Here is a 57,671-nt window from a genome sequence, read left to right on the forward strand (position 1 = left end):
GGTGGCAAGGAAATGGATAGTTTTTCGACATTCATATTCCTACCAATTAGTAGTAAAAATTATTCATACTAATATGGTAGTTTAATCTCAAACCCCAGAAGCGCGATACGCACAAGCTAAAGCCTCTGGCTTATCGCCTGAGTATGATTCCTGCGTGCGTTAAGCGTAGCTGCGCCTCCGGCAATCGCCCTTTAGGCAGCTCAACTTGAGAGCATCGCGTCACCCCCCTCTGGGGCATCACTAATCAAAAAGCCTCCCCTGTCCCCCCTTGCCAAGGGGGGATAAAAGGGGGGTGGGAGGTTTGGAGGGGTAAGTAATCTCTGGGAAGTCGAAAACACCTCAACTCAATTAAACTCGTAAAAACCATAATTAAACCCCTCTGTGCCTATGCCTATGGCTAACGCCACGGCTATCGCCGAACGGCACGCACTCGCGTTCGGCATCTCTCCCCTTATTAAGGGGAGAGAGAATAAGGGGACAGAGTAAGAGGAACTTGATAGAAAAACTTTTTTAAGTATGACTCAACTTTATAATAGAGCTTCGGAAAAAGAGAAGCGACAAAACCTTCGCAATAACATGACAAAAGCAGAAAAAATGCTTTGGGATAAAATTAAGGGCAAGCAAATCGAATCTTGTAAGTTTCGCAGACAATACAGTGTAGCTCAATTTATCATTGACTTTTACTGCCCTGAATTGAAGCTAGCGATTGAAATTGATGGCGAAAGCCACTTTCAAGAAGATGCTGTTAAATATGATAAAGAAAGACAAATTTTTATTGAGTCAGCAGGGATTATATTTTTGAGATTTACTAATAACGAAGTGTTTGAAAATTTAAATAGTATTTTGGAAATAATTACGGAGAAAATAAGAGAATTAAGAGCTACCTCAATTTAAAAGCCCATCATATATTATCGCAGTCCTGGGGTGACCCCACCCCGGTTTTGTCTAACGCCAAAACCTCCCCTCCCCTTACTAAGGGGAGGGGACGTGAAGCGTAGCTTTACGGGGGTGGGGTCAAATCAACACCGAATAAAGCTTTGAAGGGAATTGTTGACACCTATAGCCAGTCCTGGGGTAACCCCACCCCGGTTTTGTCTTGCGCCAAAACCGCCCCTCCCCTTAGTAAGGGGAGGGGACGTGAAGCGTAGCTTAACGGGGGTGGGGTGAAATCAACACCGAATAAACTTTTGAACGTGATTGTTGACACCTATGGGTGGAGTCACCCCACTAGCGCCTCGCCCGACACACCCACAACTTCTCCCGCGCCTCAGGATGGGTGACAAAGTAATCCTGCAGCCAGTCGCAACCCCGCGCTAGCAACTCATCCAACCCGCTAACCCGCCACACCTTGATCCGCCATACCTTGATCAGCCAGCGTTGGATAATGTTATCAGCAGATACAGTGACAATGCGCTGACTATCCGGACTAAATGTTGCACTGATGATCCATTCGTGATGCCCTTTAAGGTCAGCCAGTAAGTTGCCTTTTGTGTCCCATACGTTGGCAGTGCGGTCACTTGATGTAGTAACGATACGCTGCCCATCCGGGCTAAATGCTGCGCTGATGACCTCGTCCTGATGCCCTTTGAGGTCAGCAAGCAGCTTTCCAGAGCTATCCCACACCTTGGCTGTATCGTCACTTGATGTAGTGACAATGCGCTGCCCATCCGGGCTAAATGCTGCACTGTTGACCCATTCCTGATGTCCTTTGAGCTCAGTCAGTAAGTTACCTTTTGTGTCCCATACCTTGGCTGTGTTGTTATTGGATGCAGTGACAATGTGTTGATCATTCGCACTCAAGACCTTGTCCTGATGCCCTTTGAAGTCAGCAAGCAAGTTACCTTTGATGTCCCACACCTTCGCATCGTTTTCAGATGTAGTGACAATGCGTTGCCCATCCGGGCTAAATGCTGCACTGTTGACCGATTTCTGATGCCCTTTGAGGTCAGCAAGCAGCTTTCCAGAGGTATCCCACACTTTGGCTGTGTTGTCATCGGATGTAGTGACAATGCGCTGCCCATCCGGGCTAAATGCTGCACCTTTGACCCATTTCTGATGCCCTTTGAGGTCAGCAAGCAGTTTACCAGAGGTATCCCACACTTTGGCTGTATCATCAATGGATGTAGTGACAATGCGTTGCCCATCCGGGCTAAATGCTGCACTGTTGACCGATTTCTGATGCCCTTTGAGGTCAGCAAGTAGCTTTCCAGAACTATCCCACACCTTGGCTGTACCGTCCCTAGATGTAGTGACAATGCGCTGACCATCCGGGCTAAATACTGCACTTTTGACCTCGCCCTGATGCTCTTTGAGGTCAATAAACAGCTTTCCAGAGATATCCCATACCTTGGCAGTACGGTCCCAAGATGCAGTCACAATGCGTTGACCATCTGGGCTAAATGCTGCGCTTAAGACCACACCCTGATGCCCTTTGAGGTCAGCAAGCAACTTTCCAGAACTATTCCACACTTTGGCTGTGCCGCCACCTAATGTAGTGACAATGTGCTGACCATCTGGGCTGAATGCAGCACTTCTGAGCGATTCAGAACGCCCTTGGAGGTTAACAAGCAGCTTTCCAGAGGTATCCCACACCTTGGCTGTCCCGTCATCGGATGCAGTGACAATGCGCTGACCATCCGGGCTAAATGCTGCACTTGTGACTGTCTTTTGATGCTCTTTGAGGTCAGCTAGTAAGTTACCTTTTGTGTCCCACACCTTGGCTGTGCTGTCATGAGATGCAGTGACAATACGCTGTCCATCTGGGCTAAATGCTGCGCTTGTGAGCTGGCTCTGATGCCCTTTGAGGTCAGCCAGCAAATTGCCTTTGGTATCCCATACCTTGGCTGTGCGGTCATATGATGCGGTGACGATGCGCTGACCATCCGGGCTAAATACTGCACTCTTGACCGATTTCTGATGCCCTATGAGGTCAGCAAGCAGCTTTCCAGTAGTATCCCACACCTTGGCTGTGTGGTCATTGGATGCAGTGACAATGCGCTGACCATCTCGGCTAAATGCTGCACTCCAAACCCATTCCCGATGCCCTTTGAGGTCAGCCAGCAAGTTACCTTTTATGTCCCATACCTTGGCTGTGCTGTCACCGGATGCAGTGACAATGCGCTGACCATCCGGGCTAAATGTTGCACTTGTGACCCGGCTCTGATGCCCTTTGAGGTCAGCAAGCAGCTTTCCAGAAGTATCCCACACCTTAGCTGTCTTGTCATGAGATGCAGTGACAATGCGCCGACCATCCGGGCTAAATACTGCACTTGTGACCTGGTTTTGATGCCCTGTCAGTTGATTGCGTTCGTAGATATTATCAACAATTGTTTGTAAAGCGAGGATGGGGCTGGTGGCAGGATATTTTTCTAAGGGGCGTCCATCCTTTACCAGTTCTTTCAACCTTTGTCCGCTATTCATCGCCACCAGTAATGCTTCTATTTTTTGACGTTGTCTCTCAAACTCTCCTAAAACTGCAACTCCTTCTCGTTCTAACTCTGTTCCTTGCTGTGCTTCTTTCTGCGCTTGCTGTGCTTGCTTTAGAGTTATTTGCGCCTGTTTAACTTCATCTTGAGCTTTTTTCGCTCGTGCTTGCGCCTCACCTGCTTGTTTACTCGCCGAACTCACTTTTTGTTGTGCTTCTTGAGTCTTTTGCGCTGCATCTTGCTGAACTAGCTGTAAGTTTTGCTGGGCGTTAGCTAATTCTTGTGCTGTCTGTTGGACTTTTTGTTCTGTCTGTTGTTGTCTTGCTTCTGCTTTTTGCTGATTATTCTGCGCTAGCTGCTGTTGTTGCTTGGCGGTTACTGCTTGTTGTTGTGCTAATGCTGCTTGTTTTTTGGCAGTGCTTGTTTCCTGATTTGCTTTTGTAATTCCTTGTTTTGCTTTATTTAATTCTGATAAAGCTACATCTTTTTGTTTATTCGCATCCTCCCGTTGTTGAACTGCGCTATTGCGTTCTGATACAGCAGAATTTCGTTGTGATTGGGCTGTCATCCTTTGTTGATTAGCCATACTAGCTGCTATGACCGCGATAATTGCCCCAACTATCGACACAGCTAAAATAGTCCCACCAATGCGAAGCTGCTTCTGTGTTTTTCTTTGCGCCTGGGCAAGTTCAAACTGTTGACTAGCAGAAATAAATTGATAATCCTGATTGCTTAAACTTCTACCTTCGGCCCATGTCAAAGCATCGCGTAAGTTTTGCCCGTGTAATAAATATGCAGAATCCTGATTGGATTTCAACCAAGCATCAAAAACTGTAGCATAGAATTCTGGACGGAGATTTCTTAGCTCTTGATTAACCCAATTGGAATTAAAAATTGACTTATAAATGCGGTTATAAACATTTAAATGTCCCTGCTGTTCCACCACTAATCCTGATAACCGCAAATCCATTTGTTCTGGAGTATCAGCCGCGCTGACCTCTTGATGTTGTAGAATTTGCTGATAGATTGCTAACAACCGACCACTACGCTGTCCGCCTCCTCGTAAAATCCGGTCACGAATTGTTTTTAAATGCTCTGGTTCATCCTGAGATTCCCAATTAGAAATGACTCTAGTTTGCACCAACTCCTCAACCCACTCAGCAACCCTATTCTCTGGAATAGCAGCATCAGCATCAAGAATCATTTGGCAAAGTTTTTGAGTCAGAAAAGGTTGCCCTCCTGTCCAATCCAAAATTGCTGTTATAGCTGCCTTTGGATTATTCGTTTTCACCGCCAAACCGCCCGCTAACGGTTTAGCTTCTTGTAACTGAAAACCAGTTAATTTAATCGCTCTACCAATATTAAAAGGAGTGCGTCGTTTATCTTGAATTAAATCCCCAGGAGTTGCAACTCCAAGCAGCGCAAAAGTGAGCCGTTGATAATCTGGTTTTGTCGCTCGATTGTTATAGCATTCACGAATCAAAGCAAAAAAATCATCAATTTCAAATTTGAGACTCAAAACACTGTCGATTTCATCAACAAAAATCACAATATTTTGAGAAACCAACTGCAAGAAAACAGTTTCAAGAAACTTGCTCAATCGGTTAACTGGAGACAGCAAACCTTCCCTTAACCACCAAGTATTTAAATCAAAATTTTCATAAAGTTCCAGACTATTGACAATACTATTAATTATCCCCGCATACCATTGTTCGGAAGTGAGATCCGCAGTACCAATGCTGGTAATATCAATATCAACACAGGCAAAACCCTCTGCCTGCAACCGTTGCATCGTTCGTACCTTCAAGCTAGATTTGCCCATTTGCCGGGAGTTGAGGACATAGCAGAATTCTCCTGCCTTCAGGGCTGTGTAGAGGTCAAAGTCTGCCTGTCGCTGGACATAAGTGGGAGCATCATTTGGCAGACTGCCCCCAACTTTATACTGAAAGGATGGGTAGGGTGCTATACTCATCAGTTGACTCCTAGACGTTCGCGGAAATACAAGCGATATAAGTCACACAAAGGCGTGACATCATTACCTTGAAACTTCACTAACCCCATACTGCGTAACTTAAAGGCCAAACCTGTTTCTACCCGTACTGGCTGAGTCGCAGTAACAACTTGTTTGATGCCGCTAGAGGAGGCAGAGCCTCCCGATAGTGCATTCCCAGCCAGAGACTGTGAACGAGAAAAAAACATTTCCTTGTTCCCAGGTTCTACCTGGGAATACAGACAAAGCGGCTCTGCCGCTAGAGGAGGCAGCAGCCCTCCTGATAGTGCATTCCCAGCCAGAGACTGGGAACGAGAAAAACGAGAAAAGCTTAAAGAGCTAACCAACAATATCTTCTTTTTTATAGGGGTCAGACTCATCAAATTATGCACTTAGGGGATTCCTTGTTTCGGTGGTCTAAGCAGGAAATACAGACAAAGCGGCTAGAGGAGGCAGAGCCTCCTGATAGTGCATTCCCAGCCAGAGACTGGGAACGAGAAAAAATCTTTCCCTCTCCTTAATAAGGAGAGGGATGCCCGACAGGGCAGGGTGAGGTTTAAGTCATGAATGCAACGCACGTATTAATTTTCTTTTCCTTGCTGCTAGAGGAGGCAGAGCCTCCTAATAGTGCATTCCCAGGTAGAACCTGGGAACGAGAAATAACGAGAAATAGAACTCATGAATTCACCCCCAAATGCTCCCGAAAATATAACCGATATAAATCACACAAAGGCATAACATCATTACCTTGAAACTTGACTAACCCCATACTGCGTAACTTAAATGCCAAACCTGTTTCTACCCGTACTGGATGAGTCACAGAAACAACTTGTTTGATAGCAGCAACTAACTTGCCATCCTCTTGTAAATTCCTTAAATGCCTACGTAAATGATCACTGTAAAAACCTTCTTCTGTTGGTGCAATTTGTAATAATCGCGATAAGCTAATTCTGCCACGAGTAATTTCATAAAGTGCTTTCCTAACTAGATAGGGATGTCCTCCTACCATTGTCATGAATCGCTTCAATTCTTCCTCAGTCCAATTCAAATTGTGTCGTTGCACTAAATCCTGCACTTGTGAGGAATTGAACTCAGGTAATTCAATTGGCAATCCCACATTAAACGGTGATTGATTAATGTTTAAAGGAATATAAACTTCCTTGGAATGAACAATCACCAAGCGTAGTTTTTTCCAAATTTCTTTATTCTTTGACGTTTCATGCCAAGCTCGTAGTAAGGCAAAAAATTCTGAGGCGACTTGCGGATATTGAAAAACTTGATCCACCTCATCTAAACCCAAAACGATTGGGCTATGAATTTCTGACAGCAAGTATCTTTGAAAGTAGTTTGTACACTTATCCTTACTACCCAAAACACCTTGCCAATATTCACTTAGCTTATTTTTAAGATTCAACTCTTGAGCAATGCTGCCACAAAACCACTGCAAGAATTTATCCAGATTGGTGAAAAACTCTGCATCTGCTGCTTGAAAGTTCAAGTATGCAGTTTGACAACCATGTTGCTTCCCATGATGAAGAACACGTGTCAAAAGTGAAGTCTTACCCATTTGCCGGGGTGCTTTAATCCGAATCAGCGCTCCTGGTTGTAAAATTGTTTTGTAACAATCAGCTTCTATGGGTGGACGTTCTACATAAAAGGCAGATTGCAAGCTCACTTGTCCTTCTGGTTGTTCAAAACTCCCAGAAGTAGAAGCTGTTTGGGGAGCAATGATTGTTGATGCTTGAGGATTCTGAGGGGTACTTTCACCAAAAAACTGCCTAAAGAATTGCAAAATCTTTTGAACAATAGAAGTTTCAGCAACTAACTGGGAAGAATTTTGGGAAACGAAAGCAGCTGGTTGTGAAGGATGAACAACTTTTGGCGCTAAGTTGAGAGTTTGAGCTTGAGAGATACTTATATATTGCTGCAAAGCTTTCAAGGCAACAGTAGCATCTTGGTAACGCTGACGATAGTCATAGCGCACCATCATATCTAAAATTTCCGTAAAACCTGGGTTGATATTGGCGCACTTACTGAATAAAGCACAACACAATTCCTCATTGTGGGGATCTTGCGGTAGCTTTAGCGGTTCTAATCCAGTCAACGCACCAAAAGCAATGATTCCAACTGCATAGATATCGCTACTGAACTTGGGACGAAAAGCTTGTTGTTCGCTAGGCATATAGCCTGGAGTACCAATTGCTACTGTCAGACTATTTTCACCTTGAGCATTGACTTTCAAAGCACTGACTTCCTTTACTGCGCCAAAGTCAATCAGCACTATTTTCCCATCTTTTCGTCGCCGCATTAAATTTTGTGGTTTAATATCTCGGTGAATGACGTTTTGTTGATGAACAAATGCCAAAACTTCTAAGATGTCCTTCAAAAGTTTAAACACGACTTGCTCACTTTTAGGAGAACCTGGAATAATTTCTTTTCTTAAATCATGCCCTTCAACGAATTCCTGAACTAAGTAAAATTCCCCGTTTTCTTCAAAGTGGGCGAACAATTTGGGAATTTGGTTGTGTGCATTACCTAACCGATATAGAGTTTGTGCTTCTGTCTCAAATAACCTTGTGGCGATCGCCAAAACAGCAGGACTTGGATCTTTTGGTTTAAGATGTTTGACAACACACACAGGTTGTCCCGGTAAATCTAAATCACGAGCCAAGTAAGTATCGCCAAAACCCCCACCTCCTAGATACTGAAAAATTTTGTATCGTTCACGGAGTGTTACGCCAATTAGATGACTCATTTTACGTCTCCTATCTTTTTGACTGATAACTGATCAAAGAGATACAAAGCAATACAAAAATAAAATTAGTATAAAAATTTTACTTTTTTTCATCTTTTTGCTATACAGTTCGCAATTTTACCCGCACTAATGAAAAATATCTCAATATGTACTTGGGAAGAAAAACTTTTCTTGTAACTCTTGTCACAAGTCATAACGTTGAGCTTGTAGCCAAAACAAACAGTAGCTGATTTTCCAACCATTCTGACAACAATTACCATGTTGTTGCGAAATCTGTCATCGTGTATTTACTGGTGAAAAGAGATATATAATTGTCAATACATGTTTATCTACGACTTCTTAATGTAATTTTTTTAACATTCCATGTCTTGATTTTTGTTTGTGTGTTATTTCTTCAATCAGGGGAAAATCCCAGGAACCTTGCCATGAAAAAGATTTCTTCCCTTCTGAATCAGGAGTTGCTGAGTTATATTCTCAAGACAGGTTTTTGCAAAAACTCTATTTTATGAACCAACTATGTTTGACAACTTTCAACCAAGTTATATTGTTGCCATAACTGCTGTCATTTCTAGTATTGCACTCCTGGGTTATTTCTCTTGGAAAACTTTAATAACCTCAAATGTTTTCCAAAAAGGAATTAATTTTTATAAACAAGAAGATTTTAAAGGTGCAGAAGTTGCTTTTCGTCGAGTTATTGCTTTAAACTCTACTAATGATGTTGTTCACTTACTCCTAGGAGATACTTTAATACAGCTAGGGAAATTAGAAGAAGCAATCCAACAATTTCAAGAAGTCATTGACCGCGCTCCCAAAAAAATTGATGCTTATTTGCGTCTATCGAATGCTTTCATGCGACAAGAAAAAAAAGAGGAGGCAATAACGACTCTGCAAAAAGCTAGAGATTTATGTCAAGCACAACGTCAACCAGAAAAAGCAGAACAAATTAATCGGATTCTTCAGAAAATTAGTAAAAATGATTCGTAACTCATGGCTGAACAAAGGGGCAAAGTCTACATTGTAGGTGCTGGGCCTGGAGATGTAGCATACCTAACTGTAAAGGCTTATAAACTTTTATCAGAGGCTGAGGTTTTGGTTTACGATGCTCTAGTAAATGATGAGTTGTTGGAATATGTACCGTCTGATTGCTTAAAGCTAAATGTGGGAAAACGCGGAGGTCAACCAAGTACGCCGCAAGCTGAAATTAACGAATTACTGATAAAATATTGTCAGCACAGAAAGCAAGTTATTCGCTTGAAGTCTGGTGATCCATTTATTTTTGGTCGCTGTAGTTCTGAAATTGAGGCGCTGAAAACGGCTGGTTGTGAGTTTGAAGTTGTCCCAGGAATTTCCTCGGCTTTAGCAGCACCGTTGCTAGCAGGAATTCCTCTAACGCATCCAGTCATGAGTCGGTGTTTTGCTGTGTTTACTGCTCATGAACCAGATGCTTTGGATTGGGAGGCGCTATCACGGTTAGAGACATTAGTGATTTTAATGGGAGGACAGCATTTAGCTGAAATAATACATCGGTTAGTGGGACAAGGACAATGCTCCAAAAAAGCTGCCCCAAGGAGGCTAACGCCCTTGACTCCCATCGCGATTATCAAATGGGCAGGAACACCTCAACAAAAAATTTGGACAGGCACTTTAGAAAATATACTAGAGCAAATATCCGGTGTGTCGTTGTCACCAGTGGTTATTGTGATTGGTGAGGTTGTAGAACTAAGCAGTTATTTACAACCTGAGAAAATATCATTAGACAAGTTCCCTATAGCTGATACTTTGCAATCTCAAACCATGCACACTCATCTTCCCGTCTCCCCTTCCTCTTTGTACCCTTTGACTGGTAAAACAATAGTAGTGACACGAGCCGCTGGACAATCAAGCCAGTTTACTCAAGTCCTTGCTTCATTTGGGGCAAATGTGATTGAAATGCCAACATTGGAAATTGGTCCGCCTTCGAGTTGGGAAAGTTTGGATAGTGCGATCGCCCACATATCTGACTTCGACTGGTTAATTCTCACTTCCACCAATGGTGTAGATTACTTCTTTGAAAGACTCTTTCCACAGGATAAAGATGCTCGTGCTTTGGCTGGAATCAAAATTGCTGTTGTTGGTGAAAAAACGGCTCAACGTCTCAATCACCATTGTCTACAAGCAGATTTTATTCCTCCCAACTTTGTTGCAGATTCTTTAGTGGAAAACTTTCCTGAAGAACTCACAGGTAAAAAGATTTTGTTTCCCAGAGTAGAAAGCGGCGGACGAGAAATTTTGGTCCAACAATTCACTGCAAAAGAAGCAGAAGTGACAGAAGTTGCGGCTTATCAATCGTGCTGTCCAAAGAGTGTTGCCCCTTCAGCAGAATTAGCCCTTCAAAGTGGAACTGTAGATGTTATCACTTTTGCTAGTTCTAAAACGGCACAATTTTTCTATGAATTAGCACAAAAGATATTTTCTGAAGACTCTCAGAACAATCCATCTTTTGTGACTGATGCATTGGAGGGAGTTTGTATTGCATCCATTGGTCCCCAAACATCAAAAACTTGTCGTTCTTTATTCGGTCATGTGGATGTAGAAGCTGAAGAATATACTTTAGATGGGTTGACTCAAGCACTCATAAAATGGGCTATGAATTCTTAATTCGAGCCGTAAATAGACGCAGATAAATTATCAGTGTGCATCTATAGCGTGTGCATCTGTCTTCATCTGTGGTTTGAGATTCAAAAAATTGAAAATGACTTATGAATAAACGTATCATCGGATTAACAGGAGGTATTGCTACAGGCAAAACAACTGTTGCTAATTATTTGGCGAGTGCTTACAAGTTAACCATTTTAGATGCAGATATCTATGCCAGAGAAGCAGTATCTGTCGATTCACCTATTTTACAAGAAATAGCTCAACGCTATGGAGAAGAAATTTTACTCATAGACGGTAACCTCAACCGTCAAAAGCTGGGTGAGATTATTTTTAACAAGCAAGAGGAACGCATTTGGGTAGAACAGTTGATTCATCCTTATGTAGGCGATCGCTTTCTCAAAGAAATTACTCTATCGCCTGGACAAACTTTGGTGTTAGTTGTTCCTTTGCTGTTTGAAGCAAGAATGACAGATTTAGTGACAGAAATTTGGGTAGTCAGTTGTTCTGAACAACAGCAATTAGAAAGATTGATGCAACGAAATCATCTTACTTTAGAGCAAGCACAAGTCCGTATCAAAAGTCAAGTGTCAATCGCAGAAAAAGTAGCTCGTGCAGATGTTGTGTTGGATAATTCTTCTACTCTTGAGGTTCTGCTGAAACAGGTAGACACAGCTATTATTTTCAGTTGATTTCTTTTTGTGGATTTTGACCAGTAATGCCCCATACTAAGTTATCTATTGCATCCACTTCATCAATATTCTCATAGAAGCGAACCCAATTCAATTCTTTGAGAAAAAGCAAATGTGCTGAAATGTTATCAACGCCTGGAAGCAGCACGGGAATAACAGGAATATCTGCTTCTACACAGCGAGTTATGAAGGAACGTAATTCGGCTGCTTGCCATTTTCCTAATCCCTTTAAACCGATAAAGATAGCAGCGGATTTAACATTGGGAATTGCCTGTTGGATGACATCTTGAAACCAGCGTCCTGGTGGAATTTGTTCTTTGTCCAGCCAAGGCTTGAGACCGCGCTGCTTCAATTGGTCACTTATGATTTCAACTTGCGGCTTATCTAAACTATTGTGAGCGAGGAAAACATCAAAGTTATTGGTTGTCATTTTCTTTAATAATTGATTATTCTATTCCACTTATCTCAATGGGGGTTTACCTGTAATACCCCACTCTAGTGCATCTAACGCTTGAGTATCTTCTTCAAGATTTTTAGTAAAATATACGGAATTAAGTTCGCGCAGAAACAATAACTTCTCTGGTAGTGTGGTTACACCAGGTAGCAAGACAGGGATAACAGGAACATCTATTTCTTCCACACATTTGCGGATAAATGCTCGCAATTCAAGACTTTGCCATTTCCCTAATCCTTGAGAACTAATAATAATAGCAGCAGATTTGACATTGGGAATTGTTTGTTGAATAACATCTTGGAACCATCGTCCAGGAGGAATTTGCTCTTGGGCTAGCCAAGGATTTAAACCACGCTGTTTTAATAACTTTGCAAGAGTTTCTACTTGTTTGATTTCTACATTGGTATTATGAGCTAAGAATACATCAAAATCTTTAGTTTCTTCCTTGCCTTTGACGATGGAAGCCGCTGTTTCAATCTCACGCTGAGTATTGGCTGCTTTATCCATTTGAGGAATAATCGAAGTACGATTTGCTTTCACACGTTCCTCACCGTCAAGTAGAGAAACACGATGCTCACAAACACTACAATTAATCCAATCAAAACCACGTTCTTGTCTGCGATAAGCCTGTAGCTCAGTGACTGGTGTATCACAGTCAGGACAAAGAAAAATGCGACGGCGACGAATACTTTCTGGTAAGGCTTGACGCTTGAGGTGGGTATGAACGTACTCTTCAAATTGAAAGCGAGTTTCCTCACTAGCTTCTGGTTTGAAGAAAAGGGTTAGTTCTGCTCGTCCTTCTTGGCTGTGAAGCAGCCATATCCCACACTCACCACCTACTCGCGCCTCGAAAATAGCAGCATTCTTCCAGAGTTCTTTGCGTTTAAAAATTTCGCTACGGGACAAACGTACTGTTAAGGTAGTATATATATTTAATACTGGTCCTTCAAACTTAAAAATAACTGCTTTACCTTCAGGATCGGGAGCCTCAGGCCATTCACGAGTGCATTGCGAAGGAAAGACTAGGAAAGATCCTTTTTCGGTTTGTACCCGCAGGGCAATTTCACGGCTAAACAGCTCCTGTACCGTAGCAATTAAGAGTAACTTCTCTTGCTCTCTATCCGTGATACGCTCATCTTCTGACATCCGAAACCGTCCTGCTTCAACATCATCTTCAACAATGCAGCCTAAACCCTCAGGCTCATCCTTTGCTGCGTTGACAATTGCTGAGGCGTAAGCATCTAGTAGTTCTGGTTGGAGAAGAATTAAGTTACCAAAGCTAAACTTGCGAATCAAACCTCGTGACTCTACAAGTCCAATACAAGTCTGGAACTGATCACTCAGTTCTTCAGATGCAACAGCATCTTTGCTGGATTCTAAAAAATTTCGGTACAAATCATCTACTGGAGAGAGCAATCTTTTTGCCTGCTTTTGTTGAATGAGGAAAATCTTAATCTTATAAAACAGTTCTGTAGAAATTTCTTTTGGTAACGTGTTCCAGTCAATTGCTGCGCGAATTGCTGCGGCTAGTTCCTGGATTTGCCATCCTTCTTTGGCACTAGTCTCGAAATAGCCATCAAAACATAAGTCTCTGACTAAGGAATTAATGCGATCACGACTAACGCTAATTCTACCGCGATCTGCTCGACCTGCTACTAAAAGCTTTTTCAAGGGTATTGCTGAATTGCTCTGCAAGTTTTGAGCTTGACGTAGGGCACGGTTCCAGTAATATACTCCAGCAAAGGGGTCGGTCTCACTCCGGGCATCAAAGACAATCAGTGCTAAAGCCAGGTCGTTCAAATATAATTGGTGAATTAAGCGATAACCGGGCTGTCCTGCCAAGTCCCACAGGAGTATTTCACGCATTTCTTTGCGATTATCTCCTAAATCTACTTTCTCGGTATAAAATTCCGAAACGCAACGACCGTGTGTGGATTCCGTTGGTTTAAACGGTTGACTGGTAAGAACAAGACTAAGTCCTGACTTACCAACACCAGTGTCACCCACTAGAACAACTCTGGCGTTGGTGTATTGAGATGAGGGATTGGCTGGAGTTGCGTTCATCAGAAAATCGCAATCCAGTTTCCAAATCCGAATTGCAATGTCTGCTTCACCAAGGGTTGCCAAAATAGATGCTTGTGGATGGAAGGTTAAGCCAAAAGGTAAAGATTTGTAAGTTGGCTCTTCCAGTACTGTTACTGTTTCCCAAGTATCGCAACGCCACAGACGAACAGTTCCATCCGAAGATTTAGAAGCAAGAAATTTTCCATCCCAAGAAAATTCAACACAATTTACAGATGCAGTATGACCCTCCAGCACAAATAATGTTTGTCCTGTCTGGGGATTCCACAGCCTAATAGTATAATCATTGGAGGCTGACGCCAGCATCCGTCCATCTGGAGACCACACCACACTGACAACATCAGAAGAATGGCCTTTGAGTATTCTTAGTAAAGCAGTTTCTTTATCCCAAAGACGAATACTACTGTCGTGAGAGCCAGATGCTAACATCTGTCCATCTGGAGACCATGCTAAGCTGTTGACTTGTCCAGAATGTCCTTCTATGGTTTGGCGTCTCCTAGTTCTCAGATTCCAGAACATAATCGACCAATCATCCCGCATACCTCCAGACACAAGTATCTGACCATCCAACGACCATGCCATGCTTAGGCAGATACCAGTATCCATTGAAATTTTATACTCAACCTCGCCAGTATCTACTCGCCAGAGTCGGATAGTATTATCAGCAGACCCAGAAGCAATCAATTTTTCATCCGGTGACCACGCAACTGACCAAACTCGCCCGGAATGACCCTTGAGAGTGTTACAACATTCACCAGTTTCTATATTCCAAAGTTTAATGGTACGGTCGAAAGAAGAAGAAGCAAGCATTTTTCCATCCGGCGACCATTCTACTCGACTGATTAAACCATTGTGTCCTCGGAGTATGTGTTTGAGTGTCCAACCAGAAGGAGATTCATGATGATTGAGCATGTTTAATATGAATGGTTTTTTTAATGGCTCAAAATTTTATGCTTTAGATTCTGTTGACAAAGTTGTTCCTTTGCCTCCAGAAGCTATACTTAAAATTATGCATATGCCGTCTAGGCTTTGAGTAATTTTGCCGATAATTGCTTTTAACTGCCACTCAATGCCATTTTTATGGCATGTACAACATAACGAAGAAAGAGTTACTTTTTGTATCAGATAAAATTGATTTTTTTATAATTAGTAGTATGAGTTGATTTAGAAATTAACTCACAAAAGTTTGACTGTTTCAAGAATTTAAGAAATCCTAAGACACAAAACTACTGATAAATTGAAGAAACTTATTATTGACAATAGAAAATATGCATGAAAGTAATAACTTGATTAATTGCTTTCAACGTTTAAGCATAAAATTTTGATTTATATATCAATCAAGAGAATGAAATTGTGCGGAGATTATAGGCAATGATCGGCAATATATAACAACTAGTATTGAGTAGATTATTATAAAAATAGTTCGAGTATGTAATTGATGAAATTCATATTTTTTGTGAAAACATGTGATTTCGCATGAAAATCACAGATTTTTTGCATGAAGATCTTATACTTTAGATCTTCCTAAAATGGTTGTGTAGTACACCTTTAGGTAAAATGATCTCCGAACTGTAACCAATTGTTACAATAAGTCTAATTTTAACTTTTCTTAAAACTTCAGGAGAAAGAAATGGCAGCAATTCAAGTAGAGTCAGAAATTTTTCAGCTATTAAAACAAGCTTATTCTGAAAAATTTGGTTCTTCTCCCAGTTCGTTGATTAGCCGACTCAATGATGTATATAAAGATGAATTAGAAGACGAAAACGAAAATCTCATTGCTGATAGAACTATCCGTGCTTTTTTTAATTCTGCTACGCTACCAAAAATGCAAGAGAAGAATCTCAACTATTTATGTGGTGTGTTATTAGAGCAAAAAAGCTACCAAGAAGCGTTAAGGCAATTCATTAAGAGTGAACCTAGTCTAGAAGGGGATTGGCTTGATCCTTATTGGAAACACTTAGAAAGAAAGTGCAGTACGATGAGGGTACTCGATATGACCGAGCCGATTCTTATAGACAATATTTTTGCCAATTTTAGGGTGTTAAAGGATATTCGGGGACGTAGACAAAAAACTATTCAAAATTTGCTTACCAATATCGAAACGGATACATATCAAAATTTTCAACGTTTACTTTTTACTTTCCAAGAAAGTCAAATTCCTGCAATTGAAGCAGTTAAGTCCCATTCCAAGCTCATGGTTTTAGGTAAGCCAGGAGCAGGAAAGACTACATTTTTGAAGTATCTGGCTATGCATTTTCCTACAGGAGATTCAATGAAAACAGAAGAGTCACTCGATAAAATTGTTCCAATTTTTGTTCAGCTAAAAGAGTTATCAAATCATGAAGGAAACAATAGGCTGACTGATGTAGTCATACATGAATTTTCTTCTGTTCCTAACTCAAAGACAACCGTTCGGATGTTACTGGAACGAGGTCAGTGTCTGATTTTGCTAGATGGTCTGGATGAAGTAAAAGTAGATAAGGAATATATTTATAAAGAAATTGATGCTCTGACAAGTTTCTTTCCGGAAAATCGTTTTGTCATTACATGTCGCACAGGAGCATGTGATTACGTTTTTCATGATTTTACTGAAGTAGAAGTAGCAGATTTTAATAGGGAAGAAATTGAAACATTTGTACACAAGTGGTTTCAGGCGCGCGAAGAAGAAGAAATTAGTCATAAGTTTTTAGAGAAGTTAGAAGACAATGAGCCTGTCAAAGAGCTAGCAACGAATCCATTATTACTAACTATTTTGTGTTTGACATTTCAAGATAACTATGACTTTTCTAGAAACCGCTATGGATTATATGCAGATGCAGTAGATTCTCTTTTGAGAAGATGGGATGCTAGTCGTCGAATTGCTCGCCAGCCTAATTTTAATTTATCAAGGCAGCGTAAAATCAATATGTTTAGCGATATAGCTTATCATGGCTTAAGCCAAAAACCCAAAAAAATCTTATGGTATCAATGGGAATTAGAGAAAGAGATTTCTCAATTTATGCAAAACATTAATTCTGAAATTGATTCTCAGGAAATTTTAAGAGTTATCGAAGCTAACAATGGCTTACTACTTCAACAAGCTAAGGGAATTTACTCTTTCTCTCACTTGACTTTTCAAGAGTACTTTGCGACTGAATATATAGTAGAGAATCGTAAACCTGACTTTTTAAAAACATTTGTTGAAGAAAATTTAATAGAACATCAATGGCGAGAAGTCTTTATTTTGACTACGGAGCGACTTGGCAACGCTGATGAATTTCTCAAACTTATGTTTAGGTGTACTAATGACATAGTAAAACACCGTCAGGTCTTACAAGATATGCTCAGTTGGCTTGACGAAATAACGACTGCTGCTAACGTTAGATCTAGCGCTTGGAGAGCTTTATATCTAGCTCTTGATTTAGATGTCGAACTCTATATCAGTCATGACACTAAAATCAACCGGATACCTTTCCAGAAATTGGCAATTAAAATGAGACAGTTTAATATTGAACACCACAGAATAACTCCTACACAACCAAGAGCTACACTGATATTGACTCTATCAGCTATTCATGCTTTAGCTGTCGATCATGCTTCTCAACACTCTTCTACTGAACATATAAACTTGTCTCATACAAGTGAATTTACTCGACAACGGCTCAAAGTTGATGAACAATCTGATATTAATGACAAGTTAAATGTTGCTATCAACATAGCTACAGAAATTAATATGACTGATTTAGCTAATGAATTGACTTCTTTGCAAAATTCTCAGCCTTGTCATGATACCTCTGGTAAACAGTGTGAGGAATGGGCAGAAGAATTAAGACAAGTGATGCTTAAGTATCTCCAGATTGGTGATAGAGTAAAGCTATCCAATGCAGATGTTAACAGGTTAGAAAATTACCTTTATGCTAATTTACTGTTATTAGCTTGTCTACGTGGAGAAAGCTATGCTTCTAAAAAACTGCGTGAGGATATTCTAGACAATTCACTATTACCAATTCACAAAATTCCAACTTATTTATTGAATATTTAATTTCTTAATCATTATCAATTTTTATCTAAATAACGATGTTTACCAGGAGCATTTAATGCTCTTTTTGACATATTTATTGATATTTATTTATTAAATATTCCTAGTAGGGTGTTGGTCAAGTATTCATAATTGACGGAATGCGATGTTTGTAAATATTCAATTTTTTTAGAATTAGGTGGATAACAGGCAAGTCAGTTAGATAATTTATATCACAAAAGCTCTTAATCCAGATTGTGTTTGTATTGCCAACTATTATTACTTGACCAGCGCTCTAGTTTTGAACTGATTAATCTACTCACATCTTGCACCAAGAAAAGTTGATTGAATTTTAAAACTCAGTACTAAGTCTAAAGTCCTTATTTTCCCGAGAAAAAACAAGAAAAATCATGTAACTTTATTGCGCTGCTTTTGACTAAGTCCGGGCTTATACGGTTAGGTGCAAGATCTGAGTCTATCTTTTGAGCGGTACTAACGGATACTAATTAAAGCCATGCCGCTCATTGCCGCTGAGTGCCGGAGGAGTTTATACTTAGGTAAATAACTTTATGGGCGTCCATCGATTTACAAATATCACTCAACCATGTCTAATCAGCAAACTCAAACAACAGCAAAAGTCTGCAATCACAAGCCTGGTGACAAATGGGACGACGGTTGTTGTGGCGATGAGCAACTGACCAATCAGAATTCTGGAATGGTAAATCATGAGGTTAATCAAGAGCAGATGTCTGCTGAACATGAATTACCCAGTCAAAAAATTCAGACAACAGTGAAAGTCTGCAATTAGAAACGAGAGTGACACTTGGGAAGACGAGTGTTGTGATGAAGAACAACTCACCAAAATAAAATGTTTACCGACGTTTGTCACCACGTTGCCAACTTTGACTGTTAGCTTGTTTCGTAAATTCGCCTTTAGGAAACAGTCGCGCTTCTAGTTCTTCATAACTTCCTTCAAAGTCACATTTACCATATAAAGGACATTTTCGGCAATAAACGCCTTCCGTGTAGCGTTCTAAGTTTTCGCGGTTGAAAAAATAAGGTTTGTGGCTAAAAGTGCTGGCTACCCATTGCCATGACATATTATTGCTTGCTGGATCACCATCTAAAAGATGTTCCAAAAACCACTTTGCCCCGGCTTGCCAACGAATGCGTCGCCAATGGATGATGTAAGCTGCTATCCACATTCTTGCATGGTTGTGCAAGTATCCAGTTTCTCGTAAATCTTGGCTGAAACTATCGATGCACACTCGTTCTGTGGTGCCTTGTTTGATATCATCAGGTAATTCAGGAGCATATTCAGCAACGGTGTACCCAGTTTTGTATTCTTCTTGGTCTTTCCAGATGCTATCGCCTAACTTAACATAAAGCCTTTGCCAATAGTCACGCCACCCCAACTCATTAATAAGTTTAGTTGCATCGTCTTGGTGTTTGACGCGTCCAAGGACATTATCCCGAATTTCTCGCAAGCTGAGAACCCCATAGCGAATATAAGGAGATAACCGCGTCACTGCACCTGTGAAAAAGTTACGTGTTTTCGCGTAGCGTACAGGATCTACTTTTTGCAGTGCTTCAATCGCGGCTTTGCGTCCACCTATAGTTTCGCTGATGTGATCATCCCGTTCTGCAGCTTTGGGAAACTGTTCGCGGAGGTAGTCTACCAACTCATCGCGGTTGGCAAAGTCGCGTTGCATATCTTTAGTCATTTTGCATTAAGATTCAGGTTAAGATTGCCGGGCGACTAAAGTCGTGGTTAGACGAACAAAGCCTGCTGACCCAGACTAACTCTTTATTATTGCGTATTATCAACAACAGTATCAAAACAGTAACCTCAATTGAGTTCTTTGAGACATGTTGTATAGTACTATTCAAACACCGGCGGCCATAGTTCAGAAATAGAAATTTCCCAACCAGGAAACAATTCTGGAATAGTTAGCTTATCCTCACCCGCCAACAGTTCCACTTCACCGACTGGGCGATATACACTAACAGTTAGCTTATCTGGATTAATCAGTATCCCAACTTGCGCTCCCAATTGCAAGAATAACTTGATTTTCTCTTCAATTGGACAAACACGATCTGTTTTCGATTTAATTTCCACAACCAAATCTGGAACCAAGTTGGCAAAGTCGCGCACGGTGCGTTTCAGTCTTTGTGCTGATACAAAAGAAACATCTGGTGCTCGTAAATCGGTATTTGGCATGATGAAACCACCACTGGAATCAAATATTCTTCCAAGTCGTCGAGGCTTAACCCAGTTACCCAGCAGTCTGATAAACTCAGCCCCAATTTCACTCGATTCAATATCTGATGGTCCCATGACGATGATCTTACCTTCTTGTAGTTCCAGTTGGTAGTCGCGCTGGTCTTCTTGTAGCTTTTCTTGCAGTCTTTCTAAGTCCTGGATGGTGAGAGTCATGGAAACCTCAAGAGTTAGTCTACTCCTATAGCTATCTTACTTGTCAATGACTAAACGTACAATTTTGTCAAAATGAGATATGACATCAGAATTTAACATAAGATAATAAAAACTATGGTTCAAATCATACAAGCTCAAAATGTCACCTTAGCTTATTTAAAAGAAAAATTTGGACTTCAAAAGTCAGTTAATGAAGATTTTTTTACTGACTGGTTTGAAAATCTACCTGAAGTTACTGAAATAGAGAAACAATATTTAGACCGAGTGAAAACTAACTATCTCAGCTTGGTTGAAAATGCTTCCCTTTTAGAAGATGCCGTGAAATTGGTAGTGTTGTCTCCCTTGCTAGATTTGGCGGGTTTTTATCGTCCTCCGTTTTACATCGCTACAGAAGAAACTATAGAAATTAGCGAATAAATTATCACGGAGGACAAAGATAATGCAGAAGATAAAAAAGAAATGGTGAGAGTCATAGAAACCTCAAGAGTGAGTTTGTTCCTATCGCCATCTTACTTGTTAATGACTCAACCTACTATTTTGTTAAAATGGGATATGACATCAGAGTTTAACATTAAGATAATAGCGAGTTTAAAAAACTATGGTTCAAGTTATCCAAGCACACAATGTCACCCTTGGCTATTTAGAAGAAAATTTTGGGCTGCAACAGACTGAGAATGAAGATTTTTTTACAGAATGGTTTGACTCATTACCAGAGATTACAAATTTAGAAAAGCAATATTTAGACAAAGTAAAATCTCATTTTCTCCGTTTAGTCAAACATCCTCCTTTACTGGAAGAAGCGGTGAAGTTAGTGGTGTTATCTCCCTTGCTGAGTTTGGCTGGATTTTATGATGAACCTTTTTTTCTTAAAAGTGAACAATCTATAGAGATTTGTGCAGAGGATGAAGGAGAAATTGTACGTGGACGTATTGATGTGTTAGTTATCCAACAACAATTCTGGTTATTGATAATAGAATCTAAAAGAGCTAGTTTTTCTCTTCTTGAAGCTATCCCCCAAGCACTCGCTTATATGCTAGCTAATCCTCACTTAGAAAAACCTTTATTTGGATTAGTCATGAATGGTAGTGATTTTCTTTTCCTGAAACTTACTAAAAAAAATCAACCAGAGTATGCTTTGTCTGACCAATTTACACTTTTGAGACGCGAAAATGAATTATACAAAGTTTTGAGCATATTAAAAAAACTGGGTACAACTATCATTCAGGAATACAGCTAGTTAAAAAAACTATGGTTCGAGTCATCCAACCGCAAAACGTTAACCTCATCTACTTAAAAGAAAAATTTGGCTTACAACGAACTGATGATGAACCATTCTTCACAGAGTGGTTTGAGAATTTACCCAATATCAACGATTGGGAAAAGCAATATTTAGACAGAGTAAAAACCAACTATCTCAGTTTAATCGAACGCCGTGCTATTTCAGAAGAAATGGTGAAAATGGTAGTTTTAGCTCCTTTGTTAGATTTAGCAGGATTTTATCATCCTCCGTTTGATATTGAAACTGAAGAATCGGTGGAAATAGCCTTAGAAGATGAAGGTGAGATTGTAAAGGGAAGAATTGACGTATTGGTTTTCCAACGTCAGTTATGGTTACTTGTCATTGAGTCGAAAAACGCAGGATTTTCTCTGATAACAGCCATACCACAAGCACTTACTTATATGCTGGGTAATCCTCATCCTGAACGTTCCTCTTTTGGATTAGTATTGAATGGGAGTGATTTCATTTTCCTAAAATTGACTAAACAAGATACGCCCCAATATGCGTTGTCTGAACAGTTGACTTTATTAAAGCGCGAAAATGAATTATATAAGGTTCTCAGTATATTAAAAAAGCTAAGTCAAGTTTTGATTGAATAATTATGTCTCATCGTCCTATCTACCTCGACTCTCACGCTACTACACCTGTCGATGAACGAGTAGTCACCGCAATGCTACCCTACTTCACCGAACACTTTGGCAATCCTTCCAGCATCAATCATCTTTATGGCTGGGAAGCAGAAGCTGCTGTCAAGCAAACGCGAGAAATTTTAGCAGCAGCAATCAACGCGACTCCAGAAGAAATTGTCTTCACCAGTGGCGCGACAGAAGCAAATAATTTAGCGATCAAAGGTGTTGCAGAAGCCTATTTTCAAAAAGGACAACATATTATTACTGTTGCAACAGAACACAGTGCAGTTCTTGACCCTTGCAAGTATCTTAAAACTCTTGGTTTTGAAATTACAATCCTCCCAGTTCAAAAAGATGGATTGCTTGATTTAACTGAGTTAGAAAAAGCTTTCCGTTCTGACACAATTCTCGTTTCAGTCATGGCTGCAAATAACGAAATTGGGGTTTTGCAGCCATTGGCAGAAATTGGCGCGATGTGTCGCGATCGCAATGTTCTTTTTCACACCGACGCAGCGCAAGCTATTGCTAAAATTTCTCTTGACGTGCAGGCGATGAAAATTGATATGATGTCGCTAACAGCACATAAAGTCTACGGTCCCAAAGGTATTGGTGCATTATATGTCCGTCGCCGCAATCCCAGAGTCCAACTTGCTCCTCAACAGCATGGTGGTGGACATGAACGGGGTATGCGTTCTGGCACTTTGTATACACCACAAATCGTAGGATTTGGTAAGGCGGTTGAGATTGCTTTAGAACAACAAGCGACAGAAAATCAACGTCTGACACAGTTAAGACAAAGATTATGGGAAAAACTTTCTCAATTAGAAGGAATTCATCTGAATGGACATCCTACTCAGCGACTCCCAGGAAATTTAAATATCAGTGTCGAGGGAGTAGACGGATCTGCACTATTGCTGGGATTACAACCAGTCATGGCAGTGTCTTCTGGATCTGCTTGCTCTTCAGTAACGACTGCACCTTCTCATGTTCTCATAGCATTGGGACACTCAGAACAACTGGCTTATGCATCGATACGATTTGGTATCGGACGCTTCAATACTCTTGAGGAGATTGACCAAGTTGCAGAACACACTATTTCTACTGTTCAAAGTTTACGCAAGCAGTCAGAAACGCCTTTTACTGAGTAACAAAAGTAACTAATTTATAGTGATTCTATTTATGGTGTTTTAGACGAAACTGCTAAATGAGCCGATAAAGTAAAGTAAGCAAATTTTTGGACTTTGGACAAAACATAACCTTTGTGACGCGGCTCAAGTCCTCAGTAGGAAGTAATCTTGCCACCGAGAACTTGAAGCATTTATTCATATCTACTTTTTTTCACCATCTTGTACCCACTATCTGTAATCAGTAGATTCAGCCAGAGTTCGCCATTGTGCCGTCTCTTGCTCAACGTAAGCGTTTTTCTCAGCAATTGCCTGAAGGGTATCTGTCCCTAGAGGCAACCGCAAAGGTGGAGTATCTGCGTTGACGATCTCAAGGAGGGCTTGGGCTAGTTTGGTAGGATCTCCCGGTTGTTGATAGTTCCGTTCAGATGCGAGTTTACGCATTTTGCCGACGGTCTCAACGTAATCAGGAATTTGCATTGCGGTTTGCTGGAGCGAACTGCCATCGAGGAAATCGGTACGGAAGTATCCCGGCTCGACAACGGTAGCATGGATTCCCAAAGGAGCTAGCTCATCGTGCAGAGCTTCGGTAATGCCTTCGACCGCAAACTTGGTTGAGCAATAGACACCCCACCCAAAAGAGGAGCGATAGCCACCGATCGACGATAGGTTAATAATGTGTCCGGAGCGGCGCTGACGCATACTGGGCAACACGGCACGAGTCACATTCAAAAGCCCAAAGACGTTCGTGCGATATACCCGCTCAACCTCTTGAGCACTCGTTTCTTCGATGCCTCCCAGTAAACCGAATCCTGCGTTGTTGACTAACACATCGATCTGCCCAAATTTTTCCAGTCCTGCTGCAACTGCTGCTTGCACCTGAGCCTCGTCAGTAATATCCAGGCTGAGCGCTAACACATTTGGGTTCGACTCGAACTGATGCAAACTGGTCTGATTGCGGGCGGTTGCAATTAATTGGTCACCTGCTGCCAATACTGCTTTCGCGATCTCAGCCCCAATTCCACGGGAAGCACCTGTAATGAACCATGTTTTCTGAGTCATTTGTAGATCTCCTGACATTGAGTTAGTAAAACAGCTAAATTCTTGAACCGATATCAATTCCTTTCTAGGCAGTTGCAAAAGCCGCATTTTTGCTCTGTCCTCACCTCGATTTTGTAATCAAAGCGATTTAGATATGCTTGTTGTGCCCTGTTTGTTTGTCTTATCCTTTCATTACCTTTTTGGTATGGGTTCATCATAGGCTTAAGCAGAGGGGTTATAAATACATAAACCTCGCAGATTATTGCCTGATCCTCTCAAGCAGAACGATGGTGCCCAAAAGAATCCTCTATAATGAGGTGCAACAAAATGATGAGAGCGATCGAGAAACTGCTATGGTAATTGAACCCTTGAAACGCGAGACGGCGATTCATGCTTGTCAAGAACTGGTGGAACTGGTAACTCACCATACGGATGACAAGGGGAACGGTATCCATTCAACCGCGATCGCTCAGTTGGAATTTATGCGGGAATCTGCTTTGTCCAAAGTCCAACGAATTGTACGCCCTGGGCTTGGTGGAAGACAACCTCTCAAGATTTGAAAAATGTCGAAAAATTGCTACCTACCTCCGGTTGGGTTGGTTAAATTCCACCATTTTGCTCTTACCAGGATTCATCAACCCATAAGGATCAACTATTTCCTTAAACTTGAGCTGTTCAGGGTCAATCACTTTTCTACCACCATCTTCAATAATATATGTGTGGGGATTCGCAATAAACACACCTCGCTCTTCGTGGTAGCGGATAATCTCGTTGAGACGTTCCTCTGTTGTGTAGCGCACCAGTTGTAAAGCCCCAGGAACAACCGCACCGTTAACCCGAATAAATTCCAAATGCATCATCACCTCATCCCCAAAGTGGTGATACATATGCTCTACCATTTGTAAATTTCTATCAGCAGGAAACATACTTTGCAAGTATGTGATAGAAGTATCTTCAGTCCGAGCGTGTAAAGTGGTATGATTCCAGGTAAACTCCCATAAATGTGTCCCTCTTCCTGCTTCTTGTGCTGGTTTTTGGTATGTAATCTTGCCACCATATTGCTGTACTAACCCAGGCAATAATTCTAAACTTGGTTCAGCAAGCATCAATAAAGCGAGGTGAGTTCCATCTGGAATATGCTCTCGCAAAGCTGCAAAATATTGAGGAATCGGGGATGCAAAAATACTAATTTCCTTTTTCATCATCCCATCAGCATCTGCTAAAGCTTGCCCAAACTTAGCCGCTGCCATAAATTCTGGGAAGGTAACAATCACTTCTGCCCAAGGATAAGCTGGTCCCAATGGAATTTCTACTTCTGTGATTATACCATTGATACCCCAGGCATGGTTTACCTTTTGCACATCGTCGCCGCGCAGTTCAATGACGCGTGGTTCATCTTCCATCGTCACGATTTGTAAAGCCAGAAGATTACCTCTATCACCCAATAAGCCATACTGTATTGACCCAATTCCACCGCTACCACCTGCAATAAATCCGCCAATTGTCGCCGTACGGTAGGTTGAGGGTGCCATCCGTATTTCCCAGCCGATTTCTCGTGCTTTTTTATCTAACGCTGCTAACTTGACTCCGGCTTCAACCCGTGCAACTCCTGGTTTCACCCAGCGTATTTCCTGCATCCGCGTCATATCTATAATGACGCCTCCATGTAAGGGTACGCATTGCCCGTAATTCCCTGTTCCTGCACCGCGTACTGTGACGGGTACTCTGTGTTTCACGCAAACTTCTGCGACTTTTAATACTTCTGTTTGGTTGCCGGGACGTACAACTATATCCCCAACTTTTCCTTCTAGTTTGGGTACGAGTACTGGACTGAAGGTGTGGTAATCTTGGGATAATTTTGCGACTTGACCTGGGTCAGTGATCGTTTCAACACCTTCTAAGGAAGTGGTGATCGCATTTAAGTCAAATGATTTTATGGGTGTTGTTGTCATAAGTATAAATTTTAATCAAAGAATCTACGGATGCACACAGACGCACTGTACCAGCAACAAATGTAGCCACGACTGCACCAATTCATGGTAAGTCACCACTGATTTTTAATCTACCTAGAAAATGGGTAAAAATCCCGGTTTTTTTGATCTACTCTCACAAAAACTCGGGATTTCCAACAAAAACCGGGATTTTGAAATGACTGTACCGATGCTTTAGGACAGCGAAAGTATTATTCTTGAGCTACGGGATGATGAGGGTAACTCGCGCTTAACGGATCCAGAAGTTTTAGTTTTCCTATCCCTCACACTCCTATACCCTTACAAGAAAGCCCGCAGGGCATTGACATTTTGCTCTCATTTCGAGAGAATCTATCTAATTAATTTTTATTGATTAATAAAGATGACGTAAAAACTAAAAACGAATGCATCTAATTTCGATTCGCAATCTCCGTATTGATGCTGGTCAGTTCCCCGATGTCAAAAAGCAAATTGACGACTGGTATGTAACCGTCAAGAAGGCGGATTGGCGTAATCTAGAGGATGTTCGTAAAATCTACCGGGATGCTGAAGCGGTTGGGAGTTTTACTATCTTTAATATTAAAGGCAATGACTATCGCTTGATTGTCGGTATTGACTATGAAAACCAGGTTGTTTACTACAAATATTTTCTAACACACGCGGAATACGACAAACAAAAGTGGAAAAATGACCCTTACTTTTGATCAAAGCATTTATCGCAATCTATTAGCTGAAGTTGCTCCTGTCGCAATTGAGACTGAGGAAGAATACGAACGTGTCTTAAAAGTAGTAGAACAGCTAACCTTTAAAAAGAATCGCACAACCGAAGAGCAAGCTTTACACAAGTTGCTAGTAATATTGGTTGAAGCCTATGAGACACAGAACTATCCGATGGATCAATCTCTGCCTCATGAAATTCTCCAACACATTATGGAAGCCAGTGATACCCGTCAAGCTGACTTAGTAGGGATTATCGGTTCGAGTGGTGTAGTGTCTGAGGTGGTGAATGGTAAGCGTTCGATTAGCAAGGCACAAGCTAAAGCGCTTGCTGATTATTTCAAGGTGTCACCTAGTCTGTTTATTTGAGCCTTCTACTGATAGAGGTGTTGCAACTGCTGTTCAATCATTGGTGACAAGTTAAAAGCAAGAAAATTTTGAATTGTTAACCGCCGTGGCTTTCAGCACCAGGAATAAACCCTGTCTCTTCAAGCAGCAGCTGTAGTTTTGCGTGATCAAGTTTCGTATCCTTTTTGTTATTTCCCCACATATCAGAAAAGAAGTCTTGCATCAGCGTAATAATGCTGCGGTATTTGACGATGCTGGCAACATAAAACTCATCTAACTTCATAATCCCGTCAGCATGGATCTGTTCGATGTTGTCGAGTAATATGGATCCCACTTCATAAGGTTGTAAACCTTCTTTTATCCCATATTTTTCCATTATCCTGCGTTTATCGTTCTCTGAACATGAATAATAAGACGGTCGAATTACGTGTCCAAGATTCCGCAGGACTTCGCCATAGTCATAAAATGTGTTCTGCTTAAAGAAAGACTCTTCATCTTTCGTCAACGCAAAACTCTTATCAAGTACCAAACCAAAATCAGTCAAATATATCTGCTCGCCGTCGGTGAGGACGTTGCGAAAATGCGCGTCGAAATGGATGATTCCTTTCTTCCTCAAAAAGTCAATCGTCGTGCGTAACTCATCCAGAGGTTTCTGAAGTTTGTTGGGGTTTTCCTGTAGCCATGTTTCTAGAATATGCGGTATGTATTCAAGGAACAGAATCAACTCATAGTTGGCGTGAGCTCTATCTACCACATAATTCCCAGCATTCTCACTATTTCCCCTGTACTCCACATAATCTTTTAGACGTTCCATATCCACATCCGTCTGCCACCCAGAGAACGGAATAATCCGATAATGGTACATTAGTGGGAAGGTGACAATTGCTTCTTCCAACACCCAGTTGGTGGTTTTGATGTGCGTCACAAGTTCACGGAAGATCCCAAAACTAGTGGAACCTACGTTGTAATTACAGTAAGTCGGCAGATTATAGAGGTTTCTGGTGGAGAACAGGTTGTCGTATTCGATGTTCGTTACTGGAACACGTTTCACAAAGACTTTGGATTGCCCAAGGACGATAACATGATTTGTCCCCCAACCCGTACTCGACTCATTCGACTCACTATTGTCAAACAGAGAACGTAATTGTACATTATCCAACTGAGCGATTTGTGAACTGAGCTTGAAGTACCTCTTTCTTCTAAGTTCTATATGGTTCGTAGCCATTTTCCCCCGTCCAGCCACAGCATGAGCAACCGCATGAATAGGATACAAGCATTAGAGTGCGCACATCAAGACGTGAAATTGCCTCGTTGCACAAGGAGTTTCACGTCTGTACAACCTCACACCATCTCTGAAGGTGCTTCTGTCATTGGCTGGGGCTGAGGTTGAAACATGAACAAGGAGTATACCACATCTCGGCGAATATTGGTCATCATATCCAAGAATAATTCGTACCCTTCGCTCTTGTACTCAATCAGCGGGTCTTTTTGACCATAACCCCGCAGTCCGACTGATTCCCGCAGGGCATCCATCTGTTGGAGGTGTTCTCGCCAGAGGGTGTCAATCCGCTGCAAAATAAAGAATCGTTCAGCTTGCCTCATTAATCCTGGGCGAATTCGGTCAACTTCTGCTTCCTTGAGATCGTAGGCAATACGCACTTGTTCTTGCAGGAACAATTTGATTTCACCCATTCCCATATCTTCTAGTTGACTGGGTTGCAAGTCCGCTAGCAAATAGACAAATTCTTTGACTTTATCAACCAACTTGTCTAATTCCCATTCTTCTGAGGGTAAGTCTGGGTTAATGTAGAAGTCAACGATGTCATCCATCGTTTTTTCGGCGTACTTGATAACCTGTTCTTTGAGGTCTTGCCCTTCTAACACCCGGCGGCGTTCGGCATAGATAGCACGGCGCTGGTTGTTCATCACCTCGTCGTACTCAAACACCTGCTTACGGATGTCGTAGTAGTAGGTTTCAACTTTTTTCTGAGCACCTTCCAAACTGCGGGTGAGCATTCCGGATTCGATGGGCATATCCTCTTCGACGTGGAAGGCATCCATCAGACGTGCGACGCGATCGCCTCCAAAAATCCGCAGTAGGTTATCCTCTAAACTCAGGAAGAATCTTGTGGAACCAGGGTCACCTTGTCGTCCTGCGCGTCCCCGCAGCTGGTTGTCGATCCGTCGTGACTCGTGACGCTCTGTCCCAATCACGTGCAATCCACCTAATTCTACAACCTCATCGTGTTCTGTGCTGGTGAACTGTTCGTATTCGTGCTTAATTCGCTTGTATGCTTCCCGCATTTTCTGGATCACAGGGTCATCTGTGGGAGCTTTTTCTGCCGCTACGGCGACTTTATCTTCTGCTTCTAGTTCTGATAAGCTGCGATCGCCATATTCTCTCACAGCTGCGTCCACTGCTTCTTTCAAAAGTTTCTCTGTTTCTTTAGAAAGCTGAGTCGGGAAAACCTGTGGCGAAGCCTTCCAAGTTTTGACTTTCTTACCTGGGACAAAGCCTTGTCCTGGGCCACTTCCAGCAGGAGGTAAACCTGCAGCTCTGTGAATGCCAAAAGCATCTTCATCTTCCGGCTTGACAATCCTGGGCATGAAATATTCCCGCATCTTCAGACGTGCCATGTACTCGGCATTACCACCCAAGATAATATCAGTTCCTCGACCTGCCATGTTAGTAGCAATGGTCACAGCACCTCGACGTCCTGCTTGCGCGACAATCTCCGCTTCGCGCTCCACGTTCTCTGGTCTTGCATTCAGCAGTTCATGTGGAATTGCCATCTGCCTTAACAACTGGCTAAGATATTCCGATTTTTCCACACTAGTGGTTCCCACTAGAACTGGTCTCCCTAGTGTGTGCATTTCGGCACATTCTTTAGCAATTGCCCCCCACTTACCTGCTTCGGTCTTAAAGACCATATCAGACAAGTCTTGGCGTCTTCTGGTTCTGTTAGTTGGAATAATCGTGACTTCTAATTTGTAAATTTTTTCAAACTCAGCTTCTTCTGTCTTCGCTGTTCCGGTCATACCACCGAGTTTTGGATAAAGCAAGAACAGATTTTGGTAGGTAATTGTTGCCAGAGTTTGAGTTTCCGGTTGAATGTCTACGTGTTCTTTTGCTTCAATTGCCTGGTGTAGTCCATCACTCCAACGTCGTCCTGGCAAAACTCGACCTGTAAATTCGTCTACAATGACGACTTCCCCATTGCGGACTATATAGTTGACATCTTTAAGGAATAGTTCTTTTGCCTTAATCGCGTTGAAAACGAAGTGTGCCCAGGGATCTTCTGGATCAAATAAATCTTTGACTTCCAAAAGCTGCTCTGCTTGAGCAAAGCCTTCATCGGTCAGTAGCACATTACGAGCTTTTTCATCCACTTCGTAATGTTCTTCTTTTTGCAGCGCTACTGCGATTTCAGCAGCTTTTAAATATTTTTCCGTTGGTCTTTCTACCTGTCCGGAAATAATCAGTGGAGTTCGTGCCTCGTCAACTAAGATAGAGTCTACCTCGTCAATCACACAGTAATTGAACGGGCGTTGCACTACGTCTTTGATGTCTGTTGCCATGTTATCGCGCAGGTAGTCAAAACCTACCTCGCTGTTGGTAACATACGTGATATCACAGTCGTAATTTTTCTTACGTTCAGTTGGCGTCATGCTTTGCTGAATCAGCCCTACGCTCAACCCCAAGAAGCGATGCACCTGTCCCATCCATTCTGCGTCCCGACGAGCCAGGTAATCGTTCGTAGTGACTACGTGTACGCCTTTTCCTGTCAGGGCATTCAAATAACTAGGCAAAGTCGCAACTAGGGTTTTGCCCTCACCTGTTTTCATTTCGGCGATTTGCCCTGTATGCATGATAGCACCGCCTAAAAGTTGAACATCAAAGTGCCGTAACCCTAACACTCGCCGTCCTGCTTCCCGCACCACAGCAAACGCTTCGCTTAAAATATCATCTAGAGTTTCGCCTTTTTTTAGACGTTGTTTAAACTCTACTGTTTTGCCCTTTAGTTCGTCATCCGAGAGGGCTTTTATGTCTTCCTCTAGAAGGTTAATTTCTGTAATGTAAGGTTGGTATTTCTTAAGTTTTCGAGCGTTGGGGTCGCCCAACAAAGTCTTTAGCATGGCAGGTTATACAGAATCAAGGGGGGATAGGGATGATTAATGTTCGGGATTAATTATAAACTTTTATCCTAACCAGCCTTTTGTGGTCTTGGATGGGTTATGCATGAGAATTTGCTAAAAAACAGTAGAATAATAGCCCAATCAGTATGCTAAACGATTGGTTTTACTTTTCAGTTTAAATTTAAACTGTTTTAATAGTATCATTTTGCCTCCAGATGAGGCAGACAAGCCCGACCAAGCGAGGTGGCGATCGCCCCCCATCACCCCATCTCAATTAGAGTTCTCCCATTCTGGAGTGAGACGACGAAAGTTAAAGTTAGCAGCACTGGGATGACAGGTGACGCAGCTACCAATTTGCACAGGGTTGGGTAGTTTGACTCTAGGATGCAAAGCTTTGAAAGACCGGGAGCTATTGACGCGATATGGTGTTTGCTCGTCTTGGAGTTGCAGACGGGAAAAAGTTGCAAGATACTTCCATACTAAGATACGTGGTGGATCGACTAAAAGCTTTAACTGTGAGCCGTAATGCTGTGTGTCTTCCAAAAGATTTTTCCAAGTTTGGGTAGGCAAAACAGCTGGTGGTAAGGCAATGTGACAAGTGGAACAGTTTTCTATATATAATTCTTGTCCTAATTGGTATTGTGCTGGTACAACATCAACGGTACCTATCTCTGAAGTAGGAGTAGCAGCTTGAGTATGAGTTGCCAAGGCTAATAGCCAACCCATAGCTAAACTCCAAGCCAAGATGACTAAAAGCAAACCAATGGGTTTTCGCTTAAGTTTTCGGTTTCGAGATTGGCGCTTAACAATATTTGACATTCCTCACACTCACAAATTTTGCATATGGCGCTTTTTGCACATCTTATGACATAGATGGCGTTGGTGGTGTCAAGTTCCATAAGTATTGGAGTACATCAACGAACATCTAAATCAAGACATCAAACTTGCAGATTTAGCCAAATTGTTGGGCATGATGAGTCAATTTCATTTTAGGAATCTATTCAAGCACCCTACTAATATCTGCTGCTTCCTAAAACTTGATCAAAGTTAACCATCTCTCGTCAGATCTGAGCCGTAACTTACAGACATAACACCGAAAGCCTACAGATTAACATCCTCCCACTGCTGATCTGATGCATTAAAACAGTTATTCAGTTATCAAAGTTTCAGACACTGATAACTGATAACTGTGTACTGTTAAAAATCTACTCCTTGCTTAAGTTCTACACCATGATTGGCATAATGCTTGTGGCAGTATACCTCAGAGTGAACGCTCGCTAAGTCGAAATATGCTGGTTGATTTTGGCAGCGACCTGTGATAATGATTTCAGTATCACGGGGTTTACGAAGTAATGCTTGAACAATCGGTTCAATCGGTAGTAGTTCCAAATCCACTGTAGGATTGAGCTCATCCAGAATAATGGTTTTGTACAATCCAGAGGCGATCGCAGTCTTAGCAATTTCCCAACCGCGTTCGGCTTCCACGTAGTCTAATTCTTGACGAGAGTTGCGCCAGACAATAGCATCTCGTCCACAGCGTTGATGATCGACCACTTCTGGATATGACTGCTGCAGGGCTGCAATGGCAGCATCTTCTGTGTAGCCAGTACCACCTTTGAGCCACTGCATAATTAACACACGAGTGGAACCCGGATGATTGATTCCCCGACCAATTGCTTTTAATGCCTTACCCAAGGCACTTGTAGATTTACCTTTCCCTGTACCTGTGTAAATTTCAATACCTTGTATCCCTTGTGCTTTTGCTGCTTGGTGGACTTGGGGTTTCATTTCTGAGTGTAAATCCGCAATATCAAGTAACTGTTGCGGTGCTGCACGTCCAGTAGCAATAATTTCTAACTCCTGTGGTTTGGATTTTAGTGTCTGCACCACTTCATCCACTTCAAGCAAACCCAAGTCCAGGACGGGATTAATTTCATCCATAACGACAACCGAGTACAAACCAGAGGCGATCGCGCCTTTAGCTACATCCCAACCTCGCGCTGCTTCTGCCCTGTCATAAGGCGTAATTTCTTCTGGTCCAAAGTATTCTGCTCTACCAGTGCGAACTTGGTCAATCAGATGGGGGAAACCGCGTTGCAAGGCAGCTATTGCTCCATCTTCATCATAATCCCGCTCTGGTCCTTTTAAGAATTGTAACAGCAAAACACGATTAGAATTATTGGGAGTATTTATCCCTAACCCTATAGAGCGCAACACGACTCCTAAAGCTGCTTGTGACTTGCCTTTGCCTGCGCCATCATAAATGTGAATTTGACCAGTAAGCCGTGAGGGGCGCAATTGCGCCGTACGAATACCAATGCTGTTCCTTGTCATTTTGAGAAAGCTTTAACGTGGCAGTCTTTCATCTTACCGAAGGTTTTAGCAAATTGAGTCCTATATGTGGGGTCTAAGAACTCTTTACGTCCCACATCCTAATAAGGTATAGAAATATATGAAGAAAAGCAACAACGAAAACTGAAATAATAAAGGTGCTAAAAGGCTCAAACAATGAGATAATTTCCCCCATCATGCTCAGTATTGCGGCTATACTTTCTTAAGTCACACCATTACGATTACTTACTTATGTTTGAAATTCCCGAACTTTCAATTCCCAGAATTTTTCCCATTGGAGCAATTTTGTTTAATTTTTTATTTTTACTAGTGGCAATCCCTCTAGAAGCATACGTCTTAAATGCCAGGCTAAAATTTGATAAAAAGAGTAGCGCTTTTTATGCTATTTCTATCAATGTATTTTCCAACGCTATCGGGTGGGTCATATTTTTCTTCATAGAGCCTGCTTTATCACCACAGGTCAAATCGGAATTAATGACTTTTGTTTTCTTCAATCGCTTACAAACAAGTATACAAACCTTATTGATTTTAACTGCTTTTATAATTTTCTTTGGAACTTTTTTAGTAAAATATGCTTTTTTGAGAATACTTTTAATATCATTAAGTGAACTGAAAAAACCGACTCCTGAGCCTCAACAAATACCACAACGGAGGAACTCACGCCTTGCTTCTAAGAATAAATGGCAAAATACAAATGTAGTCACTACTATACTGATAGCGAATGCACTCAGCTATAGTTTAATAGCCATTATCTTATTTATTCGTTCTGTTAATACGTAAAAAATTCAGGTGTCAAAAATCAATGAAAAATGAGCACTTTTCAAATTGAGAATTGATGAAAAAACTTAGCTAACAATGCATCGGCTTGAATTGCTTCATTAAGAATTGAGAATTGACAATTGATTTTTCCGCCATTCAAACCAATGAATAAAAACAAAAAACCTTAATTATTGAAGGAGAAGAAATGCAACTCATAAGAGATGTCTTTGGTCTATTTGGAATTGTGGAAAGCGTTTACGAGCGCATCAAAAAAATCTTAATTCCTCCGAAAGCTTACTCTTGGCAAACTTTAATTTATTTGAGTCTTTTTTCTTGGTTAATGTCATCTCTTTGTGTGGGGCTTGTCAAGGATCTAATTGCATTTTGCGGTTGGTTATTTTTGATTTTTGGTACTGCTTGGTATACCACAGATAGTCCGTTATACATTCCTGGGACTAATATGCCTATAGGGGCAGTTATTACCGGATTTCTGGTCAGTGTTTTTGCTTTTGGTCATGAAGAAAATGTTTTTACACCAAGAACAATTTTTCTTTGGCCAACGATTTCAGGAATTATTACTGCAATTCCAGAATTTTTTGAAGGAACTGGTACAGAAGCCAAAGCTCAAATTCCCAAAATAGAAGAACGCCAAAAAATTCTTATTTTAGTTGGCAGTTGTATGGTGATTAGCTGCTGGTTAAAATTCTATTTTGTCACAGAAAATTGGTTAAATGAATATCCCAGTTTGCTAGTAGACAATTATCAGGGCAGTGCTTTTGTGATGAAAACACTATCAACTGACAAGATTCCCAAAAACGGTGTTTTAATTTTAGATAAACTTGCCCCACAAGTGGAAGCACAAATAGCTGGACAACCGTGGTCACAAGTGGAACAATGGTTACTTAATGCCGGACAAAACGTAGGTAACTTAGGCAAGCAAGTCATACAAGTAACCTTGGCGGAATATGAAGAAAGGTTTTTATGGCGTATTGAACCGCGTGTATCTGGGGTCAAGGATGCATACAAATTGGATCTCTTAAGTATCTGGGGTGGTCCTAGTTCTAATCCCCGTGGATATTACTTATTGAAATCATGTCGAATTGATCCGGTGTTAACATCTGGAAGTATCTCCAGTCAAACTGTTAAGAAAACCGAAGACAAAAATACGACTGCTGAAATCGATTGCGAAAGAAAAACTTTATTCTTTGCAGGTTCACCACCAGCGCAACAGTAATGAGAACAAAAGTAGGGAAGTCAAAAAAGAAGAATGAATAGAGAAGGATTAATTTTCTATGAATTTCGGCAGAGTTTCTGTATTAGCAAGTAATGTGTTTCGGGAAGTCGTGCGCGATCGCATCCTTTACATTATTGTTTTTTATGCTTTAATACTCGCAGCTGCTCTTCTTTTACTTCCTAAATTTGCTGCCTCAACAGAGGACAAAATGTTTTTAGACTTTGGTTTGGCAGCAATGAGTCTCTTTAGCTTGATTGTGGCTATATCTGTTGGTACAGCATTGATTAACAAAGAAATTGAGAAACGTACGGTTTTGGTATTGATTGCCAAACCTTTAAGCCGCAGTGAATTGATTGTTGGCAAATACTTTGGTTTCTTAGCAGTGCTAGCTGTACTCATCGCTGCTATGACGCTCATTTATCTGGGATTTTTGCAGTTTAGAAATATCCCATTACCGATAGCAAGCATCGTTATTGCTGTCGTTTTTCTCTTTTTACAGTCATCCTTAATCACTGCTGTAGCGTTGACCTTGGGTGTATTTACGAATTCTTTGTTAGCCACTGCCTTAACATTTGCAGTATATCTGATAGGAAACGTTACCAAAGATATACTACAACTGAATCGTTTGAGTAGCAATTCTAGCATTGAACGTATCACTCAAGCTTTATATCTTGTCTTACCAGATTTATCTCGATTAGATTTGAAAAATGAAGCTGTGTATGGTTTAGCAGCGCTACCTGACACGATGTCTCTCATTTTGAATGTTGGCTATGGCTTAATGTACATTATTTTACTATTAGTCATAGCTATTTTTCTCTTTTCGCGTCGAGAATTTTAACTATAGGAATCCTAGAACACCGAATAATCCGTAATTCGTAATCCAAGGTCGCAATAATTACGAATTACAAATTCTTGTGACAGTCGTAACAAAAAATCAGACAGAAATTAGATATCTCATATCTTACACCTGAGTGAAAAACCGGGTTTCTTGAGAATATCTGCTCGTATAAACCTTAATTTCTGGTTTAGAAACCCGGTTTTTGGATTCTCTTGACAATTGTGCAAGATATCAGATATCTAATATCTTACCAACCACTTTTTATTCATTAAAAAAGAATATTTGAGGTTGGTGAATAGTTCCGTCAGGCATGATAGCACCTTCTAGTTTTGCATGCGATAAATTTGCTTCCCACAAGTTTGCTTCATTCAAATTTGCCTCCATTAGATTTGCCCATGTCAAGTCAGCAGCACTTAAGTTAGCTTGATTTAAATTGGCTTCTGGTAACCTTGCTCCACAAAGCTTTGCTCCTGCAAGATTAGCTCTGACTAAATTGGCTTTGATGAGTGATGCTTCCACTAAGTTAGCTTCAGTTAAGTCGGCTTCACTCAAGTCAGCATCACACAAAGAAGCTGCCCAGAGCTTACTTTTACATAACTTCACCCGCCATAAGAAAGCCCCACACAAATTTGCATTTGTTAAATCAGCATGACTTAAATTCGCTTCACATAAAGAAACTTCATATAAGTAAGCTTCCCGCAGATTAGCTTGCATTAAATTTGCGCCACTTAGGTTTGCACCAGTGAGGATTGCACAACTTAGATTTGCATAGCGCAAATCTGCTCCGATCAAATTAATTCCACTTAAATCAACTGCTCTCAAGTCGATACCACTTAAGTCGCATCCACTTAAGTCCCTTTGTTGAAAACATTGATCTGTTATTTGACTAAGAATGAATTCGTGTTTTTCAGCAAAGTTTCTCATGGTATTGACCTCTGGGTGTAACATATCCAAACTGGGGATACCAAAAATCACTGTATTTTTGAGATTACACCTCAAAAGTATACAAGCTGAGTCAACAATCTAAAAAAATTGAGAAAAAAACCAGCAAAATCAGGAAAAGCCTTAATCTAAAAGCCTGGACTCTTTATTTACGTCAAAATCTTGTGATAAAGGTCACAGAAATTTGATATTTTAGCAAGGCAGTGCTAAGTTACAAATGTTTACTGAGCGCGAAAGCTGGACTCAGAACTTAGTGCTCTAAGGTGTTTGCATGGGTAAGGACTTCCAATTAGAGTAATTAGCAAGATGACCCCAATAGGCTAGATAACCTGTAAAAGCAAAAATGAAAGCAGCGGCTATTAATACAATCGCGCCAATTATCCGCAAGGTGCGATTTGTTTGCAAATACAGTGTTGGTGCGGCAAAAACTCCTGCCAATCCTGTGAGGAGAAATCCAATTCCTGATAGTAACGGATTCCTTGTCAACTCCAGGTTAATAATACGTACTCCAATCACAATAGCTGCTAGTCCAGCGAAGAAACCGTAAACTGCTACTGTCAATAAATCCCAACCTTGGGCTAACGCTATGGCAGTGGCGATAAATAAGATTCCAAACAAAATCGTCGTTTCACCATAAGCAATATTGTAACTTCCATTAACGGGCCAGGTGAAAGTCATGTGTAAGCCAGTCACAAGTGCAATTGCTCCTGTCATACCAAAACCCGGAATCCAGCGCTTCTGATTCGCATGCTCTAGACCAAAATACACGTAACCAGCAAGCAGAACTAGCCCAGCTACTAAATTTATTAACATTAAGGTAATGTAATTAATAAACATAATCTACCTTTTAATCGTCTTTCACTCATATTTGAATACATATTGTGATGTTTAAAAATATGTATTTAGAAGCATTTTTAAAAATGCTTCTACTGGCAAAATGATGAACAAAAGTTACAAATCATTAAGACATGTACTGTGTCATTATCTAGCCACGACTTAGTATATATTTTTGGCATCTACTGATTTATCCTCCCTGCTGCTATGACGCTTCGTCCTGATTTTATCCCTAGCCTAGTGTCTCCGAATATCAGCGCTGACACACTGAGTACACAATTTCCCATAAAATTGGGAATTCTGGCTTCTGGAAGTGGGAGTAATTTTGAGGCTGTTGCCCAAGCAATCAAAGACGGGCAATTGTCTGCCCAAATTCAAGTTTTAATCTACAATAATCCAGATGCTTATGCCGCAGTACGCGCCGCAAAGTGGGGTATTCCTGCTGTGCTTCTCAATCACCGTGACTACAAAAGCCGCGAAGATTTGGATAGACAAATTGTGCAAACTTTGCGAGAGTATGATGTGGAATTGGTAGTTATGGCAGGTTGGATGCGGCTGGTAACATCAGTTTTTATTGATGCGTTTCCTGACAAGATTATTAATATCCATCCTAGTTTGTTACCTAGTTTTAAGGGTTCACGTGCTGTAGAACAAGCTCTTGCTGAGAAAGTAAAAATTGCTGGTTGTACTGTGCATCTTCTTCGTTTAGAAATGGACAGTGGTCCGATTTTGATGCAAGCGGCGGTACCTGTGTTGCCTGATGATACAACAGAAACGCTCCACGCGAGGATTCAAGTTCAGGAACATCGGATTTTGCCTCTGGCGATCGCCCTTGCTGCACAATTGCAAAAAGCGACATTCACATCCTAGTACAAAAAGTCACCAAGTCAGATTTTGACAGGTGATCACCAAACCGGGTTTCGCCAGAGTTATCAGTTATCAGTTATCAGTTATCAGTTACCAGTTATCAGTTATCAGTGTGTACTGTGTACTGTGTACTGGTCACTGTGTACTGGTCACTGTGTACAGTTTTAATTTTTTATCACCTGAGACTGCCCAATTTTCCATAAATAGCTGGAAATCAAATTCGTCAGAATATGAGCGACAATTGGTACCAATAAGTTACCACTCCAAAGAGCACCGTAACCTAGCAATATTCCGACAATGCTTGCCCAAATAACATAAGGCCATTGTTGAGAACCACTCAGGTGTAAGATACCAAAACAAACGCTTGAAATAATGACAGCTACATGGCTAAATCCAAAGGCTGGTAGCATCACACCTCGAAATAACAATTCTTCACTCAATCCTGGTAGTAACCCTAGCCATATCAAGTCTGGCAAAGCTAAAGGTTTTAGCACCATTTCTAAGTAGAAATTAGCACTTCTACGATAGGGAAGCCATAGGCGATAAGCTAAGCCACTTAAAGCGGTGATGCCTAAGCCTAACAAGACTCCCCAAAGCAATTCTCTTTCATCCCAGCGCCAAGACAGGAGAGAAAAGTTACCAACTTGTAACCATAGCTTGGCGATTATCCATAAAAGAATTGCAGTCACTCCCATCGCCACCAGCACTTGAGTGCGTGTCAAATCAGGGATTTCTGGCTCTTGCTTTTGCTGTTGTGCCACGATAACCGTATGAGGGGACAAACGAATTCAAAATTCAAAATTCAAAATTCAAAATTCAAAATTCAAAATTTAAAATTTAAAGTTCTAAATTTAAAGTTCTAAATTTAAAGTTTTAAAAATAATCTTGCACTTTGAATTGATCATTTTGAATTAAGCGAAGGGAGACAAGGGAAGCCAGCCTTTGTGCGGAGGGTTCCATCTTAGTCGCACGCCACATGCTACAACGGAGGGGACCTCCCGATAGCGCAGCGTGCCCGTAGGGCATAGCTTTGATTCTCCTTCACCAGATGCTGCGCGTTAGCCCTTTGGGCGTGCGCAAAGCGCATACGGAGGAAACCTCCGCTCAAACAACTCTTGGCACCACAGTGGCTCCCCAATTAGGGAAACTTGCCTACGAACCTCCATTCAGAGAAATGTCCGTTGACAAAGGGACAAAGGAAATTAATAACTTCTTAACTGTTTATGAGAAATTGTAAAGGCGATATATTGTGACTCAGAGCAGATGGGTTAATGCCTGCTTTGAGGGCGACTAAGACACCAACTGCCTCTAAATATGTGTTTACCTGTACTGATTTTATCCCTAATGGTTGAGGTCGAACTTGTACCTGAGTCTGATTTTCCTCCACAGTAATAATTTGACATCGCCTGCTGTGACTTAAACTCAGTAAAGCACTATTGCCACAAGCGGTTGCTGGTACAATTGCTGCATCAATTTGGTTTGCCCAAATATCACCAAATTCAAATAATTCATTTGATGCTCCAGTTAGAAACTGGGGTGCGCGGCTCAAACCAACAAGTACGCTTGGTAAAAAAGTATAGCCTAATTCTTCAGCAGCACAACGGGGAGATAAATTGAAATCTGGAGGAGAGGGAAAAAAGGCGGGTGAATGGGCGCAAGGAACTTGAAAAGTTCGCACTATTAAATGGCTGATCACTGCTTCTGCACCAGCAATCGGATCGACTCCTTTACCTAAGCGATAGTTTTGATCTGCTTGTTCATTAACAGTATCAGGAAAACGAGCAACAACTGCGATCGCCTCTGCTCCCACTTTTTTGATCAAGATTTCCGCCGCCCGTAATAAACTATCTGGGTTGCCTATCGTTCCCCAACTTGTTCCTGATGCGGATTGCCGTAATTCTACGTTTAATGGTGCATCCGTTATGACGTAATCTGTTAAGGATAATCCCAGGGTTGCTCTGGCTGCATCTGCTGCCTGTAAGTGTCGTAGCCGTAATTCTGGTTCTATTCCTTGGTCAAGAAGCAAACCTATTCGATTTTGATGAACTGGACGTAAACCCCAGCATCCAGCGGCAAATTTGTCAAGTCCGTAACCTTCAACATAGAAAGTATTGGGCAGGTTCCAGTACAAACTGGCACCGTTGAGAACATTGGGGTGAGTGATCAGGCGATCGCAAACCTGTGAAACAGCTTTTGCAACTGGTAATGCATCTCCTGCATAACCTCCGATTGCTGCTCCAATGCCAGTAGGGATAATTAAGATAGCGGTATATTGACGCACGAATCAACTCAAGAGTGAAAAGTCAAAAAAATTGCTATTTGTTAGTGGTTAGTGATTTTTAATATCAACTAAACACTAACAGTTGCTATTAGCTATTAAGTATTAGCTTTCTGTGGTAACAACGGCTTCAACAGTGCATGATTGTTGTTTCACGTCTGTAGATGTGACTGCCCAACGCAAAGGTTCTCCGTGTTTTTTTAACTCGACTTCAATGGCTTTTTGCAGTTCTGTGGGAGTTTCTTGTAAGTCAATTTCAGCGGTAATAAAATGGGTTGTCATTGTTTGACTCCTTACTTAATAGAGACACGTAAAGGCTGATGTATGAAAACGCTGTTTGCAGCGTCTCTACTTACCAAATTGCAACTGATAAACAATTTCTTCCTTTTCGGTTTCAATTTTTAAATCAGAACGAGGATAAGCAACGCAAAGCAAGACATAACCTTTTGCTTGTAATTCTGGGCTGACTCCCATGCCATCACTTTGATCCACGTTTCCAGAAAGAATTTGGGCAGCACAAGTTGTACAAACACCAGCATGACAGGAACTAGGCAAACCCAATTGGGCGGCATCAGCAACTGATAGAACTGTTTGATTTTCGGGAACTTGCAAAGTATGAGTTTTGCCTTGGTGGATAATTTCAACGGTGTGTGTTTTGGACATATATAATAGCAGTGCGATGCAATAGATAAGTCAAATATCTTATCTTAGAAAGAGATGGACAACTCAACAAAAAATCGCAAAGCAAGAAGCTTAACTGGAAAGAGCTTGACTCGCTAGGGCGCTATCCAGTGATAATTATAAGTCCTTGCTAGACGAAAAAATTCACCTAGGGAGATTTCTCGCCTGTTCATCTGGCTTGTTACCGACAATCAGGGAAAACTACCCATAATGAATGGCAAGTGATTGTAAAAACTAAATCCAATTGTGGACAGAATATTTGGAGAGTAGAATGCTGGAATCATACCGCAAACACGTTGCCGAAAGAGCCGAACTAGGCATTCCCCCCTTACCTTTAGATGCAAATCAAACGTCACAACTGTGTGAATTATTAAAAAATCCGCCTGCGGGTGAAGAGGAAACATTAGTGGAATTGTTGCGCGATCGCATTTCTCCTGGAGTCGATCCAGCCGCATATGTCAAAGCTGGTTTCCTCACCGCCATTGCCAAAGAGGAAATCACTAGCCCCTTGATTTCACCCATCGAAGCTGTAGAATTACTGGGGACGATGGTAGGTGGCTACAATGTCCAATCATTAATCGAACTCTTACAGACTCCGAGTGTATCCTTATCATCATCTTCCGAAACTCCTTTGGTGATGGGTGGGCAAGGAAAAGAACCCATAGCAGCATACGCCGCCACCGCCTTAAGCAAAACCCTGCTGGTATATGACGCCTTCCACGATATTTTGGAATTATCCGAAACCAATCCTTACGCAAAACGAGTCATAGACTCTTGGGCAGAAGCTGAGTGGTTTACTATTCGTCCAGTTTTACCAGAATTCATTAACGTTATTGTTTTTAAAGTTCCGGGTGAGACAAACACAGACGATTTATCCCCTGCACCCCAAGCTATGACTCGCCCAGATATTCCTTTACACGCCTTAGCAATGCTAGAAAGTAGAATGCCGGGTGCGTTGCAAACGATCGCCGAGTTAAAGACAAAAGGATATCCTGTCGCTTACGTGGGAGATGTCGTTGGTACAGGTTCCTCTCGTAAATCAGCAATCAATTCTGTATTATGGCACATTGGAAATGATATTCCTTTTGTACCCAATAAACGAGCAGGTGGATATATTTTAGGCGGTACAATTGCCCCAATTTTTTTCAACACAGCTGAGGATGCTGGTGCTTTCCCCATCCAATGCGATGTCAGCAAAATGGAAACCGGGATGGTGATAACTATATATCCCTACAAAGGAAACATCACCAATGAAGCAGGCGAAGTCATTTCCACCTTCACCCTCAAACCTGATACTATTCTTGATGAAGTTCGCGCCGGTGGACGTATTCCCTTACTCATTGGACGTACCCTCACTGACAAAACAAGACTTGCACTTGGTTTAGAACCCAGTACAGTCTTTACTCGTCCCCAGCAACCTGCTGACACAGGTAAAGGCTACACCTTAGCACAGAAAATGGTGGGTAAAGCCTGCGGTTTATCAGGTGTTCGTCCCGGTACCTACTGCGAACCGATTATGACAACCGTTGGTTCTCAAGATACCACAGGACCGATGACTCGCGACGAGTTAAAAGAACTCGCTTGTCTGGGTTTTTCTGCTGACTTAGTGATGCAAAGTTTTTGCCATACAGCAGCATATCCCAAACCTATTGATATCAAAACTCATCAAGAACTACCTGAGTTCTTCTTCTCTCGTGGTGGAGTCGCATTACGCCCCGGCGATGGAATCATCCACTCCTGGTTAAACCGGATGCTACTTCCCGACACCGTGGGAACTGGCGGCGATTCCCACACTCGTTTTCCTTTAGGTATTTCCTTCCCCGCTGGTTCCGGGTTAGTCGCGTTTGCAGGGGCGTTGGGTGTCATGCCGTTGGATATGCCAGAATCTGTTTTGGTAAGATTTAAAGGTGAGTTGCAACCTGGTGTCACTTTGCGGGATATTGTGAATGCGATTCCCTACGTCGCAATTCAAAAAGGTTTACTAACGGTAGAGAAGAAGAACAAGAAAAATGTCTTTGCTGGGCGGATTCTGGAAATAGAAGGTTTGCCAGATTTGAAAGTTGAACAAGCTTTTGAACTCACTGACGCTTCTGCTGAACGTTCCTGTGCAGGTTGTACTATTAAGCTCAGTATTGAGACAGTTTCTGAATATCTGCGTTCTAATGTCGCGTTGTTAAAAAATATGGTAGCACGCGGCTATCACGATGAGCGTACTATCATGCGTCGTGTTGCCAAGATGGAAGAATGGTTAGCAAATCCAGTGCTATTAGAAGCAGATGCAGACGCAGAATACGCGGAAATTCTTGAAATTGATTTAAACGAAATTAAAGAACCTATTGTCGCTGCTCCTAATGACCCCGATAATGTCAAATTATTATCGGAAGTTGCCAATGATCCAGTGCAAGAAGTTTTTGTTGGTTCTTGCATGACAAATATTGGTCATTATCGTGCAACTGGTAAAGTCTTAGAAGGTGCAGGTTCTGTGAAGACTCGGTTGTGGATTTGTCCGCCAACTCGCATGGATGAACAGCAACTGAAACAAGAAGGTGTGTATGACATTTTCAATGCTGCAGGTGCGCGAACAGAAATGCCAGGATGTAGCTTGTGTATGGGTAATCAGGCGCGAGTTGCAGATGGTGTGACAGTGTTTTCTACCTCTACTCGCAACTTCAACAATCGTATGGGGCAAGATGCGCGAGTTTATCTCGGTTCAGCTGAATTAGCAGCTGTTTGTGCGCTGTTAGGTAGGATTCCTACAGTAGAGGAATATCTTGATATTGTGGCGAATAAGATTCATCCTTTTGCTGATAATTTGTATCGGTATTTGAACTTTGATCAAATTGCTGGTTTTGAGGATGAAGGTAGAGTGATTCCGTTGGAAGAAATGCCCAAGATTGAGGATATTTTGGGTATGCCGACGGGGGCTGGTAGGAAGTAAGAGAATATCTATAAGATGCCCTGAAGCTAAACTCTAAGTTACACTAAAAAAGTCCGCCAGTGCGGACTTTTTCGTGCAAATTCATTTGAAATTAGTCTTTCATGATATGAAAATCAGTTTATCATTGTATAGAACAGTACATTAAGTTACAAGTAAGAATGAAAGCATCAGAAACTACTCTCCGCAACTTACTAGAAGGTGGTAAACAGTTTCAAATACCTCTTTTTCAACGACCATATTCTTGGAAAGACGAGAACTGGGAAGCTTTGTGGAATGATTTGATGAGTATATATAGTGATGAGGTAAAAGGTTCTTATTTTCTTGGATCTATAGTAACACAAGCAGAATTAGGAACAGCCGACGGTATCACTCCATATGTAGTTATAGATGGGCAACAACGTCTCACCACCCTTAGTATTCTCTTAGCAGTACTACGGAATCATCTCAAGAAATCTGATAAACAAATGTCAGAACAAATACAGGAATTTTACTTGATAAACAAGTATCAAAAGAATGATGAGCATTATAAAGTACTGCCTACCCAGGATGATCGCGAAGCATATAAGAGCATAATCGATAGTAAGGTAACTAAAGGAAAAAATAAAGAATTACAGTTAGGACAAATATATAAAGCTTATAATTTTTTTGATAAGCAAATGAAGAAACATGAGCCAGACCAGGATATTCCTCTTGACTTGAGCAAGTTGAAAACAATTATCTTAGAGCGTTTAGTATTAGTAAATATTACTTCTGATACCAACGATAACCCCTATCTTATTTTTGAAAGCTTAAACAACAAGGGAGAAGAACTTAGTCAGGCAGATTTAGTTCGCAATTATATATTTATGAAGCTGCCTAATGAAGAACGAGAAGAAGTGTACAAAACAGAATGGTTTCCTCTTCAAGAAAGCTTTAAAGCTAATATGGAAAAGGATTATGCAGAGAAATTGACTAATGCTTTTTTGTTCTATCTACGTAAAGATGGACAGGCTGTTAACGAAAAAGAGGTCTATAAAACTATTAAAAAGCGCTTTGATGACTCGGCAAAATCGTATGAAAAACCGGAATTAGGAATCAAAACGCAATTGCAAAACTTGATAAAATTTACTAACTATTACAAGCGTCTTAATTTTGAAGATGAAGAGTCAGAACCTAGGCTGAAAAATTGGTTTAAGCGCTTTGAGAGATTGGATTTTAAGACGTGTCATATATTCTTGATGAATGTTTATAATGAATATCAAGAGAAATGCTTATCACTGACAGAATTTGAACAGACTCTCAGGTATTTAGAGTCTTACTTTGTACGCCGTTGGCTTGCTAGAGTTTCTACTAGGACTTTAGGGGCAGTATTTAATAGCTTGTACAATCAAGTTAAAGACAATAATCCTAATGATTTGGTAAGTGGTTTACGTGCAGTTCTAATAAGTTTCGAGAAAAATCAACGCTGGCCTGACGATGATGAATTCCGTAAAGGACTGTGCAATGAAGCTTTATACAGTAAAAGTTCAAGTGTAAATAATAGGGTAAAGCTTCTGCTAGAGAGTATTGAGGACTCGTTGACCAAGGAGTGCGTTGATTTCAAAGATTTGTCTATTGAGCATATTATGCCCCAGAAGTCACCTTTACCTAAAGAGTGGCAGCAGATGTTAGGTGCTAATTACAGCAATGTACAAAAAAAATGGCTGCACACTTTGGGTAATCTTACATTAACAGGATATAATTCTGAGTTATCTAACGGATCTTTTGAAAAGAAGGTAATTCTTTTAAGAGATAGTAATGTTACTTTAAACCAATATTTCCGCAAGATAAATATTTGGGATGAAGAGGCAATTAAAACTCGTGCTGAATATTTAGCTGAGATAGCGATTAAAGTTTGGCCTCGATAAGAGGAATTTGAATTCAGAGAACACCAAATGTTCGGTTAATCTTTGTAGAGGGGCGATCGCACCCGAAATTCCTCTACAAGTGCGATCGCACTGCCTCTGAGAGCGCTAAAGTCATATTATGACGACAAAAGCCAAAATCCAGATGAAAGCTAATAAATATCCATTTGCGCAAGAAGTGATCACTGATACTCAAGGTAACGTCCGAAAAGTGATCACAAATTTTGATGATTATCAACGTTTGCTAGAAGCCATTGAAGACGAAGGATTAATTCTTGCCATGAAAGAAGTGCAAGATGAAACACCGCTTAACCTCAATGAAGTATTAGCATAACTTGAAAAAGAGCTTCACAAAGAAATGCTATTATCCTGATTCGCATAGGTAATTATCGTATTGGCATTATATGTAAAGATATTTATCGCTATTTTCCGTAAAGGGGTATTGCCCAGCAAGAATATTTTCCTTGCTAAAATTTTAGGATAAATTCCCAAAAAAGTAATCATGTCTGAACAAAGTATAGTGAACAATGAGTCTCAAAATAATAGAGAGAATAATTTTTCCGAAATATCGATAACAGAATTACTGCAAGAAATTCAACAAACTCCCAGAGAATACTGGTCTAATTTACTTCAGATAATCCGCTTATTTCGTGAAAGTGTAATTTTAAAACCAGGATTATCAGAGACTTCTGAACAAGAAATTCCCGAAAACAACCGATTAATCCAACAGCATAAAGCCTTGAGCAAACTGACTAAAGAATGGATAGAGGAGGGGGATGAACAAGAACAAACAGAAACTTGGGAATATCTACGTCAAGCACTTGATGAAGACCGTCTTTCTAATCGTCCACTGTTATCATGAGTAGGATGGTGATATTAGATATAGGTGCAGGAGAAATGTCTCCTGCTTATGTTTTGCGTATTTTTAGGCAATTTGGCTTTAGTGATGAGGAAATTAAAAATCTTTTGGGGTAAATGAAATTTAGATAATTATGATTAGTTATCCCAAAATCTTGCTACTGTAGATTATCTGCATTCTCACAATCATCAGCAAAGTTCAGCTTCAATGCGTGTATTGCACTCAATCGCAAATTGCTATCAAGCAGACTTGACGTGAGACTCAAAAGACGAGTGTTTGAGAATAGATTCACTCATCTGCTATTTTCCATAAGGAGCGATCGCTCCTTATTTTTCATCTCAGTTCGTATGCGAACAGCCATATGAGAAAATTCCTTCATGGCTTATCAACAGACATCTCACTACCTGCTGACACTCAGAAATACCTCGTTAGTCTGAATAAATTCAACATTACGAAAACTTATAATAACTGCGGGAAAAAGTAAATACAGAGGGAACGCAAGTAGTGACTCGACTGACAAATGAGTGAGAAATATCTGCTCAAACTGTATATTACAGGATACACGCCCAGATCCCAACGGGCGATATCCAATTTAATTCAGTTGTGCGAATCACATCTGCGGAATAGACATGAGATAGTAATTATAGATGTCCTTGAGCAACCACAAATTGCGGAAGCTGAGAAAATCTTAGTCACCCCAACGTTAATCAAAGAATTTCCCTTGCCAAAAGTGCGAATTATCGGTGATTTATCAAATACACACACGGTTTTGTTAGGGCTTAACATTCCCTAGAGCAGCAAGATACATTAATAATACTAATCAGTGATATTTTATTTTTTAATGAAAAAGCTCAAATTCTAGAAATGAATCAAGAAAAAGAACAAGATTTGGTAGAAAAGCTTGTCACTGGAATTCCTGGCTTTGACATATTATCTGATGGGGGACTACCCATTGGTCGGGTAACATTGATAGTTGGTACTGCAGGTAGTGGTAAGACTGTATTTGCATCTCAGTATCTTGCTGAAGGTATCAAACGGGGTGAGAATGGAGTGTTTGTGACTTTTGAAGAATCTCCGCAGCGTATACGGAAAAATATGCGGGGCTTTGGCTGGGATATCCGCCAATGGGAGGAGGAAGGCAAATGGATGTTTGTTGATGCTTCTCGCCAAGTTGGAGAACAGCCTCTTGTTAGTGGAGAATACGACTTCGATTCTCTGGTTGCCCGAATTAAATATGCCATCAATCAGGTGGGTGCAGTACGAGTCTCAATGGATTGCTTGGGAGCAATTTTTACTTATTTGCCTGATAAAGCTCAAGTCCGTAATGATCTATATATGATTGGTTCAGTGTTAGAACAAATTGAAAGTACGGTCGTTGTCACATCTGAACGCAATCAAGAATATGGTAATATTAGCACTTACAGTGTTGAGGAGTTTGTCGCTGACAATGTGATTATCCTACGCAATGCGATGCTTCAACACAAGCGCCGACGGACTGTAGAAATTCTTAAGTATAGAGGTAGTTCTCACAAGCAGGGAGAATTTCCTTTTTCGATTCTTCCTGATAAAGGGATTGTGATTATTCCCCTTTCTACATCGGAGACACCAGAGGCTGGTACTTCTGATATTCGCATGACTTCTGGCGTTCGAGAACTGGATGCTATGTGTGAGGGTGGTTTTTTTCGGAATTCGATTATCCTTGTGTCAGGAGCGACAGGTACAGGTAAAACCTTACTATCAACTCAGTTTATCGCAGCCGGAGCTCGTCATAACGAACGCTGCTTGTTATTTGCTTTTGAGGAAAACCGAGAACTGATTCTAAGAAATGCCCTGGGTTGGAGTGTTGACTTTCAACAAATGGAACGAGACGGAAAATTGAGGATTGTGTACCGCAACCCAGAAGCAAATCCACTGGAATATCACTTGATCAAAATGCAAGAGATTATTGAGGAATTTCAACCCCATCGTGTAGCAATTGATAGTCTATCAGTCTTGGAATGGGGTTCTAGTACAGAAGGATTTCGGCAATTTATTGTTGGTTTGAATTCAATCTTCAGAGAACGGAGAATGACTGCACTTTATACCTCAACAACCCCGATGACGCTTGTCAGCGGAACCTCAACTTCTGAAGCTCATATCTCTACAACCACTGATGTTATTATATTACTACGATATGTTGAAGTTTATGGAGAAATTCGTAGAGGCATAACAGTCATTAAAATGCGCGGTTCACAACATGATAAGCAAATCCGAGAATTCACAATTGATAATCGGGGTATGCACATCGGTAGGCCATTTCGCAATATTACTGGTATTTTAACAGGTCATCCGATGTCTGGTTTTTACAAACCAAAATGAGTTCAGTAGCTCTTAATCTTCTCTTTCTATAGGAAGAGCCATAAACATAAGTCTTTGGGTAATGCTGCGCGACACTATTAACCACTAAGATTTATTCATAATAAATCACTCATTTACTAAAAGTGGCTAACGTGGCTGAAAAATGCACCATTTTATTGTTATTAACCTCGCCCCAATCTACAGAAAATATTCTGGCTTTATTGAATGAAGCTGGTTTTGGACTGAATTATAAGTGTGTGCCAACAAAAGTTGATGACTTAACTTATCTGAGTTCTGGTTGGGATGCGATTGTTGCTGAATACAGCTTAAGTCATTTGAATGTCTTAGAAGTCTTACACAAAACGCAAGCACAGGGGTTGAATATCCCTTTTGTGATTGTGAATGGTATAGATAGCGCATCTGTTGCCGTAAAATGTATTAAGGCAGGAGCTACAGACTACTTACCCAAAGATGAACTGGCACGGCTTCCTCAAGTTATTAGACAGGCTCTTGCACAAGAAACACAACCGTGCCAATTGCATAAGCAAGATTTAGAACAACGCTTAGAAAAACAGACAGCAGAACTCGGTAAACAAAAAGAACACTCTCAACGAGTCGAAGCAGCACTTCAAAAGATCGAAGTGCAGTTACAAACGCTGATTACTAAGAATGCTGACGGTATTGTGGTTGTCGATCGCCAGGGTTTTGTACGTTTTATTAACCCAGCAGCACTAAAGCTGTTTAGTTGCGAGCAAGAAGAACTCTTGGGTGAATTGTTTGGCTTTCCTGTTGTTGGTGAGGATAACACAGAGGTTGATATTTACCCATATAACTATAACAAAGAAAGTACCCCAGCAAACACTGGCTTAGAAAAAATTGCCCAAATGCGTGTGGTAGAAATTGAATGGCAAGGAGAAACTGCTTATCTTGTTTCTTTAAGAGATATCACAGAGCGCAAGCGCGCTGAACAAGAACGGAATAAACTTTTGGAACAGGCTCAAGCAGCAAACCGCATCAAAGATGAGTTTCTTGCTGTTCTCTCGCATGAGTTGCGAACACCCCTAAATCCAATACTTGGGTGGGTGAGACTTTTACGCAGTGGTAAGCTTGATCCTAATAAGAAAGAGCAAGCACTGGAAACGATTGAGCGTAACGCTAGCTTACAGGTGCAACTGATTAATGATTTGCTGAGTGTATCTAAGATTTTGCGTGGTAAGCTAACTCTTAATCCTACTACTGTTAACTTGCAAACTATCATTACTAAGGCTATAGAAAGTGTTCATCTTGCGGCTGTTGCTAAGTCAATTGAGATATTAACTATATTTGATCCTAATGTAGGATCAATTTTTGGTGATTCCAAACGATTGCAGCAAGTTATCTGGAATCTCCTTTCTAATGCTGTTAAATTTACGCCACCAAAAGGACAAGTTACAGTTCGGTTAGAAAGGGTTGGCTCATACGCTCAGATTCAAGTTATTGATACAGGCAAAGGTATCAAACCAGATTTTCTACCCTACATATTTGATTACTTCCGTCAACAAGATAGTAGCTATACCAGAAAGTTTGGAGGTTTAGGATTAGGTCTTTCTCTTGTCCACCACTTGGTTGAACTGCACGGTGGTACTATTAAAGCAGAAAGTCTTGGTGAAGGCAAGGGAGCAACTTTTACTGTGAAGCTTCCACTCATGCTTAATCCCTCCATCATTCAAGCTGAGACTCAAAAAGATGATAATAGTCCTTCTTTACATGGAGTGCGGGTACTAGTTGTGGATGATGAACCAGATAACCGTGATTTTCTGGTTTTCTTACTAGAAGCTTACGGGGCTTCTGTAAGTGCAGCCGCCTCAGGGCATGAAGCACTCTCATCACTGGTTAAACAGCAGCCAGATTTGCTGGTGAGTGACATTGGAATGCCAGAAATGGACGGTTATACGCTGATTCGTGAAGTTAGATCTTTACCTGTCGAACAAGGGGGGCAAATTCCGGCGATCGCCCTCACTGCTTATGCAGGAGAAACTACCCAACAACAAGCATTAGAAACTGGCTTCACACTTCATGTTCCTAAGCCAGTCGAGCCAGTTTTCTTGGCGACAGTTATTGCAAATTTGGTTGAGAAATAAGTTGTTTCTTTGTGGTTTCATTCAAACAAATTTGATCATCAATTCACCACTTATTATTCAGTAAGCCTTCAAAATCTGTTTTTAAAGCCTTAATATCTGCTACCCTTGCGACTAATAAGTTATCACTACCTGCATCCATAAGACGTGATTTCCAATAGCAGATACTCTCTGAATTCTTCATCCAAAACTCAATCACTGTATCGACAACTTCATCGATATTCCAGCCCCATTTTGATGGTAATGGTTCCACTGATTTGATGATGGCATCAAGTGTACACTTGTGAGTCCCTACATATTCCACACCTTGATGCTTTAGTTCTTGTAAACTCTGCTGTTGATGACTGAAAAAATCTAAAACTGGAGACACGCCTACAATGTCGAAAGTGTATTTCATTCTATTTCTCCAAATTCTTACATGAGTTCTCTTGAAACCAGAGTTGCTCTCAAGTGTAATAACTTAAAATTTTCTTGAATCTCATCTCAACACAGTTCAAATCCTCCTATTTGGTAAATCATAAACTTCCAAAAAATAGCACTTCAGCATTGAGAGTGCTAAAAAATGTCCCATAAAAGAGTTAGCAGTAAAGTACGTTGAGTGCTAAAAAATGTCTCACAAAAATTAGCAGTGAAGTGCATTGAGTGCTAAAGTTTATAAAGGTATTTATATTAAGATATAAAAGATTTCCGTTGAAAGAAAATAGGTGGATGTTATTTTTAATAATTATTTAAATTTGTCCGTCACAAGTTTGAAAGGTGAAATTGCAGCGTTATCTGCTGCTTGTTTATGGGCTGTGGCATCAGTATTGTATGGGCGCTTGGGAGAACGTATCCCGCCGTTACAACTCAACTTAATCAAAGGGATAATTGCGATCGCCTTTTTATTGCTCACTATCATCATCAGCGGCGAATTGTTTCCCAGCATTCCACCCCTATCCCTTTGTCTCATCCTCTTGAGTGGTGTTGTGGGAATTTGCTTAGGCGATACAGCTTTTTTGGCAGCGATAAATTTTCTGGGTGTACGTCGTGTCTTACTAATTGGAACTCTTGCCCCACCCATGACAGCAATACTCGCGTTGATTTTTCTCCAAGAAAGATTAAATATGAGTGCTTGGTGTGGTATTTTGCTGACTGTTTTGGGTGTTGCTTGGGTTGTTACCGAAAGAGTTCCTAGTACAAGTGAGAATTCCTCAAGGTACCTGTGGCAAGGAATAGGTTTTGCTTTGTTGGCAGCGGTTGCAAATGCGACAGGGGGTGTTCTCTCGCGTGCAGCTTTGGCAAACACTAGCATCAATCCCTTGTGGGCAGCTTTGTTGCGGTTGATTGCAGGCGTGTTGATGCTTTTGATTTGGGTACTTTGTCGCAAGCAACAAGATGGTTTAGCGTTAAAAAGTTTACAAAAACCTAGAGTGATTCTAGTCGCTATCTTTGCTGCGTTTTGTGGAACTTACTTAGGAATTTGGTTGCAACAGATAGCAATTAAATTTACAGCTGCCGGAATTTCCTTCACTTTGTTGCAGACGAGTCCATTATTTGTCATCCCGATCGCGATCGCGATGAAAGAGAAAGTCAGCGTCAGGGCGATCGCCGGTGTTATAGTTGCGATTGTAGGGATTGGATTGCTGTTTTACCTGAAGTAGTCTTTTAATGATGCTAGATTTTGCGCCAGAAACAGAGAACCAAAAAGCGAAGATTCATCAAGTCATAACGGATGCTTTTGGTCGAACACAAGAAGCTGAACTTGTAGATAAAATCCGCAACTCTCCAAATTTCATACCTGAATTATCCCTTGTCGCGCTAGAAAATGGAGATGTATTGGGACACATTCTCTTCAGCCGCATTTTCATTAACGCACCACACCAAATTCCAGCACTCGCATTAGCACCGCTAGCCGTGAAACCACAGCGCCAGCGTCAAGGTATTGGTAGCCAGTTGGTGCAAGTAGGTTTATCAAAATGTCGTCAGTCAGATTATCCTATTGTTGTCGTTGTTGGAAATCCGCACTATTACAGACGTTTTGGTTTTCAAAAAGCGAGTCAATTTGGCTTGCACTCATCGTTACCAATACCTGATGAGGCATTTATGATACTAGAACTCAAGCCGAGTGCTTTGATAAATATTAATGGGAACGTGTGCTATCCAGCTTACTTTAATGAGGTTTGAAACATTATTTTCCAAGTCGTAAAACTTCCTACACCTGTCACTCTCCTATATGACTATAAAATTCTTGTCGCCAAAAAACACACTGTTTTTGCTGTTCAGAAAACATTGGTGAGAGTGCCTGTAAATCTTCCATAGGTAGTGAAGATTTACAATAAAAAGGAAATCTTGGTTGTCTGGAAGTGTAATCAAAAAATATTGCCAATCTATCGTAAGCTATTGGTCTTTTACCTCTATGAAAGACACTATTAGTCCCTGCAATGACTACCGTTCCAGATAAACCGATACAAGATTTATAATTTGATGGAGATACAAATCGTTGCATACATTCATCTCGAATATAACCAGATTTATATCCCAAAGAATGAACAACTTTTGAAGTGATATATTTTGGAATATATTGAAATGGTCCTCCATCATCATTTATGTCATTTAAATAAATAATGACTTTGAATAATTTCCTATCTTCCGAATCCATGTGCCATAGCCTGGATTTTATCTCTACTTGATTAACAAGATCTCTACGAAAATAGGCACCATGATAAGCTACAGGTAGACCAAGATAATTCTCAGCAATATTGAGTAAACGTTGTTCTAATCCCCAAAGAAAAATCTTTGGATCTTCCATGATTTGCTGGGAAGTTGCATGAATCACAAATTCATTTTCATCGCCAGAAAGAACTCTTGGAATTTTTGGCATTAATTTTTTTGCAGCTTGCAGCATTTGTGGAGTAGAAGGAATCGCAAGTTCTTCTAACGAGGTGATGACAACTCCCTCAGTGTTCAGAGTCTCTACAAGAGTCGAGTCAGTACTCGAAAGAACAGGGAGATGACTCATATGTTTTGCTAATGCTGCTTGATAAGCACACTCAGCAGGAGTTTTTATGAGTGAAATTTCATAAAGATTCTTTAAGACTTGGTTACGCACCTGTGTTGCTATTGTCTTCATGTTGTAATTTTTTTAACTAAATAAACAGGACGATATTTTAAGTAAAATCGCTGTTATTTAAAAAAGTATTTTTTATGACAGCAATAAACTTTGTATTGACTTTACGTAGAGTCAGCGACAGGATGACTGTGCTTTTCTATATCTGAATATTCATCTAGAACAACTTACTTTCCGGGTAACTTTTTTGATAAAAAACTTAAACTCTACTTAATCAACTGGCTTGATCATAGATACGGATAATTCATGATTAATGCGTATAATCCGAGTTCTTAGCTATTTGTTATCGTGTTAACGGTGATCAAATCTGGACTGCTAAAACACTTCAGCTTCAGAATCTGTTTGTTTTCTAACTATGTGTCTGTTATCGAGTTGCTGTTCTACTTGAAGTTCTAGTGAATGAGAAGATACTTGCTAACACTCAGTAAGACTTGTGCTGACACAAGGTAAAATTTATTTTTTTCAAAGGAAATTGTTGATCCGATGAAAAGCAAATATCGATTTGAAGAATTAAGTATAAATTAAGTCTTATTTAAGACAAATAACTTTTTAAGTCACAACAATTAGATAATGACCTTTTTTGAATTCAAAGGAGGCATAGACCGCTGCGCTAACAATCCGGAAGAATAATTTTGAATTGATTAGGGAAGGTAGGAGCCCCCACCATAATCTTTGATCTGCCGAGACTACTGCTGGCGGTACACGCGCTCCCACTAAGTGTCTTTAATTTTGAATTTTGAATTTTGAATTTTGAATTTGAGCGTTTGCGTAGCGCCCCTTTTAGGGGCTAGCGAGTGACACCAGCAACAGACTATACTATCGCTTTGGAAGAGCAGATATGAGTATAGAGGAGTCAGAGTAATGGTGCGGCTAATATTCAGCTTAATTCTGCTGTGGCTATTAACTGCGTGTACCACGAGTGTTCTTGCACCAACTAGCCAGTTAGTAGAAAAAGCAATTGCGTTTGAATTAGAGCAAACCCAACAGCAACTCAATCAACAGCTAGATTTAGATATTCAAGGATTTGAAATCCATCGGTTATCAATGACTCAGCAAACACCTTTGACAATCGAGAATTTACCTACATACCGTATTCAGGGAACCTACAACCTGACGTTCAAACTCCCAAAACGACGTTTGACACAAGCCCAAAAACCTTTTGAAGTTTATCTGCAACTCCAAACAGAAGGTAAAACTTGGCGGTTACTAGTTCCCGAAGGTAGTGACAAAGATTCCAAATCAGTTTGGCACAGTTATTTTCTTCAATAAATTGCTAGAACACCGATTCACTAATCTCACGCAACCCGGTTTCTTTCGTTGAAAAGACTGATTTTTCGTTGAGTCAACGATGAAGTTACCGGGTTTTTAGCCCCGTTAATCAACCATTCGCTAATCTTGTGTGTGTAACTCTAAAAACCATCACAAGCATTTGTGCTTGACTCCCAACCACTCGCCAAGATTGAGGTTATACTTTGATCACAAACAAGGCAAAATGTATTTTAACTTCTTCATAGGTTCCAGTTTTGGAATTCTCGTTTTAGTGCTTTTGGGTTTTAGCATACTGCAATGGTTCCATATACCTACTGGTAACTTTCTCGATTGGGTGATTGGAGGGGCAAGTTTTTGGTGGTTGTTGGTGATTGTAACTGTACCGTGGAATGTTCATTTTCAGGCAAAAGAAGTCCTAGCAGAAGGTACACAATCAACTGAAAAAGGAATTCCAGTAGATGAGAAACAACTGGAATATGTCAAAGTTTTGGCACGGCGATCGCTCTTTGTTGCTCTTGGGTTACACTTACTTTCAGCAATTGGTCTTTACGTTCTCGCCGCTACTGGTATTAGTGCAGTCGGCTATGTTAGTTCTGGTGCTGCTTTATTATTAACTGGATTACGTCCAGCCATCAGTGCTTATGAGTACTTGTATGCACGATTGGT

At 40.8% G+C, this 57,671-nt stretch carries 49 protein-coding genes and 1 pseudogene (1 of these 50 running past the window's edge); 29 read left to right on the plus strand and 21 right to left on the minus strand.

Annotated features, from left to right (window positions below; translation table 11 throughout):
* Positions 1 to 516 precede the first annotated feature (516 nt).
* Entirely contained in the window at positions 517 to 894 is a 378-nt protein-coding gene (locus DP117_RS03740) for an endonuclease domain-containing protein (RefSeq protein ID WP_169216995.1), read from the plus strand.
* 333 nt (positions 895 to 1,227) lie between these two features.
* On the opposite strand, the gene DP117_RS03745 is transcribed toward DP117_RS03740, so the two are convergent.
* The 3 genes from DP117_RS03745 to DP117_RS03755 all read right to left on the minus strand — a co-directional run bounded on the left by DP117_RS03745 (position 1,228) and on the right by DP117_RS03755 (position 8,170).
* Positions 1,228 to 5,397: an AAA-like domain-containing protein gene (locus DP117_RS03745; protein ID WP_169216996.1), complete on the minus strand. Its 4,170-nt coding sequence runs from the start codon at positions 5,395 to 5,397 to the stop codon at positions 1,228 to 1,230.
* Positions 5,397 to 5,624: an AAA-like domain-containing protein gene (locus DP117_RS35915; RefSeq protein WP_339381356.1), complete on the minus strand. Its 228-nt coding sequence runs from the start codon at positions 5,622 to 5,624 to the stop codon at positions 5,397 to 5,399. Before DP117_RS35915 ends, DP117_RS03745 begins: the two co-directional genes overlap by 1 nt.
* 467 nt (positions 5,625 to 6,091) lie before the next feature.
* Positions 6,092 to 8,170, minus strand: a complete 2,079-nt coding sequence (locus tag DP117_RS03755; protein WP_169216998.1) for an AAA-like domain-containing protein — start codon at positions 8,168 to 8,170, stop codon at positions 6,092 to 6,094.
* A gap of 516 nt (positions 8,171 to 8,686) precedes the next feature.
* Between DP117_RS03755 and DP117_RS03760 the strand changes: the two genes are divergently transcribed.
* The 3 genes from DP117_RS03760 (at position 8,687) to coaE (ending at position 11,496) form a co-directional block, all read left to right on the plus strand.
* A complete protein-coding gene (locus tag DP117_RS03760; protein ID WP_169216999.1) occupies positions 8,687 to 9,154 on the plus strand; it encodes a tetratricopeptide repeat protein in 468 nt (155 codons plus the stop codon).
* A gap of 3 nt (positions 9,155 to 9,157) precedes the next feature.
* Complete coding sequence (gene cobA / locus DP117_RS03765) at positions 9,158 to 10,807, plus strand: uroporphyrinogen-III C-methyltransferase (protein ID WP_169217000.1); 1,650 nt, start codon at positions 9,158 to 9,160, stop codon at positions 10,805 to 10,807.
* Positions 10,808 to 10,908: 101 nt separating this feature from the next.
* Positions 10,909 to 11,496: a dephospho-CoA kinase gene (coaE, locus tag DP117_RS03770; protein WP_169217001.1), complete on the plus strand. Its 588-nt coding sequence runs from the start codon at positions 10,909 to 10,911 to the stop codon at positions 11,494 to 11,496.
* On the opposite strand, the gene DP117_RS03775 is transcribed toward coaE, so the two are convergent.
* Both DP117_RS03775 and DP117_RS03780 read right to left on the minus strand, forming a co-directional pair.
* Complete coding sequence (locus tag DP117_RS03775; protein ID WP_169217002.1) at positions 11,489 to 11,926, minus strand: toll/interleukin-1 receptor domain-containing protein; 438 nt, start codon at positions 11,924 to 11,926, stop codon at positions 11,489 to 11,491. The genes coaE and DP117_RS03775 overlap by 8 nt on opposite strands.
* 30 nt (positions 11,927 to 11,956) lie before the next feature.
* Positions 11,957 to 14,944 carry a TIR domain-containing protein gene (locus DP117_RS03780; RefSeq protein WP_169217003.1) on the minus strand — a complete coding sequence of 996 codons (2,988 nt, stop codon included), beginning with the start codon at positions 14,942 to 14,944 and terminating at the stop codon, positions 11,957 to 11,959.
* Positions 14,945 to 15,662: 718 nt separating this feature from the next.
* Between DP117_RS03780 and DP117_RS03785 the strand changes: the two genes are divergently transcribed.
* Positions 15,663 to 18,053, plus strand: a complete 2,391-nt coding sequence (locus DP117_RS03785; protein ID WP_169217004.1) for an NACHT domain-containing protein — start codon at positions 15,663 to 15,665, stop codon at positions 18,051 to 18,053.
* Positions 18,054 to 18,633: 580 nt separating this feature from the next.
* Entirely contained in the window at positions 18,634 to 18,837 is a 204-nt protein-coding gene (locus DP117_RS03790) for a hypothetical protein (protein WP_169217005.1), read from the plus strand.
* A 64-nt stretch (positions 18,838 to 18,901) separates the two neighbouring features.
* Here the strand turns inward: DP117_RS03790 and DP117_RS03795 are convergent, their stop codons facing one another.
* Both DP117_RS03795 and DP117_RS03800 read right to left on the minus strand, forming a co-directional pair.
* Entirely contained in the window at positions 18,902 to 19,753 is an 852-nt protein-coding gene (locus tag DP117_RS03795) for an FAD-binding domain-containing protein (RefSeq protein WP_169217006.1), read from the minus strand.
* Positions 19,754 to 19,911: 158 nt separating this feature from the next.
* Complete coding sequence (locus DP117_RS03800) at positions 19,912 to 20,466, minus strand: Uma2 family endonuclease (RefSeq protein WP_169217007.1); 555 nt, start codon at positions 20,464 to 20,466, stop codon at positions 19,912 to 19,914.
* Between the two features lie 114 nt (positions 20,467 to 20,580).
* Between DP117_RS03800 and DP117_RS03805 the strand changes: the two genes are divergently transcribed.
* The 4 genes from DP117_RS03805 to DP117_RS03820 all read left to right on the plus strand — a co-directional run bounded on the left by DP117_RS03805 (position 20,581) and on the right by DP117_RS03820 (position 23,522).
* Positions 20,581 to 20,883 carry a hypothetical protein gene (locus DP117_RS03805; protein WP_169217008.1) on the plus strand — a complete coding sequence of 101 codons (303 nt, stop codon included), beginning with the start codon at positions 20,581 to 20,583 and terminating at the stop codon, positions 20,881 to 20,883.
* A 181-nt stretch (positions 20,884 to 21,064) separates the two neighbouring features.
* Positions 21,065 to 21,703: a type I restriction endonuclease gene (locus DP117_RS03810; RefSeq protein ID WP_169217009.1), complete on the plus strand. Its 639-nt coding sequence runs from the start codon at positions 21,065 to 21,067 to the stop codon at positions 21,701 to 21,703.
* An 11-nt stretch (positions 21,704 to 21,714) separates the two neighbouring features.
* The gene (locus tag DP117_RS03815) at positions 21,715 to 22,344 is read left to right on the plus strand and encodes a type I restriction endonuclease (RefSeq protein ID WP_169217010.1); all 630 of its coding nucleotides are present in this window, start codon (positions 21,715 to 21,717) and stop codon (positions 22,342 to 22,344) included.
* Positions 22,345 to 22,346: 2 nt separating this feature from the next.
* Positions 22,347 to 23,522, plus strand: a complete 1,176-nt coding sequence (locus DP117_RS03820; protein ID WP_169217011.1) for an IscS subfamily cysteine desulfurase — start codon at positions 22,347 to 22,349, stop codon at positions 23,520 to 23,522.
* A 207-nt stretch (positions 23,523 to 23,729) separates the two neighbouring features.
* Here the strand turns inward: DP117_RS03820 and DP117_RS03825 are convergent, their stop codons facing one another.
* Positions 23,730 to 24,638 (minus strand): oxidoreductase, encoded by a 909-nt coding sequence (locus tag DP117_RS03825; protein WP_248277515.1) that lies wholly within the window; start codon positions 24,636 to 24,638, stop codon positions 23,730 to 23,732.
* 188 nt (positions 24,639 to 24,826) lie between these two features.
* On the opposite strand from DP117_RS03825, the gene DP117_RS35300 reads away from it, so the two are divergent.
* A complete protein-coding gene (locus DP117_RS35300) occupies positions 24,827 to 25,099 on the plus strand; it encodes a hypothetical protein (RefSeq protein ID WP_211175898.1) in 273 nt (90 codons plus the stop codon).
* 21 nt (positions 25,100 to 25,120) lie between these two features.
* Here the strand turns inward: DP117_RS35300 and DP117_RS03835 are convergent, their stop codons facing one another.
* Positions 25,121 to 26,491: an FAD-binding oxidoreductase gene (locus DP117_RS03835; RefSeq protein WP_169217012.1), complete on the minus strand. Its 1,371-nt coding sequence runs from the start codon at positions 26,489 to 26,491 to the stop codon at positions 25,121 to 25,123.
* A gap of 422 nt (positions 26,492 to 26,913) precedes the next feature.
* Here DP117_RS03835 and DP117_RS03840 point away from each other — a divergent pair, with 422 nt between their 5' ends.
* Positions 26,914 to 27,213 carry a type II toxin-antitoxin system HigB family toxin gene (locus DP117_RS03840; RefSeq protein ID WP_169217013.1) on the plus strand — a complete coding sequence of 100 codons (300 nt, stop codon included), beginning with the start codon at positions 26,914 to 26,916 and terminating at the stop codon, positions 27,211 to 27,213.
* Positions 27,197 to 27,595: a transcriptional regulator gene (locus tag DP117_RS03845; protein WP_169217014.1), complete on the plus strand. Its 399-nt coding sequence runs from the start codon at positions 27,197 to 27,199 to the stop codon at positions 27,593 to 27,595. Before DP117_RS03840 ends, DP117_RS03845 begins: the two co-directional genes overlap by 17 nt.
* 76 nt (positions 27,596 to 27,671) lie before the next feature.
* Here the strand turns inward: DP117_RS03845 and DP117_RS03850 are convergent, their stop codons facing one another.
* The 3 genes from DP117_RS03850 to DP117_RS03860 form a co-directional block, all read right to left on the minus strand.
* Positions 27,672 to 28,799 carry a hypothetical protein gene (locus tag DP117_RS03850; protein WP_169217015.1) on the minus strand — a complete coding sequence of 376 codons (1,128 nt, stop codon included), beginning with the start codon at positions 28,797 to 28,799 and terminating at the stop codon, positions 27,672 to 27,674.
* Between the two features lie 116 nt (positions 28,800 to 28,915).
* Positions 28,916 to 31,711, minus strand: a complete 2,796-nt coding sequence (gene secA / locus DP117_RS03855; protein ID WP_169217016.1) for a preprotein translocase subunit SecA — start codon at positions 31,709 to 31,711, stop codon at positions 28,916 to 28,918.
* Between the two features lie 270 nt (positions 31,712 to 31,981).
* Complete coding sequence (locus tag DP117_RS03860; protein ID WP_169217017.1) at positions 31,982 to 32,530, minus strand: cytochrome C; 549 nt, start codon at positions 32,528 to 32,530, stop codon at positions 31,982 to 31,984.
* 70 nt (positions 32,531 to 32,600) lie between these two features.
* On the opposite strand from DP117_RS03860, the pseudogene DP117_RS03865 reads away from it, so the two are divergent.
* A pseudogene (locus DP117_RS03865) lies at positions 32,601 to 32,717 on the plus strand (AraC family transcriptional regulator); the annotation flags it as partial.
* Between the two features lie 191 nt (positions 32,718 to 32,908).
* Here the strand turns inward: DP117_RS03865 and DP117_RS03870 are convergent.
* A complete protein-coding gene (locus DP117_RS03870) occupies positions 32,909 to 34,045 on the minus strand; it encodes a cob(I)yrinic acid a,c-diamide adenosyltransferase (protein ID WP_169217018.1) in 1,137 nt (378 codons plus the stop codon).
* Between the two features lie 249 nt (positions 34,046 to 34,294).
* On the opposite strand from DP117_RS03870, the gene fraC reads away from it, so the two are divergent.
* The 3 genes from fraC to DP117_RS03885 all read left to right on the plus strand — a co-directional run bounded on the left by fraC (position 34,295) and on the right by DP117_RS03885 (position 36,894).
* Entirely contained in the window at positions 34,295 to 34,843 is a 549-nt protein-coding gene (gene fraC, locus DP117_RS03875) for a filament integrity protein FraC (RefSeq protein ID WP_169217019.1), read from the plus strand.
* Between the two features lie 184 nt (positions 34,844 to 35,027).
* Positions 35,028 to 36,056 carry a septal junction protein FraD gene (gene fraD, locus DP117_RS03880; protein ID WP_169217020.1) on the plus strand — a complete coding sequence of 343 codons (1,029 nt, stop codon included), beginning with the start codon at positions 35,028 to 35,030 and terminating at the stop codon, positions 36,054 to 36,056.
* A gap of 58 nt (positions 36,057 to 36,114) precedes the next feature.
* Positions 36,115 to 36,894 carry an ABC transporter permease gene (locus tag DP117_RS03885; protein WP_169217021.1) on the plus strand — a complete coding sequence of 260 codons (780 nt, stop codon included), beginning with the start codon at positions 36,115 to 36,117 and terminating at the stop codon, positions 36,892 to 36,894.
* A gap of 261 nt (positions 36,895 to 37,155) precedes the next feature.
* Here DP117_RS03885 and DP117_RS03890 read toward each other — a convergent pair whose 3' ends face one another.
* Together DP117_RS03890 and DP117_RS03895 are read right to left on the minus strand one after the other, a co-directional pair.
* Positions 37,156 to 37,818: a pentapeptide repeat-containing protein gene (locus DP117_RS03890; RefSeq protein ID WP_169217022.1), complete on the minus strand. Its 663-nt coding sequence runs from the start codon at positions 37,816 to 37,818 to the stop codon at positions 37,156 to 37,158.
* A gap of 276 nt (positions 37,819 to 38,094) precedes the next feature.
* On the minus strand, positions 38,095 to 38,673 hold the full coding sequence (locus DP117_RS03895; RefSeq protein ID WP_169217023.1) for a DUF981 domain-containing protein: 579 nt from the start codon (positions 38,671 to 38,673) through the stop codon (positions 38,095 to 38,097).
* Between the two features lie 204 nt (positions 38,674 to 38,877).
* Between DP117_RS03895 and purN the strand changes: the two genes are divergently transcribed.
* Positions 38,878 to 39,540, plus strand: a complete 663-nt coding sequence (gene purN / locus DP117_RS03900; protein WP_169217024.1) for a phosphoribosylglycinamide formyltransferase — start codon at positions 38,878 to 38,880, stop codon at positions 39,538 to 39,540.
* 161 nt (positions 39,541 to 39,701) lie between these two features.
* On the opposite strand, the gene DP117_RS03905 is transcribed toward purN, so the two are convergent.
* The 4 genes from DP117_RS03905 to DP117_RS03920 form a co-directional block, all read right to left on the minus strand.
* Complete coding sequence (locus tag DP117_RS03905) at positions 39,702 to 40,298, minus strand: CPBP family intramembrane glutamic endopeptidase (RefSeq protein ID WP_169217025.1); 597 nt, start codon at positions 40,296 to 40,298, stop codon at positions 39,702 to 39,704.
* A 452-nt stretch (positions 40,299 to 40,750) separates the two neighbouring features.
* On the minus strand, positions 40,751 to 41,818 hold the full coding sequence (locus DP117_RS03910) for a DUF3326 domain-containing protein (protein WP_169217026.1): 1,068 nt from the start codon (positions 41,816 to 41,818) through the stop codon (positions 40,751 to 40,753).
* Positions 41,819 to 41,920: 102 nt separating this feature from the next.
* Complete coding sequence (locus DP117_RS03915; RefSeq protein ID WP_169217027.1) at positions 41,921 to 42,097, minus strand: hypothetical protein; 177 nt, start codon at positions 42,095 to 42,097, stop codon at positions 41,921 to 41,923.
* Positions 42,098 to 42,163: 66 nt separating this feature from the next.
* Positions 42,164 to 42,478, minus strand: a complete 315-nt coding sequence (locus tag DP117_RS03920) for a 2Fe-2S iron-sulfur cluster-binding protein (protein ID WP_169217028.1) — start codon at positions 42,476 to 42,478, stop codon at positions 42,164 to 42,166.
* Between the two features lie 289 nt (positions 42,479 to 42,767).
* Between DP117_RS03920 and acnB the strand changes: the two genes are divergently transcribed.
* From acnB to DP117_RS03960, 7 genes are all read left to right on the plus strand, one after another.
* Positions 42,768 to 45,434 carry a bifunctional aconitate hydratase 2/2-methylisocitrate dehydratase gene (gene acnB / locus DP117_RS03925; protein ID WP_169217029.1) on the plus strand — a complete coding sequence of 889 codons (2,667 nt, stop codon included), beginning with the start codon at positions 42,768 to 42,770 and terminating at the stop codon, positions 45,432 to 45,434.
* A 158-nt stretch (positions 45,435 to 45,592) separates the two neighbouring features.
* The gene (locus DP117_RS03930; RefSeq protein ID WP_169217030.1) at positions 45,593 to 47,320 is read left to right on the plus strand and encodes a DUF262 domain-containing protein; all 1,728 of its coding nucleotides are present in this window, start codon (positions 45,593 to 45,595) and stop codon (positions 47,318 to 47,320) included.
* Positions 47,321 to 47,438: 118 nt separating this feature from the next.
* Positions 47,439 to 47,651, plus strand: coding sequence for a hypothetical protein (locus DP117_RS03935; protein WP_248277516.1), 213 nt, complete (start codon positions 47,439 to 47,441; stop codon positions 47,649 to 47,651).
* 168 nt (positions 47,652 to 47,819) lie between these two features.
* Positions 47,820 to 48,179, plus strand: coding sequence for a hypothetical protein (locus DP117_RS03940; RefSeq protein ID WP_169217031.1), 360 nt, complete (start codon positions 47,820 to 47,822; stop codon positions 48,177 to 48,179).
* Positions 48,180 to 48,696: 517 nt separating this feature from the next.
* On the plus strand, positions 48,697 to 48,969 hold the full coding sequence (locus DP117_RS03950) for a circadian clock KaiB family protein (protein WP_169217032.1): 273 nt from the start codon (positions 48,697 to 48,699) through the stop codon (positions 48,967 to 48,969).
* A 71-nt stretch (positions 48,970 to 49,040) separates the two neighbouring features.
* A complete protein-coding gene (kaiC, locus tag DP117_RS03955; RefSeq protein WP_169217033.1) occupies positions 49,041 to 50,534 on the plus strand; it encodes a circadian clock protein KaiC in 1,494 nt (497 codons plus the stop codon).
* Between the two features lie 131 nt (positions 50,535 to 50,665).
* On the plus strand, positions 50,666 to 52,633 hold the full coding sequence (locus DP117_RS03960) for an ATP-binding protein (protein ID WP_169217034.1): 1,968 nt from the start codon (positions 50,666 to 50,668) through the stop codon (positions 52,631 to 52,633).
* Between the two features lie 43 nt (positions 52,634 to 52,676).
* Here the strand turns inward: DP117_RS03960 and DP117_RS03965 are convergent, their stop codons facing one another.
* Positions 52,677 to 53,027, minus strand: coding sequence for a hypothetical protein (locus DP117_RS03965; RefSeq protein WP_169217035.1), 351 nt, complete (start codon positions 53,025 to 53,027; stop codon positions 52,677 to 52,679).
* A gap of 307 nt (positions 53,028 to 53,334) precedes the next feature.
* On the opposite strand from DP117_RS03965, the gene DP117_RS03970 reads away from it, so the two are divergent.
* A complete protein-coding gene (locus DP117_RS03970) occupies positions 53,335 to 54,270 on the plus strand; it encodes a DMT family transporter (RefSeq protein ID WP_169217036.1) in 936 nt (311 codons plus the stop codon).
* A gap of 7 nt (positions 54,271 to 54,277) precedes the next feature.
* Positions 54,278 to 54,793: an N-acetyltransferase gene (locus tag DP117_RS03975; RefSeq protein ID WP_248277517.1), complete on the plus strand. Its 516-nt coding sequence runs from the start codon at positions 54,278 to 54,280 to the stop codon at positions 54,791 to 54,793.
* A 37-nt stretch (positions 54,794 to 54,830) separates the two neighbouring features.
* Here the strand turns inward: DP117_RS03975 and DP117_RS03980 are convergent, their stop codons facing one another.
* Positions 54,831 to 55,739: a 2OG-Fe(II) oxygenase gene (locus DP117_RS03980; protein WP_169217037.1), complete on the minus strand. Its 909-nt coding sequence runs from the start codon at positions 55,737 to 55,739 to the stop codon at positions 54,831 to 54,833.
* 858 nt (positions 55,740 to 56,597) lie between these two features.
* On the opposite strand from DP117_RS03980, the gene DP117_RS03985 reads away from it, so the two are divergent.
* Both DP117_RS03985 and DP117_RS03990 read left to right on the plus strand, forming a co-directional pair.
* Positions 56,598 to 57,005, plus strand: coding sequence for a hypothetical protein (locus tag DP117_RS03985; RefSeq protein WP_169217038.1), 408 nt, complete (start codon positions 56,598 to 56,600; stop codon positions 57,003 to 57,005).
* Positions 57,006 to 57,228: 223 nt separating this feature from the next.
* Positions 57,229 to 57,671, plus strand: partial view of a hypothetical protein gene (locus DP117_RS03990; protein WP_169217039.1) — the 5' portion only. The gene runs 331 nt beyond the window's last position; 443 of the gene's 774 nt are visible here — the first part of the coding sequence; its start codon is at positions 57,229 to 57,231; the stop codon falls past the right edge of the window.

The organism is Brasilonema sp. UFV-L1 (assembly GCF_012912105.1).
In the GTDB taxonomy this organism is placed as follows: domain Bacteria; phylum Cyanobacteriota; class Cyanobacteriia; order Cyanobacteriales; family Nostocaceae; genus Brasilonema.

Excerpts from the sequence above, each read along its gene's own strand:
- DP117_RS03740 (WP_169216995.1), top strand. The coding sequence starts at position 517 with ATGACTCAACTTTATAATAGAGCTTCGGAAAAAGAGAAGCGACAAAAC.
- DP117_RS03745 (WP_169216996.1), bottom strand. The coding sequence starts at position 5,397 with ATGAGTATAGCACCCTACCCATCCTTTCAGTATAAAGTTGGGGGCAGT.
- DP117_RS35915 (WP_339381356.1), bottom strand. The coding sequence starts at position 5,624 with ATGTTTTTTTCTCGTTCACAGTCTCTGGCTGGGAATGCACTATCGGGA.
- DP117_RS03755 (WP_169216998.1), bottom strand. The coding sequence starts at position 8,170 with ATGAGTCATCTAATTGGCGTAACACTCCGTGAACGATACAAAATTTTT.
- DP117_RS03760 (WP_169216999.1), top strand. The coding sequence starts at position 8,687 with ATGTTTGACAACTTTCAACCAAGTTATATTGTTGCCATAACTGCTGTC.
- cobA (WP_169217000.1), top strand. The coding sequence starts at position 9,158 with ATGGCTGAACAAAGGGGCAAAGTCTACATTGTAGGTGCTGGGCCTGGA.
- coaE (WP_169217001.1), top strand. The coding sequence starts at position 10,909 with ATGAATAAACGTATCATCGGATTAACAGGAGGTATTGCTACAGGCAAA.
- DP117_RS03775 (WP_169217002.1), bottom strand. The coding sequence starts at position 11,926 with ATGACAACCAATAACTTTGATGTTTTCCTCGCTCACAATAGTTTAGAT.
- DP117_RS03780 (WP_169217003.1), bottom strand. The coding sequence starts at position 14,944 with ATGCTCAATCATCATGAATCTCCTTCTGGTTGGACACTCAAACACATA.
- DP117_RS03785 (WP_169217004.1), top strand. The coding sequence starts at position 15,663 with ATGGCAGCAATTCAAGTAGAGTCAGAAATTTTTCAGCTATTAAAACAA.
- DP117_RS03790 (WP_169217005.1), top strand. The coding sequence starts at position 18,634 with ATGTCTAATCAGCAAACTCAAACAACAGCAAAAGTCTGCAATCACAAG.
- DP117_RS03795 (WP_169217006.1), bottom strand. The coding sequence starts at position 19,753 with ATGACTAAAGATATGCAACGCGACTTTGCCAACCGCGATGAGTTGGTA.
- DP117_RS03800 (WP_169217007.1), bottom strand. The coding sequence starts at position 20,466 with ATGACTCTCACCATCCAGGACTTAGAAAGACTGCAAGAAAAGCTACAA.
- DP117_RS03805 (WP_169217008.1), top strand. The coding sequence starts at position 20,581 with ATGGTTCAAATCATACAAGCTCAAAATGTCACCTTAGCTTATTTAAAA.
- DP117_RS03810 (WP_169217009.1), top strand. The coding sequence starts at position 21,065 with ATGGTTCAAGTTATCCAAGCACACAATGTCACCCTTGGCTATTTAGAA.
- DP117_RS03815 (WP_169217010.1), top strand. The coding sequence starts at position 21,715 with ATGGTTCGAGTCATCCAACCGCAAAACGTTAACCTCATCTACTTAAAA.
- DP117_RS03820 (WP_169217011.1), top strand. The coding sequence starts at position 22,347 with ATGTCTCATCGTCCTATCTACCTCGACTCTCACGCTACTACACCTGTC.
- DP117_RS35300 (WP_211175898.1), top strand. The coding sequence starts at position 24,827 with ATGGTGCCCAAAAGAATCCTCTATAATGAGGTGCAACAAAATGATGAG.
- DP117_RS03835 (WP_169217012.1), bottom strand. The coding sequence starts at position 26,491 with ATGACAACAACACCCATAAAATCATTTGACTTAAATGCGATCACCACT.
- DP117_RS03840 (WP_169217013.1), top strand. The coding sequence starts at position 26,914 with ATGCATCTAATTTCGATTCGCAATCTCCGTATTGATGCTGGTCAGTTC.
- DP117_RS03845 (WP_169217014.1), top strand. The coding sequence starts at position 27,197 with ATGACCCTTACTTTTGATCAAAGCATTTATCGCAATCTATTAGCTGAA.
- DP117_RS03850 (WP_169217015.1), bottom strand. The coding sequence starts at position 28,799 with ATGGCTACGAACCATATAGAACTTAGAAGAAAGAGGTACTTCAAGCTC.
- secA (WP_169217016.1), bottom strand. The coding sequence starts at position 31,711 with ATGCTAAAGACTTTGTTGGGCGACCCCAACGCTCGAAAACTTAAGAAA.
- DP117_RS03860 (WP_169217017.1), bottom strand. The coding sequence starts at position 32,530 with ATGTCAAATATTGTTAAGCGCCAATCTCGAAACCGAAAACTTAAGCGA.
- DP117_RS03870 (WP_169217018.1), bottom strand. The coding sequence starts at position 34,045 with ATGACAAGGAACAGCATTGGTATTCGTACGGCGCAATTGCGCCCCTCA.
- fraC (WP_169217019.1), top strand. The coding sequence starts at position 34,295 with ATGTTTGAAATTCCCGAACTTTCAATTCCCAGAATTTTTCCCATTGGA.
- fraD (WP_169217020.1), top strand. The coding sequence starts at position 35,028 with ATGCAACTCATAAGAGATGTCTTTGGTCTATTTGGAATTGTGGAAAGC.
- DP117_RS03885 (WP_169217021.1), top strand. The coding sequence starts at position 36,115 with ATGAATTTCGGCAGAGTTTCTGTATTAGCAAGTAATGTGTTTCGGGAA.
- DP117_RS03890 (WP_169217022.1), bottom strand. The coding sequence starts at position 37,818 with ATGAGAAACTTTGCTGAAAAACACGAATTCATTCTTAGTCAAATAACA.
- DP117_RS03895 (WP_169217023.1), bottom strand. The coding sequence starts at position 38,673 with ATGTTTATTAATTACATTACCTTAATGTTAATAAATTTAGTAGCTGGG.
- purN (WP_169217024.1), top strand. The coding sequence starts at position 38,878 with ATGACGCTTCGTCCTGATTTTATCCCTAGCCTAGTGTCTCCGAATATC.
- DP117_RS03915 (WP_169217027.1), bottom strand. The coding sequence starts at position 42,097 with ATGACAACCCATTTTATTACCGCTGAAATTGACTTACAAGAAACTCCC.
- DP117_RS03920 (WP_169217028.1), bottom strand. The coding sequence starts at position 42,478 with ATGTCCAAAACACACACCGTTGAAATTATCCACCAAGGCAAAACTCAT.
- acnB (WP_169217029.1), top strand. The coding sequence starts at position 42,768 with ATGCTGGAATCATACCGCAAACACGTTGCCGAAAGAGCCGAACTAGGC.
- DP117_RS03930 (WP_169217030.1), top strand. The coding sequence starts at position 45,593 with ATGAAAGCATCAGAAACTACTCTCCGCAACTTACTAGAAGGTGGTAAA.
- DP117_RS03935 (WP_248277516.1), top strand. The coding sequence starts at position 47,439 with ATGACGACAAAAGCCAAAATCCAGATGAAAGCTAATAAATATCCATTT.
- DP117_RS03940 (WP_169217031.1), top strand. The coding sequence starts at position 47,820 with ATGTCTGAACAAAGTATAGTGAACAATGAGTCTCAAAATAATAGAGAG.
- DP117_RS03950 (WP_169217032.1), top strand. The coding sequence starts at position 48,697 with ATGAGTGAGAAATATCTGCTCAAACTGTATATTACAGGATACACGCCC.
- kaiC (WP_169217033.1), top strand. The coding sequence starts at position 49,041 with ATGAATCAAGAAAAAGAACAAGATTTGGTAGAAAAGCTTGTCACTGGA.
- DP117_RS03965 (WP_169217035.1), bottom strand. The coding sequence starts at position 53,027 with ATGAAATACACTTTCGACATTGTAGGCGTGTCTCCAGTTTTAGATTTT.
- DP117_RS03975 (WP_248277517.1), top strand. The coding sequence starts at position 54,278 with ATGATGCTAGATTTTGCGCCAGAAACAGAGAACCAAAAAGCGAAGATT.
- DP117_RS03980 (WP_169217037.1), bottom strand. The coding sequence starts at position 55,739 with ATGAAGACAATAGCAACACAGGTGCGTAACCAAGTCTTAAAGAATCTT.
- DP117_RS03985 (WP_169217038.1), top strand. The coding sequence starts at position 56,598 with ATGGTGCGGCTAATATTCAGCTTAATTCTGCTGTGGCTATTAACTGCG.